This is a genomic window from Ketobacter sp. (assembly GCF_003671495.1).
Taxonomy (GTDB): domain Bacteria; phylum Pseudomonadota; class Gammaproteobacteria; order Pseudomonadales; family Ketobacteraceae; genus Ketobacter.
Window position 1 is genome coordinate 229,281 of sequence record NZ_RCHN01000023.1, and the last position, 57,671, is coordinate 286,951.

The 57,671-nt window shown below is 58.8% G+C and carries 46 protein-coding genes (2 of these 46 cut by a window edge); 14 read left to right on the top strand and 32 right to left on the bottom strand.

The features are described from left to right. Nucleotides 1-221, bottom strand: the 5' end (the start) of a protein-coding gene (gene coaBC / locus D9N14_RS12950) for a bifunctional phosphopantothenoylcysteine decarboxylase/phosphopantothenate--cysteine ligase CoaBC (protein WP_290580302.1). The gene continues 1,072 nt to the left of window position 1, outside the view; 221 of the gene's 1,293 nt are visible here — the first part of the coding sequence; it begins with the start codon at nt 219-221; the stop codon falls past the left edge of the window. Between the two features lie 140 nt (nt 222-361). Between coaBC and radC the strand changes: the two genes are divergently transcribed. After that, nucleotides 362-1,036 (top strand): RadC family protein, encoded by a 675-nt coding sequence (gene radC, locus D9N14_RS12955; protein ID WP_290580304.1) that lies wholly within the window; start codon nt 362-364, stop codon nt 1,034-1,036. On the opposite strand, the gene D9N14_RS22680 is transcribed toward radC, so the two are convergent. Further along, the gene (locus D9N14_RS22680; protein ID WP_317622619.1) at nt 944-3,445 is read right to left on the bottom strand and encodes a flavin-containing monooxygenase; all 2,502 of its coding nucleotides are present in this window, start codon (nt 3,443-3,445) and stop codon (nt 944-946) included. The genes radC and D9N14_RS22680 overlap by 93 nt on opposite strands. After that, the gene (locus D9N14_RS12970) at nt 3,438-5,084 is read right to left on the bottom strand and encodes a GMC family oxidoreductase (RefSeq protein WP_290580306.1); all 1,647 of its coding nucleotides are present in this window, start codon (nt 5,082-5,084) and stop codon (nt 3,438-3,440) included. Before D9N14_RS12970 ends, D9N14_RS22680 begins: the two co-directional genes overlap by 8 nt. Before the next feature lie 274 nt (nt 5,085-5,358). Between D9N14_RS12970 and rpmB the strand changes: the two genes are divergently transcribed. From rpmB to D9N14_RS12985, 3 genes are all read left to right on the top strand, one after another. Next, nucleotides 5,359-5,595, top strand: a complete 237-nt coding sequence (rpmB, locus tag D9N14_RS12975; protein WP_290580308.1) for a 50S ribosomal protein L28 — start codon at nt 5,359-5,361, stop codon at nt 5,593-5,595. Nucleotides 5,596-5,607: 12 nt separating this feature from the next. Further along, nucleotides 5,608-5,763, top strand: a complete 156-nt coding sequence (gene rpmG, locus D9N14_RS12980) for a 50S ribosomal protein L33 (RefSeq protein WP_156870890.1) — start codon at nt 5,608-5,610, stop codon at nt 5,761-5,763. Nucleotides 5,764-5,939: 176 nt separating this feature from the next. After that, complete coding sequence (locus D9N14_RS12985) at nt 5,940-7,154, top strand: EAL and HDOD domain-containing protein (protein WP_290580313.1); 1,215 nt, start codon at nt 5,940-5,942, stop codon at nt 7,152-7,154. 22 nt (nt 7,155-7,176) lie between these two features. Here the strand turns inward: D9N14_RS12985 and D9N14_RS12990 are convergent, their stop codons facing one another. The 7 genes from D9N14_RS12990 to D9N14_RS13020 all read right to left on the bottom strand — a co-directional run bounded on the left by D9N14_RS12990 (nt 7,177) and on the right by D9N14_RS13020 (nt 17,498). Then, nucleotides 7,177-9,243, bottom strand: coding sequence for a fibronectin type III domain-containing protein (locus tag D9N14_RS12990; RefSeq protein WP_290580315.1), 2,067 nt, complete (start codon nt 9,241-9,243; stop codon nt 7,177-7,179). A 259-nt stretch (nt 9,244-9,502) separates the two neighbouring features. After that, nucleotides 9,503-10,828, bottom strand: a complete 1,326-nt coding sequence (locus D9N14_RS12995; RefSeq protein WP_290580317.1) for an HD domain-containing phosphohydrolase — start codon at nt 10,826-10,828, stop codon at nt 9,503-9,505. A 1-nt stretch (nt 10,829) separates the two neighbouring features. Then, nucleotides 10,830-12,671 carry an ATP-binding protein gene (locus D9N14_RS13000; protein WP_290580319.1) on the bottom strand — a complete coding sequence of 614 codons (1,842 nt, stop codon included), beginning with the start codon at nt 12,669-12,671 and terminating at the stop codon, nt 10,830-10,832. Between the two features lie 3 nt (nt 12,672-12,674). Beyond that, nucleotides 12,675-13,745 (bottom strand): response regulator, encoded by a 1,071-nt coding sequence (locus D9N14_RS13005; RefSeq protein WP_290580321.1) that lies wholly within the window; start codon nt 13,743-13,745, stop codon nt 12,675-12,677. Then, entirely contained in the window at nt 13,742-14,581 is an 840-nt protein-coding gene (locus D9N14_RS13010) for an HDOD domain-containing protein (protein WP_290580323.1), read from the bottom strand. Before D9N14_RS13010 ends, D9N14_RS13005 begins: the two co-directional genes overlap by 4 nt. Next, the gene (locus tag D9N14_RS13015; RefSeq protein ID WP_290580325.1) at nt 14,574-15,401 is read right to left on the bottom strand and encodes a response regulator; all 828 of its coding nucleotides are present in this window, start codon (nt 15,399-15,401) and stop codon (nt 14,574-14,576) included. Before D9N14_RS13015 ends, D9N14_RS13010 begins: the two co-directional genes overlap by 8 nt. An 81-nt stretch (nt 15,402-15,482) precedes the next feature. Next, nucleotides 15,483-17,498, bottom strand: a complete 2,016-nt coding sequence (locus D9N14_RS13020) for a hydantoinase/oxoprolinase family protein (RefSeq protein WP_290580327.1) — start codon at nt 17,496-17,498, stop codon at nt 15,483-15,485. A gap of 149 nt (nt 17,499-17,647) precedes the next feature. Here D9N14_RS13020 and mutM point away from each other — a divergent pair, with 149 nt between their 5' ends. Together mutM and D9N14_RS13030 are read left to right on the top strand one after the other, a co-directional pair. After that, nucleotides 17,648-18,460, top strand: coding sequence for a bifunctional DNA-formamidopyrimidine glycosylase/DNA-(apurinic or apyrimidinic site) lyase (gene mutM / locus D9N14_RS13025; protein WP_290580329.1), 813 nt, complete (start codon nt 17,648-17,650; stop codon nt 18,458-18,460). Nucleotides 18,461-18,628: 168 nt separating this feature from the next. Next, on the top strand, nt 18,629-18,964 hold the full coding sequence (locus D9N14_RS13030; RefSeq protein ID WP_290580331.1) for a hypothetical protein: 336 nt from the start codon (nt 18,629-18,631) through the stop codon (nt 18,962-18,964). Nucleotides 18,965-19,029: 65 nt separating this feature from the next. Here the strand turns inward: D9N14_RS13030 and D9N14_RS13035 are convergent, their stop codons facing one another. From D9N14_RS13035 to coaD, 8 genes are all read right to left on the bottom strand, one after another. Continuing rightward, nucleotides 19,030-19,608 (bottom strand): hypothetical protein, encoded by a 579-nt coding sequence (locus D9N14_RS13035; RefSeq protein ID WP_290580333.1) that lies wholly within the window; start codon nt 19,606-19,608, stop codon nt 19,030-19,032. Nucleotides 19,609-19,610: 2 nt separating this feature from the next. Further along, entirely contained in the window at nt 19,611-20,312 is a 702-nt protein-coding gene (locus D9N14_RS13040) for an AHH domain-containing protein (RefSeq protein ID WP_290580335.1), read from the bottom strand. 140 nt (nt 20,313-20,452) lie between these two features. Then, the gene (locus tag D9N14_RS13045; RefSeq protein WP_290580337.1) at nt 20,453-21,556 is read right to left on the bottom strand and encodes a pilin; all 1,104 of its coding nucleotides are present in this window, start codon (nt 21,554-21,556) and stop codon (nt 20,453-20,455) included. A 28-nt stretch (nt 21,557-21,584) separates the two neighbouring features. After that, nucleotides 21,585-24,728, bottom strand: coding sequence for an efflux RND transporter permease subunit (locus tag D9N14_RS13050; protein ID WP_290580339.1), 3,144 nt, complete (start codon nt 24,726-24,728; stop codon nt 21,585-21,587). After that, nucleotides 24,725-25,870: an efflux RND transporter periplasmic adaptor subunit gene (locus tag D9N14_RS13055; protein ID WP_290580341.1), complete on the bottom strand. Its 1,146-nt coding sequence runs from the start codon at nt 25,868-25,870 to the stop codon at nt 24,725-24,727. Before D9N14_RS13055 ends, D9N14_RS13050 begins: the two co-directional genes overlap by 4 nt. 14 nt (nt 25,871-25,884) lie before the next feature. Beyond that, on the bottom strand, nt 25,885-27,591 hold the full coding sequence (gene ggt / locus D9N14_RS13060; RefSeq protein WP_290580343.1) for a gamma-glutamyltransferase: 1,707 nt from the start codon (nt 27,589-27,591) through the stop codon (nt 25,885-25,887). Nucleotides 27,592-27,672: 81 nt separating this feature from the next. Then, nucleotides 27,673-27,924: a YfhL family 4Fe-4S dicluster ferredoxin gene (locus tag D9N14_RS13065; RefSeq protein ID WP_290580345.1), complete on the bottom strand. Its 252-nt coding sequence runs from the start codon at nt 27,922-27,924 to the stop codon at nt 27,673-27,675. Nucleotides 27,925-28,004: 80 nt separating this feature from the next. After that, entirely contained in the window at nt 28,005-28,490 is a 486-nt protein-coding gene (coaD, locus tag D9N14_RS13070) for a pantetheine-phosphate adenylyltransferase (RefSeq protein ID WP_290580347.1), read from the bottom strand. 247 nt (nt 28,491-28,737) lie between these two features. Here coaD and D9N14_RS13075 point away from each other — a divergent pair, with 247 nt between their 5' ends. Further along, nucleotides 28,738-31,536, top strand: coding sequence for a putative bifunctional diguanylate cyclase/phosphodiesterase (locus D9N14_RS13075; protein WP_290580349.1), 2,799 nt, complete (start codon nt 28,738-28,740; stop codon nt 31,534-31,536). Nucleotides 31,537-31,564: 28 nt separating this feature from the next. Here D9N14_RS13075 and D9N14_RS13080 read toward each other — a convergent pair whose 3' ends face one another. From D9N14_RS13080 to D9N14_RS13105, 6 genes are all read right to left on the bottom strand, one after another. Beyond that, complete coding sequence (locus D9N14_RS13080; RefSeq protein WP_290580351.1) at nt 31,565-32,098, bottom strand: NUDIX hydrolase; 534 nt, start codon at nt 32,096-32,098, stop codon at nt 31,565-31,567. 12 nt (nt 32,099-32,110) lie between these two features. Next, nucleotides 32,111-33,019: an LpxL/LpxP family Kdo(2)-lipid IV(A) lauroyl/palmitoleoyl acyltransferase gene (gene lpxL, locus D9N14_RS13085; RefSeq protein WP_290580353.1), complete on the bottom strand. Its 909-nt coding sequence runs from the start codon at nt 33,017-33,019 to the stop codon at nt 32,111-32,113. Nucleotides 33,020-33,134: 115 nt separating this feature from the next. Then, on the bottom strand, nt 33,135-34,745 hold the full coding sequence (locus D9N14_RS13090) for a GMC family oxidoreductase (protein ID WP_290580355.1): 1,611 nt from the start codon (nt 34,743-34,745) through the stop codon (nt 33,135-33,137). 11 nt (nt 34,746-34,756) lie between these two features. Next, nucleotides 34,757-35,329 (bottom strand): hypothetical protein, encoded by a 573-nt coding sequence (locus D9N14_RS13095; protein ID WP_290580357.1) that lies wholly within the window; start codon nt 35,327-35,329, stop codon nt 34,757-34,759. 130 nt (nt 35,330-35,459) lie between these two features. Beyond that, a complete protein-coding gene (locus D9N14_RS13100) occupies nt 35,460-36,908 on the bottom strand; it encodes a coniferyl aldehyde dehydrogenase (RefSeq protein WP_290580359.1) in 1,449 nt (482 codons plus the stop codon). A 264-nt stretch (nt 36,909-37,172) separates the two neighbouring features. Then, nucleotides 37,173-38,783 carry an ABC-F family ATPase gene (locus D9N14_RS13105; RefSeq protein ID WP_290580361.1) on the bottom strand — a complete coding sequence of 537 codons (1,611 nt, stop codon included), beginning with the start codon at nt 38,781-38,783 and terminating at the stop codon, nt 37,173-37,175. Nucleotides 38,784-38,914: 131 nt separating this feature from the next. Between D9N14_RS13105 and D9N14_RS13110 the strand changes: the two genes are divergently transcribed. Beyond that, a complete protein-coding gene (locus D9N14_RS13110; RefSeq protein WP_290580363.1) occupies nt 38,915-40,177 on the top strand; it encodes a glycosyltransferase in 1,263 nt (420 codons plus the stop codon). 14 nt (nt 40,178-40,191) lie between these two features. Here D9N14_RS13110 and D9N14_RS13115 read toward each other — a convergent pair whose 3' ends face one another. Continuing rightward, on the bottom strand, nt 40,192-42,072 hold the full coding sequence (locus D9N14_RS13115) for a diguanylate cyclase (RefSeq protein WP_290580365.1): 1,881 nt from the start codon (nt 42,070-42,072) through the stop codon (nt 40,192-40,194). Between the two features lie 219 nt (nt 42,073-42,291). Continuing rightward, a complete protein-coding gene (locus D9N14_RS13120) occupies nt 42,292-43,137 on the bottom strand; it encodes an enoyl-CoA hydratase/isomerase family protein (RefSeq protein WP_290580367.1) in 846 nt (281 codons plus the stop codon). 233 nt (nt 43,138-43,370) lie between these two features. Here D9N14_RS13120 and D9N14_RS13125 point away from each other — a divergent pair, with 233 nt between their 5' ends. Next, nucleotides 43,371-43,955: a TetR/AcrR family transcriptional regulator gene (locus D9N14_RS13125; protein WP_290580369.1), complete on the top strand. Its 585-nt coding sequence runs from the start codon at nt 43,371-43,373 to the stop codon at nt 43,953-43,955. Here the strand turns inward: D9N14_RS13125 and D9N14_RS13130 are convergent. Both D9N14_RS13130 and D9N14_RS13135 read right to left on the bottom strand, forming a co-directional pair. Next, nucleotides 43,945-46,203 (bottom strand): molybdopterin-dependent oxidoreductase, encoded by a 2,259-nt coding sequence (locus D9N14_RS13130; protein ID WP_290580371.1) that lies wholly within the window; start codon nt 46,201-46,203, stop codon nt 43,945-43,947. The genes D9N14_RS13125 and D9N14_RS13130 overlap by 11 nt on opposite strands. A 116-nt stretch (nt 46,204-46,319) precedes the next feature. Continuing rightward, complete coding sequence (locus D9N14_RS13135; RefSeq protein ID WP_411267941.1) at nt 46,320-47,201, bottom strand: AraC family transcriptional regulator N-terminal domain-containing protein; 882 nt, start codon at nt 47,199-47,201, stop codon at nt 46,320-46,322. A 216-nt stretch (nt 47,202-47,417) separates the two neighbouring features. On the opposite strand from D9N14_RS13135, the gene D9N14_RS13140 reads away from it, so the two are divergent. Together D9N14_RS13140 and D9N14_RS13145 are read left to right on the top strand one after the other, a co-directional pair. Then, complete coding sequence (locus D9N14_RS13140) at nt 47,418-47,915, top strand: cupin domain-containing protein (RefSeq protein ID WP_290580375.1); 498 nt, start codon at nt 47,418-47,420, stop codon at nt 47,913-47,915. A 124-nt stretch (nt 47,916-48,039) separates the two neighbouring features. After that, complete coding sequence (locus D9N14_RS13145) at nt 48,040-48,999, top strand: alpha/beta hydrolase (RefSeq protein WP_290580377.1); 960 nt, start codon at nt 48,040-48,042, stop codon at nt 48,997-48,999. A gap of 22 nt (nt 49,000-49,021) precedes the next feature. Here D9N14_RS13145 and D9N14_RS13150 read toward each other — a convergent pair whose 3' ends face one another. The 3 genes from D9N14_RS13150 to D9N14_RS13160 are packed head-to-tail and all read right to left on the bottom strand — an operon-like array spanning nt 49,022 to nt 54,399. Then, nucleotides 49,022-52,135 (bottom strand): efflux RND transporter permease subunit, encoded by a 3,114-nt coding sequence (locus D9N14_RS13150; protein WP_290580379.1) that lies wholly within the window; start codon nt 52,133-52,135, stop codon nt 49,022-49,024. Then, nucleotides 52,123-53,298: an efflux RND transporter periplasmic adaptor subunit gene (locus tag D9N14_RS13155; RefSeq protein WP_290580381.1), complete on the bottom strand. Its 1,176-nt coding sequence runs from the start codon at nt 53,296-53,298 to the stop codon at nt 52,123-52,125. The genes D9N14_RS13150 and D9N14_RS13155 overlap by 13 nt, the downstream gene beginning before the upstream one ends. A gap of 27 nt (nt 53,299-53,325) precedes the next feature. After that, nucleotides 53,326-54,399, bottom strand: coding sequence for a calcium/sodium antiporter (locus tag D9N14_RS13160; protein ID WP_290580383.1), 1,074 nt, complete (start codon nt 54,397-54,399; stop codon nt 53,326-53,328). Between the two features lie 256 nt (nt 54,400-54,655). Here D9N14_RS13160 and D9N14_RS13165 point away from each other — a divergent pair, with 256 nt between their 5' ends. Both D9N14_RS13165 and D9N14_RS13170 read left to right on the top strand, forming a co-directional pair. Continuing rightward, a complete protein-coding gene (locus D9N14_RS13165) occupies nt 54,656-55,435 on the top strand; it encodes an SDR family NAD(P)-dependent oxidoreductase (RefSeq protein ID WP_290580385.1) in 780 nt (259 codons plus the stop codon). Between the two features lie 231 nt (nt 55,436-55,666). Continuing rightward, nucleotides 55,667-55,948 (top strand): hypothetical protein, encoded by a 282-nt coding sequence (locus D9N14_RS13170; RefSeq protein ID WP_290580387.1) that lies wholly within the window; start codon nt 55,667-55,669, stop codon nt 55,946-55,948. 75 nt (nt 55,949-56,023) lie between these two features. Here D9N14_RS13170 and D9N14_RS13175 read toward each other — a convergent pair whose 3' ends face one another. Further along, complete coding sequence (locus D9N14_RS13175) at nt 56,024-57,319, bottom strand: hypothetical protein (protein ID WP_290580389.1); 1,296 nt, start codon at nt 57,317-57,319, stop codon at nt 56,024-56,026. Between the two features lie 237 nt (nt 57,320-57,556). On the opposite strand from D9N14_RS13175, the gene D9N14_RS13180 reads away from it, so the two are divergent. After that, a protein-coding gene (locus D9N14_RS13180) for an acyl-CoA thioesterase (RefSeq protein ID WP_290580391.1) crosses the window boundary here: on the top strand, nt 57,557-57,671 show its 5' portion. 347 nt of this gene lie beyond the right edge of the window; only the first 115 of its 462 coding nucleotides appear in the window; it begins with the start codon at nt 57,557-57,559; its stop codon lies beyond the right edge, outside the window.

A 57,671-nucleotide genomic window follows, 5' to 3' on the forward strand; every position in this document is an offset into this window, starting at 1 on the left:
GCCTGCAGGGTCAGGGGTGTAATGAATTCCTGGGCCGCCGGGGTCATCACCACCCGCACATCCGCCCCCAGATCCTTCAGTCGTCGTATCAGCTCGGCGCTTTTATAGGCGGCAATCCCCCCGGTGACGCCCAGTACGATGCGGCGATTGGCCAGGGCCAGACGGCTGTCCGGTGGCGCGATATTCTGCTGCGGGCTGTCCTGCTGGGGGGTGTCCGGCATAGTTCAGTATTTCCAGTGACTTATCGTTCGTGGTCAGTGCATGTTAAAAGCCCCGGCGGAGCTGCACAAGCCCCGCTTTCCCGTAGGCTTTTTTTCGGTGCCAACGTCTATCTGTCAAAGTCTGGACAGGAAACAGCACCATGGCAATAACCGATTGGCCTGTGGAGGAGCGCCCGCGGGAGAAGATGCTGGCACGGGGTGGGGATGCCCTCACCGACAGCGAGTTGCTGGCGATCTTTCTGCGCACCGGGGTGCAGGGCAAAAGTGCGGTGGAACTGGCGCGGGACATCCTTGGGCATTTTGGCGGACTGCGCCAGGCCATGGAGGCCACACCAGAGCAATTCAGTGAGATCCACGGCATGGGCACCGCCAAGTGGGCGCAGTTGCAGGCCTGCCTGGAGTTGGGGCGGCGCTATCTGGAGGCGACCCTGGACCGGGGCGAGGCCTTCACCAGTCCGGCCCTGACCCGACGTTTTTTACAGGCTCGGCTGCGGGCCTATCACCACGAAGTGTTCGCCTGCCTGTTCCTGGACAACCAGAACCGCCTGATCCGGTTTGAGGAGTTGTTCAGCGGCACCATCGACGGGGCCTCCGTCTATCCGCGGGAGGTGGTGAAACGGGTGCTGGCGCTGAATGCGGCGGCGGTGATCTTTGCCCACAATCATCCCAGTGGTGTGGCGGAGCCCAGCCCGGCTGATCGCAGTATCACCCTGCGACTGCAATCAGCCCTGGACCTGGTGGACGTGCGGGTGCTGGATCACTTCATCGTCGGGGACGGTGAAGTGGTCTCCATGGCGGAGCGGGGTCTGCTGTGAGGCGTCCACGCGCTGGCGGGCGAACCGGGCCAGTACCTGGATCGCCTTGCGGGCCGAGCGCAACCGGCTCGCAGCCAGTTGGAAGTCATGCCAGCGCCGGTGATAGATCTCCAGGGTAGCGGCGCCGCCGTCGGCCCTGACCTTGTCCGTCAGGCGGGTGGCGTCTGCCAACAGAATTTCATCTTCCCCCACCTGCACCATCATCGGTGGCAAGCTGCCCAGATCCTCATCCAAAAGGGAACGTCCTGGGAACCGGCCCTCATAGTGTTGAACGCTGGTGCGCAGCCACTCCTCCCGTAGCATGGGCTCATCGAGGGCTTTGCTGTAGTGGGTGGCGCCCCTCAGGCTGTTGTCCACAAAAGGGGACACCAGCAGCAAGCCCGCCGGCGGTGGCTGGCCTTCCTGCTTCAACTGCAATGCCAAAGCCAGGGCCAGGCCGGCACCGGCGGAATCACCCGCTAACACGATGTCGGCGGGGCGATACCCCTTTCGCTGCAGCAGTTGATAGGCGGCCCGGGCATCGTCCAGGGCGGCCGGGTAGGGGTGCTCCGGGGCGAGCCGATAGTCCGGCACCCACACGTCCATGCCGGCGGCGGCAGCCAGATGGCTGGTGAGGCTGCGGCAGGTGGCGGGACTGCCCACGCAGTAGGCGCCGCCGTGCAGGAACAGGATCACACCCTGGGCCCCGTTGGCTTTGGGGGCGAGGATCTCCCCCTGCAGGCCGTTCTCCTGGAACGCATAGCAGAGTGCCTTGCGGCTGCCGGGGACGGCCGCAGCCAGCAGGTTGCTCCAACGGCGCTGGAATGCCACGCTGAACCGGGGCCGCATGAAGGATTTGAACCCGAGCCGTAAAAACCCGCGCAGCAGGCTGGCCCTGACGGCTTCCATCCGGCCCGGCTCCAGCAGCAGCGGAGCTGGGTGGTCTGCTGCCGGTCGCTCAAAGCGATAACCTTCCAGGGCACGATGCGCGGTGAAGTAGCGATAGCGCAGGGTGCTGCCGGGCCAATTCACACTGTTGTGGCCGTTGGCGTCCACATACCAGCTTTTGCACCCGTTCCAGACGGTGAGCCGCAACAGTTGCTGAATCCGCTGGTTGAAGCGGCGGAACTGGGTGGTGTCCACCTCCATGTGGGCCACCTGATGATCGCGCATAAAGGTTAGGCAGCGCATGACATGGGCGATCTGGCTTTCCAGCATGTAGATAATGGAATTGTGGCCCAGGTTGGTGTTGGGACCATAGAGCATGAAGAAATTGGGAAATCCCGGCAAGGTGATGCCCAGATAGGCCTCGGCCCCCCGTTGCCAGGCGTCGTTCAGGTTCACACCCTGCCGGCCGGTGATCTGCATGGGGGTGAGGAATTCGGTGGCGGCAAAGCCGGTGCCGTAGATCATCACGTCCGCTTCCTGGGTACGGCCATCGGCGGTTTCCACTCCCGTGGTGGTGATGCGGGAGATGGGGGTGGTGATCAGTTCCACATTGTCCCGTTGCAGGGCTTCCAGGTAGTTGTTGGTAAGCAGGATGCGCTTGCAGCCCACCGGATAATCCGGCACCAGCTGCTCCCGCAGGGTCGGGTTTTTCACCTGTTTTTTCAGCAGCCGCAGAAACGGCCATTTCACCATGGGGGTCATCAGCCAGCCAAACCGACTGAAGGCCAGGCTGCGGGATTCGAAGTTCAGGTAAATCTGCAGACGATAGAGCTTGGTGAGCCAGGGGAAGCGCGCCATCATGCGCAGTTCCAATGGGGAGTAGGGGCGGTCCTTGCGTTCCATGATGTAATTGGGGCTGCGCTGGAATACCGCCACCTGCTGCGCCTGTTGCGCCACTTCGGGAACAAACTGTACCGCCGAGGCGCCGGTGCCCACCACCGCCACGGTTTTTCCTGTCAGGTCCAATTCCGGGTCCCATTGGGCGGAGTGAAAGCGTTTGCCCTGAAACAGATCGATACCCGGAATATCGGGCAGGGCCGGACGGCTCAACTGGCCGGTGGCGGTGATCAGATAGCGGCAGCTGAGGGTGGTCCCGCCTTTCAATTGCACCTGCCAGCGGTTCCGGGTTTCATCGTAGCGCGCCTGCTCCACTTCGCTGCCAAAGCGGATCAGGCGCCGCACATCGTATTTGTCGGCACAATGGTTCAGGTAGTCCAGGATCTCCGGCTGGGGCGCGAAGACGTGGCTCCAGCGGGGATTGGGCTCGAAGGAAAAGGAATACAGGTGGGAGGGGACATCGCAGGCGGCGCCGGGGTAGCGGTTGTCCCGCCAGGTGCCCCCCAGCTCCGTGGCCTTTTCCAGCAGCGTGATATGGCGAAAACCGGCCTGCTGTAACCGGATCGCCATGCCAATGCCGGCAAATCCGGTGCCGATGATGATGACGTCGTGCTGGTCCCTGTCGGTCGGCTGAGTGTCAGGCATGGGCCACCTCCTGATCCGGAGCGGCCCCCTCCGCCATGGCGGCCACCCGGCTGGTGCCGCGGATCAGGTCCACCGCCTTTTCGGCGATCATGATGGCCGGGGCATTGGTGTTGCCCCCGATCAGGGTGGGCATGATGGAGGCGTCCACCACCCGCAAGCCTTCGATGCCCCGTACTTTCAATTCCGGGTCCACCACCGCCATATCGTCCACTCCCATCTTGCAGGAGCCCGCCGGGTGGTACACGGTGTCCACCCGCTGCCGCAGGATGGCGCGGATGTCGTCGTCGCTGTGGACGTCGGCGGTGAAGGGGTCTTCGCTGATCCAGCGGCTGATGGCGGGTGCGTTCATCAGCCGGCGGGTCATCTTGTACGCTTCCACCATGTCCTCCAGGTCCTGGGGATCGGCCAGGAAGGCCGGGTCGATCATGGGCGGCTGTTCGGGATCTTTGCTGAGCAGGCCCACGCTGCCCTTGCTGCGGGGGCGCAACAGGCACACATGGCAGGAGAAGCCCTGCACGTAGTGGCGTTTGCGGCCGTGGTCGTCCACCAGGCCGGTCACCAGGTGCAGTTGAATGTCCGGCGCATCCAGCTTCTTGTCGGTTTTGAGGAAGGCGCCGGCTTCAGCGAAGTTGGAAGTCCACAGGCCGCGGCGTTCCTTGCGATAGTGCTTGATTGCTTGCAGCAGCCGTACGACCCCGCCAAAGGTGAAGCCGAAGGTGTCCATGCTGTTGGTGTGATAGCCAAAGATGAAATCCGGATGATCCTGCAGGTTCTTGCCCACACCGGGCAGATGATGCACCAGGGGAATGTCGTGGCGGGACAGCTCCCCCTGGTCACCCACCCCGGACAACAGCAGCAGCTGGGGGGACTGGAAGGCGCCGGCACTCAGGATCACCTCTTTGCGTGCATACAGGGTGCGGACCTTGCCCCGCTGCTTGATCTCCAGGCCCTTGGCCCGCTTGCCCTCGAACAGGATACGCAGCACCTGGGTATGGGTTTCCACCGTCAGGTTGGGACGCTCCAGGTGGGGCAGCAGGAAGGCCCGGGCACTGCTCCAGCGCTCGCCGTGCTTCTGGGTCACCTGATAGACCCCGACCCCTTCCTGCTCGGCGCCGTTGAAGTCGTCGGTGATGGGGAAGTCGCATTCCACGGCGGCTTGCTTGAAATAGTCGTGGAAGGGGCTGCCGGTACGCAGGTCGCTGACCCAGAGCGGCCCGTTACGGCCGTGGTACTCGTCGTCGATGCGCTCATTGTGTTCGCTGAGGCGGAAGTAGGGCAGTACTTCATCATAGGACCAGCCGGTATTGCCCAGGCTGGCCCATTCGTCGTAATCCCGGCGATGCCCGCGGATATAGACCATGGCGTTGATGGCCGAGGAGCCGCCCAGGGTCTTGCCCCGGGGCTGATAACCCAGGCGACCGTTCATGCCCGGTTGGGGGACAGTGTCGAAGGCCCAGTTGTTGATGCTGGTGGGGCCCATCATCACCAGGCCTGCCGGGATGTTGATCAGGGGGCTGGTGCCGTCACCACCCGCCTCCAGCAGACACAGGCTGATGTTGGGGTCCTCGGTCAGCCTGCCTGCCATGACACAGCCCGATGAGCCGCCGCCCACCACCAGATAGTCGAACCAGTCGCTCATTGTCCCTTCTCCTTATTATTGCTCGGGATCGTTTCTCTCTGTGCTTCAATCTCTGTGATTCAAAGTGTAGAACGAAACTCCGGAGCCGGGCACTGGCCGTATCTGACAATCACCCTGAACAAAACGGGGTTAAGTGTGCCAATCTGGCCGATTTGAAAGGATTTGTTGCTTTTGACCAGGGGGTTTGGTATAAAGCAGCCCCCCGAATCAGGGTAACAGTTTTGAATTAGATAGGTTGTGTCGGACGCCGATATAGCCGATTTGGAGACGAGTAATGGCTAAGGTTTGTCAGGTGACCGGTAAGCGTCCGATCACTGGGAATAACGTTTCACACGCAAACAACAAAACCAAGCGCCGTTTTGAACCCAACCTGCACCACCATCGCTTTTGGGTTGAGAGCGAGAAGCGCTTCGTGAGACTGCGCGTATCTTCCAAAGGTATGCGTATCATCGACAAAAAGGGTATCGAAACGGTTCTGACCGAACTGCGTGCCCGCGGCGAGAAAGTGTAAGGAGTCAGGATCATGCGTGACAAAATTCGATTGGTTTCCAGTGCCGGTACCGGTTACTTCTACACCACCACCAAAAACAAGCGCACCATGCCTGAAAAAATGGAGATCAAAAAGTTTGATCCCGTTGTTCGCAAGCATGTGATGTTCAAGGAAGCTAAAATCAAGTAATTGATTTTTAAGCGGATTTGAAAAAAGCCGGGCTGTGGATAGTAGCCCGGCTTTTTTGTGCCCAATGGTTTCCCTTCGCAGATTAGGTGACCGGCGGGTTCTTTCGAGTTTACCTTTGGCGGCTTTCTGCCACACTTAAAGTGGATGAAATTTGACCGGTTACAGGAAGAGCCTGCATGAAAATATACCTGGCCCGCCAGCCAGTGTTCGATCGCAACCTTAATGCCGTGGCCTACGAATTGCTGTTTCGCAACGGCAATGTGGGGGCTGCAGTCATTGATGACCCCACCACCGCCACCATGCAGGTCATGGTGAATGCATTCTCGGAAATCGGCCTGGAACAGATCACCTGTGGCAAGCCCGCCCTGGTGAACATCACCCATGACATTCTGGTGCGCGGGGATCTGCCCAAGGGCCTGCAATCACTGTTGATTCCGGAAGTGCTGGAAGATGTGGTGGTGGACGGCAACGTTATCCAGGAGGTCAAGAATCTGGTGGACCTGGGTTACAAGGTGGCCCTGGATGATTTCGTGTATTCCGATGCCTGGCGCCCCCTGATCGGCCTGGCCCATTACATCAAGCTGGATGTGATGGCCCTGGGGGTGAACGGGGTCAAGGAGCAGCTGGCCCGACTGCGTGCCTGCGGCAACGTCAAGGGCAAGCTGCTGGCAGAGAAGGTGGAGACCCACGAAGAATATGAGTTGTACCGCGCCTTGGGGTTTGATTACTTCCAGGGTTACTTCATCAGCAAACCCCACGTGATGTCAGGACAGTCGGTGCCGGCTTCCCATCATGTGCTGCAGTCGCTGCTGGTGGAAGTGAGCAAGGACGATTATGACGTGGATAAGGTGGCCGGCATCATCGCTCAGGACCCCCGTCTTTCCTACAAGTTGATGCGGGTGGTGAACTCTGCCTCATTCGGGCTTTCCCGCACGGTGAAATCCATCGAGGACACCATTGTCCTGTTGGGCGCCTATGAGCTGAAGCGCTGGGCGGGCATGCTGGCGTTTTCGGTGGTGGACTCCAAACCCAATGAGCTGCTGGTGACCGCGATACTGCGGGCCAAGATGTGTGAACTGCTGGCCCAGCGTCTGAAGCGACCCCAGCCCGGCAGCTATTTTACCGCCGGTTTGCTGTCGCTGCTGGATGCGCTGCTGGATCGCTCCCTGGAGGATATTCTGCGCCAGATGCCGTTGTCGGCGGAACTGGAAATGGCCCTGCTGACCGGCAGTGGGGATATCGGCCAGGTGCTGTCCAGTGTGAATGCCTATGAAGAGGCGCGGCTTGATCCGTTGCAGGACATGGATATGGATGTGGGGGAATTGGGCGGATTTTATCTGGAAGCGTTGCAATGGGCTGAGGTGGCCCGCAACAGTATGCTCGGGGCCTGATGACCCCGAGCGTGGGTAGCGTCTAGCGAAGGTCGATGGTGATTTCTTCGCTGGCCAGGCTCACCAGTCCGTTGTTGTCGACACTGTTCAGCGTAATGCGATAGCGACCGGTTTCCAGATCGTCGATTTCGTGGAACGTGGTGGCACCGCCGTCCACGTCAACCGTGCCAGAGCTGCCGGTGGTGGCGTTGGTCCAGAGGATGCGATACCCGGCCAGTTCGCTGGCGCGCAGTTGAGAGCCATCCGCACGGGATGTGGGAGCGACCCAGCTGACCGTAATGGAGTGTGAATCCGGCACTACCGTTTGCGCCACAACGCTCAGGGTGATCTGGTCTTCAGCGGTCAGGCCATTCGCGTCCTGCACCCGTGCTGTCAGGGTGTGTTCACCGATGGACAACGTGGTGAGATTGCCCACAGTGCCGTCCAGAGAACTGTACCAGCTGACCTGTCCACTGAGATCGCCGTCTTCCACATCAAACGCATTGGCTTTCAACAGCAGAGCGGTGCCTTCCTCTACCACGTGTCCTGAGGCAGGAGACTGGATGGTGACGGTGGGCGCGTTGTTGTTGCTGGCTTCTTCCACAGCAGACAGTTTGATGGAGGTTTTCGTCACCTCACCGTCACTGTCATAGACGGCGGCATAGAGGGTGTGTTCGCCGGCGGACAGGGCGGTAGTGGCATCGATTTGACCATCCACAGAACTGTACCAGAACACCTTGTTGCTGATGTCGCCGTCTTCGTTATCGATAGCCGTTGCTTTCAGGGTCAATGGGCTGCCAGCCGTTACCGAACTGCCATGGGTGGGGAATACGATGCTCAGGCTCGGCGCGGAGTTTTCCAGGATTTCACTGATGCTGACCGTAATGGTGTCTTGCGCGGTGAGGGCTCCGGAATCAGAAACCAATGCAGTGATGATGTGAGTGCCCGCGCTCAGGCTGGTGTTGGACTGGATGCGGCCATCGAGGGATGAGGTCCATACCACTGTGGCACCCAGATCGCCATCCTCAGCATCGCTGGCCGTGGCTTTTAAACTCAACACCTGCTCGGTGGTGAAGGTGCTTTGATTGGCCGGGGAAGTAATGGCGAGGCTGGGAGGCGTGTTGGCTTTCTCCACCACGGACAATTTGATGGAGGTTTTCGTCACTTCCCCATCACGGTCGTACACGGCCGCGTACAACGTGTGTTCGCCGATAGACAGAACCGGTGTTGAGGTGATTTTGCCGTCGCGGGAGCTGTACCAGAACACATTGTTGCTGATGTCGCCGTCTTCCTTATCCATGGCGTTTGCCTGCAGGGATACGGGGCCCCCTGCTTCAATGGTGCTGCCATTGGTCGGCGCAACAATGCTGAGGGAAGGCGCTGTGTTCTGCACTGGTTCGGTCACATTCACAGTGATGGTGTCCCGGGTGGTCAGGGCTCCGGAATCAGAAACCGACGCAGTGATGATGTGGGTGCCTGCAGTCAGGCTGGTGTTGGCCTGGATGCGGCCATCGAGGGATGAGGTCCATACCACTGTGGCGCCCAGATCACCATCTTCCGCATCACTGGCCGTGGCTTGCAAACTCAACACCTGCTCGGTGGTGAAGGCGCTTTGATGGGCCGGGGACGTAATGGCAAGGTTGGGCGCCGTGTTGGGCTTTTCGATCACGGACAGTTTGATGGAGGTTTTTGCCACTTCGCCGTCGCTGTCGTACACAGCGGCGTGCAACGTGTGTTCACCGATTGACAGAACCGGTGTTGAGGTGATTTTGCCGTCGCGGGAGCTGTACCAGAACACCTTGCTGCTGAGGTCGCCATCTTCTTTATCCATGGCGCTGGCACGCAAATTCAGTGTGGTGCCGGCGGTAATTGTGCTGCCGGTTGCCGGCGACAGGACTGCCAGCACCGGCGCGGTGTTGGTCTCGGTATTGGCCGCGGTATTAGTCACGGTATTAGCATCGGTATTGGAACAGTAGTTGGCGTCATAGGTGTTCTGCGCCCAGCGTTTCAGCTGGCCGTCAGCGGTACAGGGATTTCTGGCTGCCAGGGCCAGGCTCGGGGCGGATAAGGACAGGATACATCCCACAAAAATTGCACTGCGAAAATTCATTATAAAATCTACCTGAAAAACTGCTGGTAAAGAGTACAGGGGCAAGTGTAGGTAGGGTGACAGGGTGTTGATAGGGTAAAAAAAGGTGGATTCTCCAGTTTGTGAAGCGCCGCCATGCGGGTTGTGACCGCTTCACACCGGGTTTTGTGATCTTAATTGTGTTTGGTCAGTAAACCAGCATTTTGCCAATATTCATTAGTGCATTCCTGCGCTTCCCCACAGCGTTTTTAGCACTTAACAAACTTTGTTTTTCAAGGGATTAGGTCACATTTTGTTTGATGGACACGTTCAGCTTGGTGTTGAAACTGGTTTCGAATTGTTTCAGCTTGCTGATGTGCGCTTCCGACAAAGTACGGCCGGCCACCAGCATCACCATGCCATGTTGGTTGATCAGGTCCTGGCTCAGCACCATGCCGGGTTCCAGTTTGTCCAGCGTCAATACCACTTCTTTATCATTGGCCAGCAGTTGGCGCACCGCATCAATGGTGTGATCGAAGGCGGTCACCACTTCCGGGTCGTAGCGTTTTCCGGCTTCCTGTTTGATGAACTCATGGGCTTGCGCGTCCGCCAGTGCCTTGCCCAGAAAATTGGTGGGCAGCAGCAGATTGTCGTAGTCGTTGGCCACCGCCACAATGCGTGCCCCCAAGGGGATATCGCTACCGGAAAGGTGGTCGGGGAAACCCTTACCGTCAAAGCGTTCGTGATGATGGCGGACGATGGCGGCGGCTTCCCGCATCGGGTCAAAGGAGAGCAATGCGCTTTCCCCCAGGATGCTGTGCTGTCGGTAACGCTTGATCTCAAGCTGTGTGAAACTGTCCGGTGCTTTGGCGCGGATGGACTGCTCCAGGCCCAGTTTGCCGATGTCGTGCAGCAGGGCGCCCACGAATATCTGGCGCAAGTCCCGGTCTGGCAAGCCCATGGTTTCACCGATCAGTTTGGCGATGTTGGCCACACGAGTGGAATGATTTTTTTTGTGGCGCTCGTTCATTTCGATCAGGTGGCTCAACAAGGGTACCGATTGGTAGTAGCTTTCCTGCAACTCTTGATACGCCATATCCAACTGCTGAGCGGTTTGCTCCAGTTCAGCGGTGCGATTCTGGATAATGCTCTCCTGGTTTTCGGTCAGGCGCTGCAGTTCAGCCCGCTGTTGTTCCTTGATCTCCACCAGTTGGCGGTTGTGTTCCCGCAGGCGTTTGACTTCCAATGCTTCGCGCACCTTGGACACCAGCTGCTCATCATCCCAGGGTTTGGATGCGTAGTGGGAAATGCGGCCATCGTTGATGGCGCGGATGGTGGACTCGATGTCGGCGTAGCCGGTCAACAGGATGCGAGCCATGTCGGGCCAGCGATCTGCGCAGCAGGCCAGCAGGGCGGCACCGTCCATGCCCGGCATGCGCATGTCGGATACGATGACGTCCATGGCGGCTTCTTCCAGAATCACCAGCGCAGCGTCGGCATTGGCGGCAGTGGATACGTCGAAGTCCTCTTCTTCAAACAGGCGCTCCAGGCTCGACAGAATATGAGGTTCGTCGTCCACAATCAGGATTCGGCCGGAGGCGGGCGTTACGGCGTCTTCGGTGGTCATATTAAGCGGCCTGCTCTTTGTTGGAATTGCGGGAAATGGGCAGTATGATCGTGAAGGTGGTGCCAACACCGGGGGTGGAATCCACCGTCAGGTCGCCATGGTGCTTCTTGATGATGCCGTAAGAGAGTGAGAGCCCCAGCCCGGTGCCTTTGCCAACCTCTTTGGTGGTGAAGAACGGGTCGAATATTTTGCCGATGACCTCATCGGGAATGCCGCAGCCATCGTCCTGTACTTCAATCATCACTTTGTTGTTTTTGACCGCGGTCCGGATGATGATGTTGCCGTTCTGTTCCATGGCGTGGGCGGCGTTCACCAGCAGGTTCATGATCACCTGGTTGATCTGCGATGGCACGCACTCCACATTGGGCAGTTCACCGTATTCCTTGTGTACCTCTGCCTTGTATTTGATTTCGTTCCAGACGATGTTGAGCGTGCTGTCGATACCGGCGTGCAGGTCGGCCCACTGCCACTCGGCTTCATCAATGCGAGAGAAATCCTTCAGGTCCTGAACGATCTGTTTGACCCGCACCACGCCCTCCATGGATTCATCGATCACTGCTGCCATATTGCGTTTCAGTGAATCGTATTTCTGGGCTTTTTTCTCCTGTTGCAAACGGGTTTGGGCCTCGGTATCGGAATGTTCGGTAATGATTTCATCCAGCGTGGCGATCAGGGTCATGGCGCGCTCTGCGTATTTCTTCAACATGGTGAGGTTGGAATTGATGAAGCCCACCGGGTTATTGATCTCGTGGGCAACGCCGGCTGCCAGCTGCCCGAGGGAGGCCAGTTTCTCCTGCTGGATCAGCTGGTTTTGTGCTTCTTCCAGCTGTTCGTTCATTTCCTGGATTTCCTGGTTCTTGCTGAGTAATTGGGCCTGAAACTCGATCCGTCCCATGATTTCCTCAGTCAGGTCGCTGTTGATGGCGGTTAACTCGTTGGCCCGTTCCACCGCGAGGGTGGCCAGCTTGCGAATTGAACGTCGGGCCAAAACAAACTGCACACAGAATGACAGGGTGAACACCACGCTGAAAGAGATCAGAATCCATTTCAGGATGCTGGCGCTTTGCAGTGCGTCCAGGGTGCTCTGGATACCCACTTTGATGTGGGTTTTGCCCAGCTGGGATGCGCTGGTGTGTAGGGTCAGGTCCTGTTGGTGGGTGTTGTATTCATGCTCTGCCTGCTGGCCCAGTTGATCAATGATTTCCACATGGGCGTGTTGATCCAGTTCCGGCGTGGCGATGACCTGGGATAGCAGAATGCCGGACATAACGGTAATGGGTGGGGCAGTGGGGTCGAGGCTGAAATGCTGCTCGTGCACAACAAAGTGCTGGTCACTGTCGGGTCGGGTCCAGTTGACATAACCGGATGGGACGGGGGAAAACGCCGCCCGGCTGCTGGCCTCGCGCAATGCTGCCAGCAGTTGTTCTGAATCGTCCAGACCGCTCTTGATGTAGTGGGTTTGTTTGTAGTCGAGTACGGCAAGAAACGCAGTGCGTGAATGGGTTTGCAGCAGTCGTGCGGCGAAACTTTCAAACTCCTCCGCGCTGACATGGGTGGAGGCTTCTATAAATCCCTGAATGGCGTTGGTGTTCTGGGCCTGCGCCGCCAGGTTGCTGGCCACCTCATTGTGAAAGGCGCGTTCGTGGGTTTCGATGATGCTGGATTCCACATGCTGTTCCCATTGCTTGGCGGCATAGAGGGCAAGGCCGGTCATGACAATACCGGCGAACACGATGAACAGCAGCGGTGTGTAGCTGTCCAGCCGTTTGCCCAGGGTGGGGTCGTTGGTGTCCGCCATCATCTGGGCCATCAGAATCATTTGGTCGGTGGCGTGCCGTTCCATGGGCTACTCCAGTTCGCGAATCAGGTTGTCCAGGGTCTCCGGGTCCCGGGTGAGCAGGTCCACGATGTCGGGGTCCACCAGGTGATGGCTGTGGTCCTGCAGCGCACTGCGCACGCGAGACACGCGGTCTTCCGGGTATTGGGCCAGCGTTTCCATAATCAGCCTGGCGGCCGTGAAAATGCGGGCCTCGATGGGAATGCTGTCACCCTTGACTTTGTTGGGCAGTCCGCTGCCGTCGTAATGCTCCTCGCAATACAGGCAAATATTGTGAGTTTGCTTCAGCAGGGGAATCTCGGATTGTTTGAACAGATCACTGCCCATCTTGGTGTGGGAGGACAGGATCACCAACTGATCCCGGGTCAGGCCTTCCGCCGGTGCTTCCCGCAGTTTTTCCGGCAGCGCCAGCATGCCGATGTTATGAAGCTGGCTGGACAACGACAGGTTTTCCGCCTGCTCCTCCGGCAGGTCGCACAGCCAGCCGATGGCCGCGGCACAGAGCCCCAGTCGGTGTGGGTCAATGCGGTTGATGCTCTGGTTGAACTGGGTGAGCCGTGCCACCCGCCCGATCATTTCCCGATAGGCCCGGGCATTGGCTTTTTCGGTGGCTTTGAGTTTTTCATGGGCCTGCTGCAATTGCTGGGTGCGCTGATTGACCCGCTCTTCCAGGGACTGATTGAACGCGTTCAAATCCTGCTGAAAATGACTGATGCGCAGCAGTGAGGCGATGCGGGTCTCCAGTTCCACCGGATCAATGGGCTTGTTGATGAAATCGTCGGCGCCCAGGTAGATGGACTTGCGACGGGTGGTGGAATCGTTGAAGGCAGTCATTACACACACCGGCGGTTTGGGTTTCATGCGCAGGTCCGAGAACCGCTCCAGAAAGCCGAAGCCATCCATTATCGGCATTTTGATGTCCAGCAGGATCAGATCCACCGGGTGGCTTTGCAGCTGGTCCAGTGCCTCCTGGCCGTTGCCGGCTTCGATGAATTCAATATCGTAATCTTCAAACAGGCGCAGTATGGCATTACGGTTATTGATTTCATCGTCCACCAGAAGAATGTGGCTGGTACTCATGGGGCAACCTCCTGTTGCAGGGCGACCAGATCGGCGTTACCGGACAATGCTTCCTGCAGTTGTGGCAACAGGGCTTCACTGTCCAGGTCGGGATACATCTCGCTCAGACAAACCTCGAACGAATTTTGGCTGTCATCACCGGGCGAGGGGTAATTCAGGGCCTGGGCCAGGCCGTGGGCGCAGCGCACCAGTTTCAGTTCGTGCGGGTACGAATCCGCTTCGGCACGGTCCTTGAGCGCATTGGCGATGCAGTGCTGAAATACCTCAGGCAGCCGCCACTTGCGGGCAATGATGGCGCCGGCCTCGCTGAAGATCGACAACAGCTGGCCACGATCCGGTGCGGAGTCCGTGGCCATGTATTCCTCGAACAGTTCCGGCAGCTCTGACAGCAGGACCTGTTTGCCCAGTTCGTGCAGCAGTCCCAGTGCATAGGCCTGGCCGGATTCCACCGGTGGGCTCAGCTGTTTGGCCAGGGTTCCGGCAATCACCGCCGAGGCCAGGGTATGGCTGCGCAGCTGGGTGCTCCAGCGGGGGTGTGGGCCATGGCCACTGGCCTGGTCCAGGGCGGTGGCGTAGATGATGTTGCGCAACTGGTCGAACCCCAATAAGACACAGGCATCCCGCACGCTCTTGATGCGGCCCGACATACCATAGAACGGGGAGTTGGCGATCTTCAGAATGGTGGCAGAGGTGTTGGCATCGGAGAGGATGATGGATTCCAGATCGCTGGCCTGGTTGTTCTCACTCTGGATGGCCTGCAACAGCTCCATCATCACCGGATTGAGGGGTTGGATGCGGTTGATTTTTTCCAGCAGGGCGGCGTCGAATTCAGTCATGGCGGGTGGCTCCGGTACTGGGAGCAGCGATCAGCAGAGTGCCCACATGGCGTACGCTGTCCCCCAGTTGAAAGACGTTGAAACGATGGTCATTGAGGTCAAAATGAAGGTGTTGGGTTGCGGCGGCGGCCAGCTGCGCGGGCAGCGATTCCCACTCACCGCGAAAGGCCAGGGTCGTGGGCAGGCCCAGCAGGCTGGTGTTGGCGTCGGCGAAACGCCGGCGGGCGGCCTGGTTTTCCAACACGATGGTGTCGGCATCGTCCAGGCCGATCACTGCGTAGGGGAAATGTTCCATGGCTTCCTGGTAGACCCGCAGGGACGCAATGTGGAGCTGCAGATTGCGGGTCTTTTCTTCCACCAGCTGTTCCAGGTTGCTGTTCAGCTCCGCCAGCTTGTGGTTAGTGGCCTGCAGTTCGGCGTTCAGCAGCCGGTTTTGATTGGACAGCTCGTAGTAGTCGAAGGCTTCGCTGATGGCTTTCAGCAGCAGATCGTCTTCCCAGGGCTTGGTGAGGAACTTGAAGATGGAGCCTTCGTTGATCGCCTGGGTAATGGTGCCCAGCTCGGAATAGCCACTCAGAATCAAACGCACCACGTTTTCGTGTTTGAGTTTGACCTGTTTGAGGAATTCGGTGCCCGTCATGTTGGGCATGCGTTGGTCCGACAATACGACACCGATTTCCGGGTTGGCATCCATGATGGCCAGGCCTTCCTCACCCCCGCTGGCCCGGTATACGGTCATGTCGTCCTGCTCTTCCAGCAGGCGTTCCAATGCATTCAGAATATTCGGCTCATCGTCCACGATGAGAATGTGGCGTTCCATGATGCGACGTCCGTGTTCGGCGTTTTTGGGTAGATTCTTTAACTCTAGCAAAAACTGAAAACATCGCCGCCGCAGTATTAATTAATCCAGGGTCTGCTCCAGCCGCAGGTTGCCCCAATGGTCCAGGTGTGCCCGCCAGCCCCGCTGCACCAGGGTGGTGGAGATGGTTTCCGCCACCAGAGCGGGACCGGCCAGTGGTTGCGACACGGCCAGATCCTCCCGCCAATAGACGGGGATGGGGTCGCTGTGGCCAGCCAGCCGGGCGCGACTGCGGGGGGCGGCAGCAGTGGTCCGGGTGAGAGTGGGTAAGGCCTGCACCAGCGGGGCAGCCTGCACCCGGCAGCGCACGTTCACCAGCTCCAGCGGGATGGACAGGCGATGCCCGTAGCGCTGTTCATGTTGCTGGTGAAAACTGGCTTCCAAGGCTGCCCTGTCCCCCTGCCAGTCCACATTCAGGTAAAAGCGCTGGCCCTGATAGCGGATGTCCAGGGAGCGCTCCACCGTGAGTGCCTCCGCGGCAACCCCTTCCGCTGCGAGGGCGGCCACGCCCTGTTGTTGCAGGCGGTTAAAATGATCGTCCAGCTGGTGCTGGGTGAGGGCGCGCAGCGGTGTTTGCACACCGTGGGACAGCTGGCGGGATTGCGGGGCCACCACCATGCCCAGAGCAGACAGGACGCCCCCCTGATTGGGCACAATGGCGTGTTTCATTTCCAGTGCCTGGGCCAGGGCGCACACGTGAAGACCCCCGGCGCCACCGAAACAGCACAGATGAAAGTCGTCGAGATGGTGGCCCCGCTCGATGGAGATCACCCGCAGGGCGCGCACCATATGTTCATTGGCGATGTCGATGATGCCCTGGGCGGTGTGTTCCCTGGTCAGCCCCAGGGGGCGGGCCAGGGTGTCCACCGCCTGTTGTGCGGCGTTCAGGTCCAGTTGCATATTGCCGCCCAGAAAGTATTCCGGTTGCAGGCGCCCCAGCACCGCATTGGCGTCGGTCACCGTAGGCTGACTGCCGCCCTTGCCGTAACAGGCCGGCCCCGGTGCGGCGCCGGCGGATTCCGGCCCCACCTGGAGCAGTCCCCCGGCATCCACATACGCGATGGAACCACCGCCGGCGCCGATGGTATGCATATCCACCTGAGGTACTGCCACCGGCCAGGGGCCGATGCGGCCTTCACTGGTCAACTGAATGCCGCCGTCAATTAATGCCACGTCGGTGGAGGTGCCACCCATGTCAAAGGTGAGCAGTTTGCCCAGCCCGGTTTGGCGGGCGATGAACTGCGCGGCCGCCAGGCCACCGGCCGGCCCCGACAACAACATGTCCACGGCCCGCTGCCCGGCCCGGGTGGCGTCCATGGTGCCGCCGGTGGACTGCATCACCGACAGTGGGCAGGGGGCGACGCCCGCCTGCAGTCGCTGCAGGTAATGGCTGACTTTGGGCCCCAGGCTGGCGTTCAGCCAGGTGGCGATGCCGCGTTCGTATTCGCCGGCTTCGGCCAGTACCTGATGGGACGCGCTGACAAACCAGTCCGGCGCCAGGGCCTGTTGGATGGCCTGTTCCGGTGCCGGATTGAGGAACGAAAACAGCAGGTTGATGGCCACGGCTTCCACCCCGGCCACACGCAGCTGCTCACGCAAGGCGGCCAGGTCATCGGCGCTGGGGGCATCCAGTTGGGTGCCGTTGCGATCCACGCGTCCGGGCAATTCGAAACACCGGTCGGCGGGCACCGGAATGGGTTGTGCCGTGGGTTGCAGGTTATACAGTTCGCGCCGGGTCTGGCGGCCGATGGTGAGCAAATCCTTGAAGCCAATGTTGGTGACCAGGGCGGTTTTCACGCCCTTGCCTTCCAGGGCTGCATTGGTGGCCACGGTGGAGCCGTGAATCACCGTGAGGGCACCGCTGCGTACAATTTCGTCCAGCCCCAGTTCCTGAATCCCCTGCAGGATGGCCCGCTCCGGTGAGTCCGGGGTGGACAGTACCTTGTGAATGCGCAGGGCTCCGTCCTGCAACAGAACAAAATCGGTAAAGGTGCCGCCGGTGTCGACCCCCAGAATCGCGACCTGCGGGAGGGTGCCGGGATGGGATGGCTGGGTCATAGGCATCAAACACTGGAGTGGTGGTCAGTTGAGGAAAGCGCCAGTGTACCGCAATGGCAGCCAAAGGTTGAAGAAGGCCGCTGCACACCGATACACTGGCCGCACTTTAGACCTGATACCTCACCTTGGATCGTGACATCGAAGTAGTTATGCCAGAATTACCCGAAGTGGAAACCACCCGCCGTGGCATCGAGCCCCATATCGTCGGCAAGCGCGTCAAGGCATTGCACGTTCGCCAGCCCAGGCTGCGTTGGCCCGTACCGCCCTCCATTCATGAGGCGGAAGGCAAAAAACTGAAAACGGTGGAGCGGCGGGGCAAGTACCTGCTGTTCCGTTTCAGCAGCGGCACCATCATTGCCCATCTGGGTATGTCCGGCAGCATGCGCATTACGGCACCGGGTGAGCCCCCCATGTTTCACGATCATGTGGATCTGGAGTGCAGCGACGGCACCACCCTGCGCTACTGCGACCCGCGCCGGTTCGGTGCCTGGCTCTGGACCCGGGAGGACCCGCTGCAACATGAGCTGATTGTGAAGCTGGGGCCGGAGCCCCTCACGGACGCCTTTAATGTGGATTACCTGGTGGCCAGGGCCAAAGGCCGCAAAAGCAGTGTCAAAACCTTCATCATGGACAGCCATGTGGTGGTGGGGGTGGGGAACATCTACGCCAATGAGGCCCTGTTCATGGCCGGGATTCACCCCAAGCGGGCGGCGGGGCGGGTCAGCCGGGCGCGCTATGAAAAGCTGGTGGCAGCCATCAAGGCGGTGCTGGCGGCCTCCATTGAAATGGGAGGCACCACGTTGCGGGATTTTGTGGGCGGTGACGGCAAGCCCGGCTATTTCAAGCAGACCCTGCGGGTCTATGGCCGCGGGGGGCAGCCCTGCCTGGCCTGCAAAACCCCGTTGACCGAAATTCGATTGGGGCAACGCTCTACCGTTTTCTGCAAACTGTGCCAGACTTAAACTACGCTGGCGCTGGCAAAATGACCGCGAAAAGTTGATCCAGTACAAAATCCACTGGAAAAAGGTGGCTCTGTGGGCGCCAAAAGTGGATCGTTTCCCATTTAGGGAATACACTAGAATAAAGCACTTAGGTGGCTACCTTCGAGAAAATTATAAAGAGGAAAGATTATGCGCAGCCTGAAGAGCACTTTTAGATCCGTGATGGTGGCCCTGTCCATGGCCCTGTTTGCGGCGGCACCGGCAGTATCCCAGGCGCAAACGGTGACGGATCGGCCCAGTGGTCTGGAAATGACCGGTGATGTGCTGTTGGTGCGTCCCCTGACCCTAGTGGCCACGGTCATCGGGACTGGCCTGTTTGTGGTGTCTCTGCCGTTCTCTGCTTTGGGCGGAAACGTGGGTGAAGCCGGCGATACGCTGGTGGTGACCCCGTTCAGGAGCACCTTCCTGCGCTGCCTGGGTTGTTCTGAGAAACATTTGTCCGTGGCCGAGCGCACCGGCGAATAATCCCGCCCTCGAAGGACACGTAAAAGCCCTGCTTCTTCACCGGAGGCAGGGCTTTTTATTGGCTGTTATTCCTCAAACACCTCAATCAGATTCGTATCGAACACCACACCACTCAACTCACAGGATTCCACCACCGCTTTCAGGCGATCGGTGCAGAACAGTGAGGCGGCGTTCTGCAGGCGGGATTTGAAGATGACCTCCTGCTCCACGCTGGCCTGAAACTCCAGGTGGTTCAACCCCAACTCCATCCCATCGGCCTGGTCAAAGGCACAGGCCGCTTTATCTTCCTCGCCAAAGCGCAGGCAATTGAAGATCTGAAAGGTTTCCCCCGCCACGGTGACCGGCAGGAACTCCCCGTAAGGCTGTAAGAGTTCCCCCAGCAGGCGGTGTGCCTTGGGGGACAGCACCAGGGTGGCATACAGCCACAGGCTGAGGTCGGGGATCTCACCCCTGGGTTTGTCCTCAATGGGGGCAAAGCGGGTGTCCGGGGTTTGCCACCAGGCCTGCAGGGAAGCATTGCGTTGGCTGAACTGCACCACATCGTCGAAATCGACGTCGTCCGGCACAAAGGGGAACAGATCCGTAAGCTGCAAATCCAGCTGTTGAAAACCGTAATAGTCGATGCGGATGGCGTAAACCGTCATGTTCAGGAGCCTATGGCGATCTTCGGTTCGTTGTCTTGCAGGATGCGGCCAATGATCTGCAGCTGGGTTTTGATCGCATCCATGTTGCGCAGCAGTGTAACCTTTTGCGACACCCAACGCTCGTACTCGTGGGTGTGGTAGGTGAGGTGGCCGCGGGAGGCAGGCATGGACCAATGGGGGGTGGCGGCATCCTTGGCCACCAGATAGACCCCGTTGGCGGGGTCATTGATGCGAATGCCGTGAATGTGCAGGTGCATGCGGGTCTGGTTGTTCACCACCGGCAGCTTGCCCTTGCCCGGTACAATGTGGTGGGCGGTGTGTTCCGGACTGGGTTTGGGCACCCCTTCGGCGCGCATGAATTTTTCCAGGGTTTCGGTGGGGTGGTGTTCCTCCGCGCTCAGCAGGCTGATGGCTTCCATGCGTTGCTTGCCGGAGCCCTCAGTGGCCTCTTTGCCTTTGGCGCGATAGGCCGCCAGTTGGCCCTGCACGTCCGCCATCACCTGCAGGTGGCCCCGCTCCCGCTCCAGGTGGGCCTTGGCCTTGCCCAGGGCGGTTTGGCGTTGCTCCTGGGTCAGCCCGGTATCCCGTTCCGCTGCGTAGTAGGATTCTGCCATCTCACTGTAGCGTTCCAGCATGCGCTCGAACGGAGACAGCTCGTGGCTGTGGGGAGTGATCCGTACGCCGTTGTGGTATTCCAGTTTCATAGTGATCCCAAATTGCCCTGATGCTTTTTTAAGCATTGTTAACCCGGGCTCCGGGTTCACACAAGGGGGAATTGGCTCACCATAATGTGAAAATTCCCCTTGTCAGTGATGGACCCCGTGTTCCAGCGTGCTTTCTTTGCTCAGGGGCGGCACTCCGGGGGGCGGTACTTGGATACCAGGGTGCCGCCGGTGCAGTCCCAGATGAACTGGTCGTCCTGCAGGTAGGGCACCAGGGTCAGGGTTTCCCCGGCGATCACCGATACGCCGTCGTCGAAGGTGATGGTGATGACGGCGTTTTCGGTCATCACCCAGCTGCTGTAGGTGAACTGACCCACCTCTTCGAGCCCCATGTCGATGGCACTGTTGGGGACGAAGTCGGTACGCTGGATAAAGTCCTCCACCTCCAGCTCGATGTCTTCCGCTTCCAGCAGGGTCTGGTTGACCTGGGCGCGAACGGTGTAATCCTGGTAGGCAGGAATGGCAATCGCCGCCAAAATGCCCACCACCATAACCATCAGGAACAGACCCACGATCAACCACACCCAGGCACTGGAGCCGGATTTGTGGCCGTGTTTCTCATCCCATTTCTCGCGGCTGGTGCAGAGAAACACCACGAATTCCACCAGGGAAACCAGGCTGGGGATCAGGGTCCAGCTGAACAGCAGATAGAAAATGCCCCACCACTGGCCCAGATAGAAACGGTGGATACCCCAGGAGCCGGTGGGCAGAAACGCCAGCAGGGCAGCCACTTCACGGCTGCGGCCCAGGGTGGGCAGCTTGCGTTTGCAATGGGGGCAGACCCGGGCCAGGCGGGGCGCTTCACCACCGCAATGGCTGCAATAGCGGATTTCGTCGGGATGCAGGTGATCGTCCGCCGGGGCGGCGTAGGGGGTGGTGTCTGGGGTGGTGTCGGGGTCGGCATCCTGCTCGGTATCGGCAGCCGGTTCCACCTGCGGCGCCGGGGCGGTGGCCATGGGCTCCAATTGAGGCTCCGGCGGAGTGGCCAATGCAGGTTCCGCCTGCAGTTCCACCACGGCACCGGATTTCTCCAGCGCAGCCCGGTAGCGCTCTCCGGTGGCTTCATCCACCCCGCCCTTGACCTTGTTCGGCGTTCCCTGCAGCAATGCCTGCGCCTTTTCCTGGGGCAGTTTCATCAGATTGGCCAGGCGGGCGGCCACGGCGGTGCGGTCCTGGCCGGGTTGGATGGCGCCGGTCAGGATCACGTTGTAGCGAGGTTCAGACATGGAGTTCCCTTAATGAAATGACAGATCATCAATGCTTCAGTTTGGCTTTCAGGCGTTCCCGAACGGATTGCACAATGGCGTAGAACACCGGAATCATGGGGGTGCCCACCAACAAGGCTGCCAGCATGCCCCACAGGACCGTGTGGCCCAGGGACAGCTGGCTGAACATGCCGGCGCCGGAGGCCAGCACCAGGGGCAGTATCCCCAACACAAAGGACAGGGCGGTCATGCACACCGCCCGGAACCGCAGGCGCCCGGCCTCGGCGACCGCTTCCAGGATGGACAGCCCACCCTGTTCCCGCCGTTCCCGGGCAAATTCCACAATGAGGATGGCGTTCTTGGCCGCCAGCCCGATCAGCAGCACCATACCCACCTGGGCGAACAGGTCCAGGGCGCCCAGCTGGGGAATGCCGATCTGGCCCACCAGCAGCAGGCCACCGATGGCTCCGGCCACTGCGATGGGGACCACCAGAATGATGGCAGAGGGGATCGACCAGCTCTCGTACTGGGCCACCAGGAACAGATAAATGAACACCATGGCCAGGGCGAAGGCGATGACTGCCTGGTTGCCGGCTTTCGCCTCCTGGTAACTCATGCCGGTCCATTCCACCTGATACCCCTGGGGCAGTACCTCCAGGGCAATGCGCTCCATCTCACTCATGGCGTCCCCGGTGGAGAAGCCCACTTCTGTGCTGGCCCGCAATATCGCTGAGCGATACAGGTTATAGCGGGTGCCCACATCCGCCCCCAGAATGGGTTCGATGCGAATCAGGGTGGACAGGGGAATCATGCTGCCGGAAGCGGAGCGTACGTACAGGCTTTCCACATCATTGAGCTCAGAGCGGAATTCCGGGGCGGCCTGCATCATGACGCGGAAAGTCTGGCCAAACAGGGAAAAGTCGTTGATGTAGCTGGACCCCAGCTGACTTTGCAGGGTGGAGAATATGTTGGACAGCGGCACCTGCAGGGTCTTGGCCTTGTTGCGGTCAATGTCCACAAAATACTGGGGCACGTTGGCGCGGAAGGTGGTGAAGGCGTCGCGGATCAAGGGGGACTCATTGGCCGCTGCCGCCAGGGTTTGAATGGCACCGGCCAGTTCCTCGTGGGAACGGCCCTGGGTGTCTTCCACCACCAGTTCCAGGCCACCGACAAGCCCCATGCCGGGAATGGACGGCGGGGGGAAGGTCTGCACCAGGGCTTCCGGTACCTGGTGGTAGGCCAGCTTGTTGATGCGGGCGGACACCGCCAGGGACAGGTCCCTCATGCTGGGCCGGTCGTTCCAGTGTTTCAACACCAGGAAACCGGTGCCGCCGTTACTTTGGGCGGCCCCTGCCAGGATCGAATAGCCGGACAGCAGGGTGGCGGATTCCACCGCCGGGTCCTGCTCGATGATGGTCTGCAGTTTTTCCATCACCTGCTGGGTGCGGGTGATGGAGGCGGCGTCCGGCAGTTGCACATTCAGCAGCAACACACCCTTGTCCTCCACCGGTACAAATCCGGTGGGAATCACCCGGGTGCCCAACAGCAGCAGCCCCATGATCACCGCGAACCCCACGGACATCAGGGCGCGCCGTTGCAGCATGGCACCCACCACGCCGGAATAGCGGCGGGTGACCGCGTCAAAGCCGCGGTTGAAACCCCGGTACCAGCGCGGTTGCCTGTCGGAGCGGCGCAGCACCAGGCTTGCCACCGCCGGGCTCAGGGTCAGGGCACAGACGGAAGACAGCACCACCGCCACGCAGATGGTGGTGGCAAACTGGTTGTACATGACACCGGTGATGCCCGGCAGCATGGCCACCGGCAGGAACACCGCCAGCAGCACCAACGTGGTGGCAACGATAGGGCCACTCACTTCTTCCATGGTGCGGGTCACGGCATCTTTGGTGCTGATATTGGGGTCTTCCTGCAGGTGACGGTCGGTGTTCTCCACCACCAGGATGGCGTCGTCCACCACGATCCCGATGGCCAGGATCAGGCCGAACAGGGTCACCGTGTTGATGGTCATGCCGGTGATCAGCATGACCGCAAAGGTTCCGATGAGGGACACCGGAATCGCCACCGAAGGCACCAGGGTGGGACGCCAGTCCCCCAGGAAAATGAAAGTGATCAGCACCACCAGCGCCACCGCCTGCAACAGGGAGGTGGTGACCTGCTGGATGGACACCTCTACATAGCGGGTGGTGTCGTAACCCACCGCATACTCCAGCCCATCGGGGAAAGTCTTGGCCATGTCCGCCAGCCGTTCCTTGACGGCATCGCCGGTGATCAGCGCATTGGCCCCGGGCAGCAGGTACACGGCCATCACCGTGGCCGGCTGGTTTTTGAAACTGCCGGACACCTTGTAGTCCAATTGCCCCAACTCTACCCGGGCCACGTCCCGCAGGCGCACGATGGCGCCCTGATCGGACACCCGCAGGATGATGTTTTCGAATTCCTCGCGGCTCTTCATGCGCCCCTTTAATTGCAGGGTGTACTCGGTGCTCAGGTTGCCGGAATAGGGTGGGGAGCCGATTTTGCCCGCCGGGGCCTGCACGTTCTGCTCCCGCAGCGCGTTGTTGATGTCGTCGCTGGTGATGCCGAGGGCGGTCATCTGGGGTGGGTTCAGCCACAGCCGCATGGAGTAATCCGCGGTGGAGAACATCACCGCATCGGACACACCGGGTATTCGCTTCAGCCGGTTCTGGATGTTGATCAGGCCGTAGTTGGCGATGAACAGCTCGTCCAGGCTGCCGTCGGGGGAATACAGGTTGATGGTGAACAGGATATCCGGTGAGATCTTGTCAATGGTCAGGCCCTGGTTGCGCACGTCCGTGGGCAGGGACGGTTCTGCCAGCTTGACCCGGTTCTGCACCCGTACCAGGGCCATGTCCGGATCGTCGCCCACGCCGAAGGTGATGGTGAGGTTATAGCTGCCATCGTTGGCGGAATTGGAGGACATGTATTCCATGCCTTCCACCCCGTTCACCACGTCCTCGATCACCTGGCCGACACTTTCCTCCATCACCAGGGCCGAGGCACCGGGCCATTTGGCCTGCACTTTTACCTGGGGTGGCGCTACTTCCGGGTATTCGGAGACCGGCAGCAGGCCCATGGAGATCAAACCGGAGATGGTGATCACCAGGGCGATCACCATGGCGAACTTGGGGCGTTCGATGAAGGTCTTGCTGATCACTGGGCGTTGCTCCCGGTGCTGGCTTCAGTGGCGGGTTTGAATTCTTCCACTTTGACCCGGCTGCCCGGGCGGACTTTTTGCACGCCCCGGATGATGACCCGGTCTCCGGTATCCAGGCCGGAATTGACCAGTACGTTTTCACCCACCCGCTCACCGGTGACCATGTTGATGCGGGTCACGGTGTCGGTGTCGTCCACCGCCAGTACATAGGTGCCCCGTTGATCCACCTGCACGGCGGCCTGGGGAATCATCAGCACCATGATCGGCTGTTTCACCCGCACCAGAGCCTGCACGTACAGGCCGGGGCGCAGGATGTCATCTGGATTGGGAATGGCGGCACGCACTTCCACGGTACCGGTGGAGGCATCCACCCGGTTGGAAAAATAATGGATGGTGCCCACATGGGGGTACTCCCGGCCATCGGGCATCACCACGGTGACCTCGATGTCTTTCACGGTGATCCGGGCGTCCGGACGTTGTGCTGCCAGCAGCAGGCGTTCCGGGATCTGGAACACCACTTCCATGTCATTCTTGCCCACCAGGGTGGTCAGCGGACCGTAGCTGGGGCTCACCAGGTCGCCCACGGAGGGTTTGGCCCGGCCCACACGGCCGTCCTGCGGGGCCTTGATGGAGGTGTACTCCAGGTTCACCCGGGCGCTTTCCAGGGCGGCGTTGGCGGATTCCACTGCGGCGATGGATTCCAGTTCCCGCGCTTCCAGGGTGTCGTACTCAGACGCGGAAATGTAGCCGTCATCCACCAGCTTCTTGCCCCGGGCGAAGTTTTTCTCGGCATTGGATTTGTTGGCTTCCGCCCGAGCCAGTTCTGCTTTGGCTCGCGCCAGGGCCGCTTTGTAGGAGGCTGGGTCGATATCGAACAGCGGGTCGCCGGCGCTGACGTCATCCCCTTCCTTGAAGTGAATGGCAATCACCTTGCCTGAGACTTCCGCGCTGATGTCCACGTCGCTGCGGGAGGCAATATGGGCATTGAAGCCGCGCTGGGGGTGATAGGGCTGCTCGCTGGCTTTCACCACGAACACCTGGGGAATGGTTTCCTCCGGCACCGGCTTTTCGTCGCAGCCGGTCAATAACAGCCCTGCCATCAGGCACGACATCAGGCCCGATAAGCGCCCTTTTGGTTGCATGCGTAGTCTCCCGCTCATTGAAGGTCTCCCAGCAGGGCCTTGCCCAACCGGCGCTGGTCAGAACCGGCTTCCACGTTGCCGTTGTTCATATACCAGCGTATGGCGTGCATGTCGCCGTACTGGTGTCCCACGTCTTTTAAGGTGTGCCCCCGTTGCTCCAGTTCCTTGATCAGGGACTTGCTGAAGGCGTCGGGCTCGTGTTGTACCACATCCGGCACAAACTGGTGATGAAAACGGGGACGGTCCACCCAGGCCTGGGGCCCTTTCTGGTCCAGCGCCTCCAGCATCCCCAGCAGAACCATGGTGATGATGCGGCTGCCGCCAGGGGTGCCCAGCAGGGCGAACTGGCGGTTGTCCTTGGGGCCGTATTCCATGAAGGTCGGGGTCATGCTGGACAGCGGGCGTTTGCCCGGGGCAATGGCATTGGCCTGGGAGCCGATCAGGCCGTAGGCATTGGGGCTGCCGGGTTTGGCGGAAAAGTCGTCCATTTCGTTGTTCAGCAATACCCCGGTGCCGGCCACCGTGATGCCGGAACCGAAGGGCAGGTTGATGGACAGGGTGGCCGCCACCCGGTTGCCGTCTTTGTCGATGATGGAAAAGTGGGTGGTGTGGGTGCCGCTGCCGGTGGCCTTGGGCAGACCCAGGGCGCTGCTGGGGGTGGCGTGGCCCATGGAAATGTTGCTGGCCAGGTCATCCAGATACGTGGCGCTGGTGAGGCGCTGCACCGGCACGGTGACGAAATCCGGGTCCCCCAGGTATTCGGCCCGGTCCCGATAGGCCCGGCGCATCACCTCGATCAGCAGGTGGGTGCGGTCTGCGTCCGTTTTGCCTTCCAGATTGAACAGGGACAGCATGCCAAACATCTGGGCCAGGGCGACGCCGCCGGAAGAGGGCGGTGGCGCGGACCAGATCACGGCATCACCATAGTGGAACTGGATTGGTTCCCGCTCCACCACTTTATAGTTGGCCAGGTCCTCCAGGGTCCAGATGCCACCGTGGGCGTTCACGCCTTCCACCAGGCGCTTGGCCACTTCCCCTTTATAAAAGCCGTCAAAGCCCTTGGCCGCCAGTTCCTTCAGGGTATGGGCCAGGCCTTGCTGCACGATCATGCCGTCTTGTGGCGCGCGGTTGTCCCGCAGGAAAATGCGTTTGCTGGCCGGGTAGCGGCGCAGGGTGGATGCCCGCTTTTCCGCCAGGTGGGTGTAGACCTTGTTCACCGGGAAACCGCCGGCGGCCAGCCGGATGGCCTGGGCCAGGGTATCGCTGAGGGGCAGGGTGCCATAGTGCTGGGACAGGTGGACAAAGGCGGCGGCCTGGCCGGGAATGCCGGCGGCCAGGGCGGTGTTGATGGCCTGGTCGCGGTCCACTTCGCCCTTTTTATCCAGGAACAGGTCCTGATGGGCGGCACCCGGGGCGGTTTCGCGGGCATCCAGCATCAGGGTTTTGCCGTCTTTGGCCCGGTGCAGCATCCAGAAGCCGCCACCGCCAAGGCCGGCGCTGTAGGGCTCCACCACCCCCAACACCGCTGCGACGGTGACCGCCGCGTCGAAGGCGTTGCCGCCGGAGGCCAGGATCTTGATGCCTGCCTCGGTGGCCAGGGGGTGGGCGGATGCCACCGCCGCCTGTTTGGGCAGTACCTCAGCCCAGGCCGATACGGCAGACCATGGGGCAGCCAGCGCGCCGAGTAACACACAGAGCGAAAAACGGAGATGAATCAACATGTTCGTTCCTTGAATGGACACAAAAAAAAGGCCGTGAGGCCTTTTTAGTGGTTCCCGCACCAGAAGTCCAGCCCCGCGGCGTTAACCTTCCGCCTGCAGGCGCTCGTATTTCTCCATCAGTTGCTCTTCACTTTCCACGTGCTCCGGGTCCAGGGGGATGCAGTCCACCGGGCATACCTGCTGGCACTGGGGTTCGTCGTAATGACCCACGCACTCGGTGCACTTGCCGGGGTCGATCACATAAATGTCGTCACCTTGCGAAATGGCGCCGTTGGGGCACTCCGGTTCGCACACATCGCAATTAATGCAATCGTCGGTGATTATCAGGGCCATGGGGATCTCTCTACTTGCTGATTACCATGAGCAGTGTACTGCTCCAGTTGCACTTCATCCACGGATGCTCTGTAGGGGCATTAGCCGTGCTTAGCCTTCAGGGCCGCCAGTACCGGCGCCGGTACGAAGGGGCTCACGTCTCCGTTGAGGCCGGAAATTTCCCGCACCAGTGAGGAGCTGATGAAGGATAGATGTTCAGAGGGCGTGAGGAAAGCGGTTTCAATGCCGGGATCCAGGGCGCGGTTCATGTTGGCCAGCTGGAATTCGTATTCGAAATCCGATACCGCCCGCAGGCCCCGCAGCAGCACATTGGCTTTTTCCTCCTGGCAGAAATGCACCAGCAGCTTGCGGAACCCCTTCACCTCCACGTTAGGCAGGTGGGCCACCACCTCCTGGGCCAGCTCGATCCGTTGCTGCAGGTCGAACAGGGGCTTTTTCTTCTCACTGGCGGCAATGGCCACCACCACTTCGTCGAACAGGTTCGAGGCCCGTTCCACCAGGTCCAGATGGCCGTTGGTCATGGGGTCGAAGGTGCCTGGATAGACGACGCGGGTGTGTGAGGTCATGCTCTGGTCTCGGAATGGGTGAAGGTGGGCGAAGGGTAACGCATGCCTGATGCAAGCTCAACCACCGCACCCCGCATTCAAAATCGGGTTAGGCATCTGCCGAAAACCGCCCTACTATAGACGCTGCAATGGGATGTTGCTGAAATGACTGCAGAAATCAGGAGTGGGCACGGTTTTGCCTGCGGTGCCTATGCTATGCTGGTAAAGACATCCTGGAATCCTGTACTTCGAGCCTTTAGCTGGCGATATGTTTGTTCAAATAAAAGAGTTGCGCAGCGGGCTTGGCCGCAAATTTTTCATCCTGGTATTCCTGGCGGCCCTGCTGCCCATGCTGCTGTTTGCCTCTTTTTCCTATAACTACGTGGGCAATGCCCTGCTGCAGGAAAGCCGCGCCAACCTGCAAAAGGAAGCCCGTTTCTACAGCACTATCCTGTATGAGCGCCTGTTGCTGGTGAGCAGCCAGGTGGCCGCCAGTTACCGGGCACAGACCAGTTCGGTTGCCGAAGGGGGGGTGGAATTCTCCCCCTACAAACGCCTGCAGCGCCTGGAGTGGTCGGAACTGGAGTACCACCTGCAGCACCTGAGCATGCGTGACCAGCTGCAGGCCCGGGAGCGGCTGGTGCGGGGCATGCGGGTTTTGCTCACCAATCCGGACGGCCATGCCATCCTGCTGCAGCCCGACACCGGCGATGATGGCCTGTACCTGGCGGATCTGGACGTGGGCTATCTGTTGGGTGAGAGTGACAATCGCAACCCGGAGTTGAATTACTGTGTGTTTGGCAGCGATGCAGTGCCCCTGTATTGCTCCCGCGCCCATGAGATCAGCCGTAGCGGCTTCCAGCAGATGATCCGTGACCAGGGCAACCGGTCCAATTTTCAACTGGACTGGGAGGACGGCGCTGCCATCCAGCAGGTGAGTGTGCGCAGTGTGTTCCTGGAAAACCAGTTCGGCGTCAACCAGGCTTGGCGTTTATGGGTCAGCCACCCGCGGGCGGATGTGTTCCAGACCCTCGATATTCTGCAGCGGGTGTTGTCGTTGCTGGTGGCGGTGACGGTGCTGCTGGCGGCCCTGGTGAGTGTCCTGCAGATCGGGCGTATCCTGCGGCCCCTGCGTCAGCTGATGGATGCCACCCACGCTGTGGCCAATCGCAATTTCGAGGTGAGCCTGTCCATTCCCACCCGGGACGAGCTGGGGGACCTGGCCCAGGCCTTTAACCAGATGGCCCATCAGATTGGCAAGCAGTTCCAGTTGCTCACGGGCCTGTCCAAGATCGATCAGTTGATCCTGAGTGTGCCGGACCTGGATCAGGTGGCCCAGTCCACCCTCAGCACCCTGCACGAGCTGGTGTCCAGCGATGCCGCGGCGGTGGCCCTGCGCAATCCCGACAACGTGGATGAAATGTGGGTGTTCCATTACGCCAAGGCCACCGGCCAATACCAGATGCTGCAGCAGACCCTGAGTGACGATGAAAGCCATTGGCTGGGGGTGCTGCCCGCCAGCCATAAAGCCTCGGCAACCGATGCCAAATACCTGGGCTGGTTGTGGTCAGAGCGGGAGGAAGTACTCAACGGCAGTTCCTATCTGTTTCCCATCATGGCGGCGGGCAAGAACCGCGGTGTGCTGGCCCTGGGCTGGTCCACTTCCCACACCCTGCCGGAACAGGATCGCGGGCTGCTGAAGGATTTTGCTGATCGTCTGGCGGTGGCCATCACTGCAGTGCGGCGGGAAAAGAAACTCTATCGCCAGGCCCACTTTGATCCCCTGACCCAGCTGCCCAACCGGCAGTTGATGAAAGACCGCCTGGACCAGGCCATCAAGCACGCCACCCGCAACAACAGCGCCGGTGCCATCCTGTTTGTGGATCTGGACAAGTTCCAGCAGGTGAATGACACCGATGGTCATTCCCTGGGGGACCAGATTCTGATTCGCACCGCGGAACGTCTGCAGGTGTGTGTCACCATGGAGGACACGGTGGCGCGCCAGGGCGGTGACGAGTTTGTGATTGTGCTCAACAACATTGATACCCCCATGCGGGCCACCCGGGTGGCGGACAAAATCATCACCATGCTGGGCTCGCCCTTCACCATCGAAGGCAAGAAGCACTTCCTCAACGGCAGCATCGGCATTGCCGTGTTCCCCAGTGATGGCATGGATGTGGATACCCTGCTGCGCAAGGCGGACACGGCCATGCATCGGGCCAAGGCGGAAGGCGGTGGCCAGTACCGTTATTTTGAAGAGGAAATGAACCGGGCCTCGCAGCGCCGGGTGACTGCCGAACACCGCATCCGCAATGCGCTGGATGGCAAGCAGGTGGAATTGCGGTATCAACCCCAGTGGTTCTTGCAGCGTAATGAATTCAGTGTGGAAGCCCTGGTGCGGATTCGGGATGCCGAAGCCGGGCTGTTATGCCCGGCGGATTTTATTGACGTGGCGGAAGACACCGGCCTGATTCTGGATGTGGGGGAATGGGTGCTGCGGGAAGCCTGCCAGCAGATGGCGCGCTGGCGCATGGACAACCTGAATGTGAAACGGGTGTCGGTGAACGTGTCCGGTCGCCAGTTGGAGCGCATGGACTTTGTGTCGGTGGTGCAGGAGGCGGTGGACAGTGCCAACCTGGATTACACCGATCTGGAATTGGAGGTGACGGAATCCATCCTGATTGTGGATTCCGAAAGCGCGGCCCGCAAGTTGGGTCAGCTCAGTGACCTGGGGGTGACCATCGCCATTGACGATTTTGGTACCGGCTATTCGTCCCTGAGTTATCTGCATCGCCTGCCGTTTGACCTGGTGAAAATCGACCAGCAGTTTGTGGCCGGGATCGGGCTCAACAAAGCCAGCGAGGCCATTACCCGCAGCGTGGTGGATCTGGCCAAGTCGTTCAACAAGCAGGTGATTGCCGAGGGTGTGGAAACCCGTGAGCAATTGGATCTGCTGCGTTCCATCGGCTGTGATGCCATGCAGGGCTACCTGCTGAGCCGACCGCTCACCGCGGACAAGGTGTCGGCGTTCCTGAAACAGGTGCGCTCTGAACCGGAACTGACCTGAGCCCCCGTTTTATCTGTCCTGTGCTGCGTCAGACAAACAGCTCGCGGCGCTGGCGTATCTGATCCAGCATGCGCAGGGTCAGTCCCCAAACGGTTTTCTCAGCGTAGTGATAACAGGGCATCTGCAGGGAGAAGTGCCCCTGCTTCCAGGTCAGTGAGCTGCGCATCAGCCGGTCGTTGAAGAAATCCAATGGAATCCACAGCGCATCATCGCACTCGTGATTCAGGTTCACTTCATCATCCCCCTGCCAGTGAAACAGAAACGGCGTTACGATCATGGGTGCATTGTGACGGTGGCTGCGGGTCAACTGATGGGACAACTTGCGCTTGAAGGCGCCGTGATGAAACAGGTCGAGGCCGGTTTCCTCCCAGGTTTCGCGAATGGCCGTGTCTTTCAGGCTGGCGTCTTCCACCTGTTTGCGTCCGCCGGGAAAGGCAATGTCACCGGACCAGGGATCACCGGGTTTTTTCGCCCGCTGAATAAAGAAGATTTCGCAGCCGGCAGACCCCTGTCGATAGAGCACTGCCACGGCGGCCTGGTCAATCCATCCTCCCAGCCTCACGTCGGTCATCCCTCAGTAGATGGAAGGCTCGCCCTTGGGGCGGCTTTTGAAGCGGCGGTGCTGCCACAGATACTGGGCCGGATAGGCGCGGATGTTGTTTTCGATGCACTGGTTGAGCAGGGTGGCGTCCATGACGTCGTCCCCGGTGGGGTAGCCTTCAATGGCCGGTTTGACTTCAATGTGGTAGCCATCGTCCCGGCGGCCGAACAGCACAGGAATCACCTTGGCACCGCTGATTTTGATGAACTCCGGAGTTTTGGCGATGGTGGCGGTGGGTATACCAAAGAAGGGCGCGAACACGCTGATCTTGGCGCCGTAATGCTGATCCGGCAGATAGAAACCGATACCGCCGCGACGCATGTGACTGAGGAACGGGCGGATGCTGCGGTTGGGCACCGGCTTGGTGTAGCGGGCGCGTTTCAGGGCGCTGTATTGTTCGAACAAATCGTTGTGGGCGGGTTTGTACATGGCCGCGGTGGGGTGGCGTTCGGAGAACATGCGCAGACAGAGTTCCAGCGAGGTCATATGGGCGGCGATCAGCAATACACCTTTGCCTTCCGCCTGGGCCTGCTCGATGTGCTCCATGCCGCTCAAATGACAGAGTGGGTCCACCAGGGCGGGCCGGCCCCAATAGGCCAGGCCGATTTCGATAAAGCCGATGCCCAGCTCGTCAAAGGCATCGTGATTCAGCTGCCGGCGTTCGGCTTCCGACAATTCGGGAAAACAGACTTCCAGGTTACGGCGGGTCACCCGGCGTCGTTCGCGGCTGATGGCCCTTGCCAGACGCCCCAGGCCGCGGCCGATGCTGAGCTGCAAGCGGAACGGCAGTTGCGCCACACACCAACCCAGGCCCAGTAATAACCACACGGGCCAGAAACGGGGATGATAGTGTCGGGGTTCGATCTTGTAGGCGCTGCTCATTGCACAATTCTGCTGGCTTCAGTCAAACGAGGCGCCATGATAGCACAGGGTGCGGACGGGGCAGCATTGCCGTGTCTGCCACGTCCGCTTGGGCTTACCTCCACAGAATGTGGTGCTAGCCTTTTAATGCCTGCGCCAGCGCGGTGGCCTGCTTCGCCACCATGCCGTAGATGGACAGTTGCGGATTGGCGCCGATGCTGGTGGGGAAGGTGGAGCCGTCCATGATATGCAGGCCGTCCAGGTGATGGAACTTGCCCAGGCTGTCCACCACGGAGGACTTCGGATCTTCTCCCATGCCGCAGCCCCCCATCACGTGGGCGCTGCCCACCCGCATTTTATTGATGTCCAGGTCGAGGCTGTCCGCCTGCTGCAACGCTTCCTTCAATGTACTCATATAGCGGCTCTGGCTGTGCACCGGCCGCACGGCTTTGGCTCCGGCGGCAAACTGGATCTCGGTCATGGTTTTCCAGGCCCGCACGATGCCTTCCCGCAGGTAGTCGTTGATCTCGTAGTGGATGCCGGGAATGCCGTCATCCCGCAGGAAGATTTCGCCCCCCTGGCTCTCCTCTACAAAGCCGTCCCGCAGCAATGCGATCATCATGTTCAGGTACGGCAGGCGGTTCATCTGATCGGAGTGGGCCTGACCGTGCAGCATGCCGATGGAGGCCACAAAGCCCGGCTGCAGGGGCGGTACTTCCAGCTTGAAGCCGGCGGGGCCGGTGGTGCCGTTCCGCCACTGAAAGTGATCCGAGTACACCGATTGCGGTGCACCGTAGTAGCCGTCGATGCGCTCGGGAAAATCCCCCAGGGTGGCAGGGACCGGGTGCAGGAAGGTGCGCTTGCCGATGCGCTGATGGGGGTCCGGGGCATTGGAACGCAGCAGCAGGCCCGGGCCATTGATGCCGCCGCAGGCCATCACCGTGTGGCGGGCGGTGACGGTGAAGGTTTGGGTACGGTCGATGCCGTTTTCCGCCAGGCCATAGCCGCGTACGCCCCTGACCTGGTCGCCGTCGATGATGAGTTGGTCAGCCCGGGCCCGATACAGTAACTCCGCCCCCAACGCCAGGGCTGCGGGAATGGTGGTGACCAGCATGCTCTGTTTGGCGTTGGTGGGGCAGCCGGTGCCGCAGTAACCCAGGTTCCAGCAGCCGTTCACGTTACGGGGAATGATGGCCCAGTCGTAACCTAACTTGTCACAGCCTTTTGCGATCACGCTGTTGTTGGCGTTGGGCACCATGTTCCATTTGCTGATGTGCAGGCGCTGCTCCATCTTTTCAAACCAGGGGGCCATCTCCTCTTTGCTGAAGCCTTTCAGGCCGTGGACCCGGGTCCAGTGTTCCAGAGTCTGATCCGGTGTGCGGAAGCTGGCGGTCCAGTTCACCGTGGTGGAGCCGCCCACGGCGCGCCCCTGCATGATGGTGAAGCCACCGTCGGCGGTGCCCCGGGTGAGCCCTTCCTGATACAGGCTGCTGTAAGCCTTTTTCTCCTGCATGTCGAAATCATTGGAGGTCTGCAGGGGGCCTTCCTCCAGCATGATCACCTTCAATCCCTGCTGGGCGAAGATTTCCGCTGCGGTGCCACCGCCGGCGCCGGTGCCGATCACCAGCACATCGCAATCCAATGCCAATGGCGCTTCCAATGCCGCGCCGTTATGGGTCACCCAACCGTTGGCCATGCCCTGGCGGAACAGGTCCGGGATGCCCTGCACTACAATATTCTTGCTCATCGTGGTCTCGCTCAGCTGGGTATGTGGCGGGGCGGCCCCGGGTAGATGTCGTCGGTCCAGTTTTCGGGCTGGTCGTAGTACATCAGGGTGGGGAGCTGGGTCAGCAGCACGTAGCCCTGCCGCAGGGTGTTGAAACGGCTGTCCTGCCAGCTGGCGAGGAAGTCTGCAATGTCCTCTGCGCTGGCCTCCTGCCATTGCGGCCAGACGCCGGCTACCAACATGCGGAAAGGCGCCAGGTACAGCAGGTCAAACAGTTCGTGGATCTGCTTCTGGGCCTGGGGTGAGGTGTTCTGGATGAACTGGTCGATATCGATCAGGAGTTGATTCAGGGTGCGTTGACGCTGGGCGGGCTCCGTGGGGAAGTTGCCCTGCAGAACCACGGGTGCAATGGCGCTGAGGATAATGGCGTCCTTTTGCCGCAGATACTGCAGCGACAGGGTCTCGCTGGCTTCACTCTCGACGGTGTGGCTGCTGCAACCCTGCAGCGACCCCAGTGCTCCGGCCGTGGCCAGTACGCTGGAGCCCAGCACACCCAACTTGAGGAACGCGCGGCGATTGAACGCAGGTTCGTTGTATTGGTGCATGGTGATACCTGTTTTTTTATGATTGTTTTAGTGTGACGCTTGCTTTGCTTTGACAACGCGGGCGCATCCCAAATGGAAAATGCGCCCGGCTGGGGGTAATGGGGCCCCCAATATTTTGGCAGTGATGTGATCAGTCCGGCTTGAAGGCCATCTTCAGCACCATCTTGTGGATGCGGCGGTTCCAGGGGGGGAACAGCAGTTTGGTGGGGTTGATCTTGCCTTTCTGCACAATGCCCTTCGACTTGCTGAAGGTGAGGAAGCCTTCGTAGCCGTGATAGTGCCCCATGCCAGATGGACCGATACCACCGAAGGGAACGTCCTCCACCGCCACATGGGTGAGGGTGTCGTTGACGCAACCGCCGCCAGCGTGGGTGTGGGTCATCACGTAGTCAACCCGGGCCTGATCGTAGTCGAAATAATACAGAGCCAGCGGACGGGGACGGTCATTCACATAGTGCACCGCCTCTTCCAGGTTGTCATAGGTGCGAACCATCAACAGCGGGCCGAAAATTTCGTTCTGCTCGATCAGCATGTCCGAGGTGGTGTCGAATACCATGGTCATGGGCATCTTGCCAGAGGTGGAGAAATCCTCCCGCGCCGGATTGATGGGGACGACTTTGGCACCTTTTTCTTCCGCATCTTTCAGGTAGCTTTTAAGGCGGTTGAGCTGGCGCTCATTGACCACCGAAGTGTAATCCTCGTTGTTCAGTTTGGTGGGATACCAGTTGGACACCACTTCACTGAACACACGGGCGAACTCGTCTTTCTGGGAGCGGTGCACCAGGATGTAATCCGGCGCCACACAGGTCTGGCCGGCGTTGATGCACTTGCCCCAGGAAATGCGCTCGGCGGCTTCTTTCATGGGGAAGGATTCGTGGATGATCACCGGGGATTTGCCCCCCAGCTCCAGGGTGACCGGAGTGAGGTTCTCCGCGGCGGCGGCCATCACGTGTTTGCCCACATTGGTGGAGCCGGTGAAAATCAGGTGATCGAAGGGCAGCTTGGTGAAGGCAATCCCCACGTCCGCTTCCCCGGTGATTACCGCCACCTGCTCTTCCGGATAGATCTCCGCCAGCATGGCTTTCATGGCGTCCGCCGAGTGGGGCGTGAATTCCGACATCTTGATCATCACCCGGTTGCCGGCGGTGAGGGCGGCGATGGCGGCATCCAGGGCCAGAAAGTAAGGGTAGTTCCAGGGCACGATGATGCCCACCACACCCAGGGGCTGGCGGATGACTTTGGCCTTGGCCGGGCGCATGTTCACCGGCATGCTGCGCTTTTCGGGCTTCATCCATTTACGCACGTTCTTGACGTGGTACTTGATGACCTCTACCAGGGAAACCAGCTCCACAAATCGGGTTTCGGTAGGGCAGCGGGAGCCGAAATCCCGGTTCACCGCCTCCACCAGGGCGTCCTCATGGCGGATGATGGCGTTTTTCATGCGCTTGATGGTGCTGATACGCTCTTCGGCGCTGGGCATGGGATGAGCCCGGTAGGCGGCGCGCTGGGCTTTGAAAATGCGCTCCATGTCCGCGATGTCCGGGCTGTGATCCGAAATAGTGGCTACCTTGGCGACCATGATGACTTTCCCTCTGATTATTTGTGTCAATTATAGCGGCGGGGGTGGATGAGCGCCGGCAAAACGGCCTCTCAGGGTATTTGGGCACCCTCCGTATACATCGCATCCATTTTTAGAGCTTTTACTCTAAAGTGTCAATGGCAGGGATGATCAAAGGGTGGATTTGCCCTGTTTCAGCTGCTTTCAAACCGGGTTCAATTTGGATGAATGGGCGCTGCCAGAGGCCATCAGCGCCATTGAAGGTCCACAAGCCGGGTGTAAGCTTCAGCCCGGCTTGACCACCTCATAGATACCCTGGCTGCGCAGATATTCTTCATAGCTGCCGCTGAAATCGGTGATGGTATCCTGTTGCATATCGATGATGCGGGTGGCCACCGAGGAGACAAATTCACGGTCATGGCTGACGAAAATCAGGGTGCCGGGGTAGTTTTCCAGCGCCAGGTTCAGCGCTTCAATGGATTCCATGTCCAGGTGGTTGGTGGGTTCGTCCATGATCAGAATATTGGGGCGCTGCAACATCAGCTTGCCGAACAGCATGCGCCCCTGTTCACCACCGGACAGACTTTTGACCTTCTTGCCAATATCGTCCTGGGAGAACAGCATGCGGCCCAGCGTACCGCGAATCAGTTGCTCATCGCCCCGCTCCGGCTTCCACTGCATCATCCATTGGAACAGCGTGAGATCCTGCTCGAAATCGTCACCGTGATCCTGGCTGTAATAGCCAATATCGACGTTCTCACTCCATTTTACCGTGCCGGATTGCGGAGGCAGCTCACCCATCAGCGTGCGGACCAGCGTGGTTTTACCGATACCGTTGGGGCCGATAATGGCGACCCGCTCACCCACTTCCACCATCATGCTGAAGCGTTTGATCAGAATATTGTTGCCAAAGCCCTGGGTCAGCTCCATCAGCTCCAGCGCCAGTCGGTGTAATTTCTTGGCCTGATCAAAGCGGATAAAAGGGCTGACCCGACTGGAGGGTTTGATTTCGGTTAGCTCGATTTTTTCGATCTGTTTGGCGCGGGAGGTGGCCTGTTTGGCCTTGGACGCATTCGCAGAAAAGCGGCTGACGAAGGTTTGCAGCTCGGCAATCTTGGCCAGTTTCTTTTCGTTATCGGACTGCATCTGTTCCCGCGCCATGGTAATCGCAGTCATGAAATCATCGTAGTTGCCGGGATAGATTTTCAGTTCACCGTAATCCAGATCCGCCATATGGGTGCACACGCTGTTCAAGAAATGACGGTCGTGGGAAATGATGATCATGGTGCTGGTGCGCTGCTTGAGTAACTCCTCCAGCCAGCGAATGGTGTTGATATCCAGGTGGTTGGTGGGTTCGTCGAGCAACAGGATATCGGGATCGGAAAACAGGGCTTGGGCCAGCAACACCCGCAATTTCCAGCCGGGCGCCACTTCGCTCATGGGGCCAAAATGCTGTGACAGCGGAATCCCCAGGCCCAGCAGCAATTCACCGGCACGGGATTCGGCGGTATAGCCATCCAGCTCGCCAAACTCCACTTCCAGCTCCGCCACGCGGATACCTTCTTCCTCGGTCATGTCTGCCAGGGAATAAATGCGATCCCGCTCCTGCTTGATTTGCCACAGCTCGGTGTGGCCCATGATCACCGTGTCGATGACACTGAACTCTTCATAGGCAAACTGATCCTGACGCAGCCGGCCCAGGCGCTCATTGGCGTCGATGGCGACATTGCCGGCGCTGGGCTCCAGCTCACCGCCCAGAATTTTCATAAAGGTCGATTTGCCGCACCCGTTAGCGCCGATCAGGCCATAGCGATTGCCATTGCCGAACTTAACAGATACGTTTTCAAACAAGGGCTTAGCGGCGAACTGCATGGTGATATTGGCGGTGGTGATCACGCGGGCGACCTACTGCAACAGGGGGAAAGGGCGGTGACTATAGCAAAAGTAGTGGCTGGGAACCATCGGTCAGTTTTGAGTGCTAATCAACAGGCTGTATGATGTAGCCCCGTTTTACTCTGACCTGAATTATGTCCGTATCTCCTGTATTGCTTGTCATCGGCTATGTCTGGCCGGAACCCGCATCCTCGGCGGCGGGCAGCCGCCTGCTGCAGCTGATCCGAGCCTTTCAGCAGGATGGTTATCGCGTGGTGTATGGCTCGCCGGCGGAGGCCAGTCCCCATGCCACTGACCTGGCAGCGCTGGATATCGAGGCCGTGGCACTGGCGCTGAACTGCGCTTCGTTTGACGGATTCGTCCGTGACCTGAACCCGGATGTGGTGATGTTCGACCGCTTTATGATGGAAGAACAATTCGGCTGGCGCGTTGAAGAGCACTGTCCGGGGGCGTTGCGGGTGCTGGACACCGAAGATCTTCATAGTCTGCGCCATGCCCGTGCTGCCCAGCTGAAACGGCAGCCATCCCGCTTGCCGCTTGTTCCAGACATAGAATTCCGTCACAGCGAACTGGCCCTGCGCGAGGTGGCCGCCATACTGCGCTGCGATCTGTCGCTGATGATTTCCACCGTCGAAATTGATTATCTGACGCGCTTTTTTCAGGTGCCGACGACTCAGTTACTCTATGTGCCGTTTATGGAAGAGAGAACGGATGCGCCAAGCACACTGCCGTTTGCACAACGGGCGCATTTCATTTCCATCGGTAATTTCCGCCACGATCCCAACTGGGACGCGGTGCGTTATTTGAAAGAGACTGTGTGGCCATTGATCCGGCAGCAACTGCCGCAGGCCGAGCTGCATATTTACGGCGCCTACCCACCCAAAAAAGCCACCCAGCTGCACAACGAGCGCAGTGGTTTTCTGGTGAAAGGCTGGGCCCCCGACGCGCACAGGGTCGTGGGGCAGGCACGGGTGATGCTGGCCCCGCTGCGCTTTGGTGCCGGTCTCAAAGGCAAACTGATTGATGCTGCCCGCAATGGCACACCGGCCGTCACCACCAGCATCGGTGCCGAAGGCATGTACGCTGATGACGCCGCGCCCTGTGCGCTGGTGGCCGATAAGCCCGAGGCGTTTGCGTTGGCTGCAGTCGGTGTGTATCAGAATGAGGATCAGTGGCTGACCCTGCACCACAATGGCTTACGGTTACTGGAACAGCGCTATGCATTTGCCGATCACGCGGCGCGTTTGAAGCAGCGGATTACCCGGTTAAGGGATGCGTTGGATGAACACCGGCAGGCGCACTTTTACGGCCAAATGTTGCGTCACCACCGTTTGAAGAGCACGCGCTATATGGCGCAGTGGATTGAAGTTAAAAATCGGTTAAAAGCGGGGCACTAAACCGCTGATGCCGTTCAGGTTGGCGCAATAAACTCAATACGGTTTCGGCCCTTTTCCTTGGCTTGATAGAGCAGTGAATCCGCTGCTTGCAGCAGCGCTTCATGCCCATCCCGTGCAGCAGGAACGGTAGACGCAACTCCGATACTGACCGTCATTGTTACCGGATGGACAGATGCATCCACCTGCAGCTGCCTGAACGCCGTCAGGATATTCTGTGCCACCGCGACGGCACTTTGCAGGTCGGTATTGGGTAAGACCGCCACAAACTCTTCACCGCCGTAACGTGCTGCCGTATCCCCCGGGCGTCTGATGTTCGCTTTGAACAATATGGCGGCCTCTATCAGGCAACGGTCTCCGAATGGATGGCCATGGCGGTCGTTCAGGATCTTGAAGTGGTCGATATCGAACAACAGTACTGAGATCGCGGTTTGGTCACGATAGGCGCGTAAAAATTCTGCTTGAAACCGTTCGTTGAAGTAGCGTCGGTTTCGAAGCTGTGTGAGTTCATCTGTGGTAGACAAACGTTGCAATTTTTCATTGGCTGCTTCCAGCGCCTGGGTGCGTTCACGCACTTTTCTGTCGAGATCCGCGTTCACTTCAATTTGTACCTGCAGGAGTTCTTCTTTGGCTGCAGTCGATGCTTGTTGTGCAGTTTCCTTCTGCATACTGAGCACCCGGATACGATCGGCAATGGCGGCCGAGAGCAACAGTGCCTCAATGGCAGAGCCTATTTGCCAGGCGTGTTCGGTCAGTGGTGTTACCGGCATCAAGCGCCATCCGATCAGAGCATAGGCCAGACCGCCGGTGATCGTGGTGACCCAGCCCGCCAGAAACAATTTCGAACCGGGTTCTTTGATCGCCACGCTTTTCAGGCAGCACAGGAGCATCATGACCGCCATCAGGCTGGCCGATAAAGTGGAGATAGTGGATGCGTAGTAAAAAGGCACCCAAAAGGGCAGCGTAGCCACCACCGCAAGAATGCATTGTGTCACGCTCAGGAAGAATGCCAGCCGAGCCGAATGAACCTTGATATTCAGGAAGCGCTTGCTGAATTCCCCGATTGCGATAAGCGCCACATTCAAGAACACCAATATTCCTTCGCGCTGCCAGAAAACACTGTGTAAGCCCAGGAATTCATCGGCGATGCCATTGACGCAGATAAAGGTCATGAAATGATGCAAGACGATGACCGCCAGGTAATAGTAGTACACTTTTTGCCGTAACCAGGCGGCCAAAAACAGGCTGAATACGAAAATGGATGCAATGATTCCGTAGTAGTATCCAAGCAGACGCTGGTCTTTTCGTTCGTTGAGCACCGCCGCTTCGTCAGACAATAAAATCAGATGCGCATAGAATAGGTTCCCGCTGGTCACCCGTAAAAAGTAGTCCCGCGCCTCATGAGGGTTGAGCTCCACCGGGAACGTTGCATGGCGGGAAGGAAAGCCCTGCTCGGTTTTCCCATAGAGGCGACCACCGCGTTGGTGTGAAATGAATTGACCGTTCCGGAATGAATAAAAATCGATTTCATCCATCATCGAATGCGCATAGCGCAAGTACCATTGAAGCCGCTCTGGAGTGGAATTCGATAAGGAGAAATGCAGCCAGTACGCCGATTGTGATTGGCCAAAGTTGGGGATGGTGTCCTGGCTCGGGATGTATTCATCCAGTCGTGCTCGGGCGTCGTCGAGGGTGAATTCACCGCTGGGGTCTTCGAGAATGCCGATGTATCCCCCCAGTTCATAGTGGTCGGCGACACCAACCGAAATCACCTCATCATGCTGAACTGTGGCGATCGCTGAGGTGATCGCTGTAGCGCACCAGAGTAAACCAAGAATGAGTCCGAACCGGTACGGCGTGCGCCGGACAATGTTCAGCAGGTGTGTCCATGAAATCACGAATTCGGCCTGGAATTATCAGTTTTAACAATAATTTATGTGCGGTCTGTGATATCGGGCGGAGTCAAAAACGTGGCCCCCTCCCTTGTAGAATAGACGATTGTTTGGCTTTGCGAGGAACGGGCGGTCTTAGGGGGTTTAAAATAATGGGTCAGTGGCGCAATCGCGGGCTGAGCCCAATGCAGCTCAGCCTGAGGGGGTGGCGTAGTACCTGACGACTTACAACAGTCTTCCCCAAAGCGGTCTCAAGGCCCAGAGAGAATAGAATACAGCCGCAGGTGCGTGCTTCTTTTTCTTCCACAAGAACTGGCCTTGGCCGCGCAGGAAATCCGCTCCCAGAAAAGCATCTGCCAACGCCGCAGATTCCCTCGCATTGGCGGCTCTGAGTTCCTCCAGTTGGCTGTCTTTGAGAAACTTTTTGGTCTCACCCGAGGCAATCCAGTGTTGCGCGATCTCATGCGCTTTATCCATTAGCTGCTCGTCGGGTACAACCCATTGCACCAATCCGGCGTCCAGCGCTTCTGCCGCCGTGGGTTTCCAGCCTTCCTCACCCAGCATGCGTTCGGCATTAACGTCCCCCATAAGGCGGGGAAATTGCACGGTGGAACAGCCTTCCGGTGTGATACCCAGCGCTTTAAACGGTGTGGAAAAGGTGGCCTGAGTCGCAGCGATGATGCCCTGGCACAGCGCTGCCGAGGTCACACTGGCACCCAGGGCTGGGCCATTCACTGCCGCCAGGATAGGCTTGGTACAATCCAGGAAGGTTGCAAACAGCGCCTGGTTGGCCTCGACGATCATTTGATGGAGTGTCTTTGGGTGCATGACTTGTACGGTGCCGGCCAAATTGGCACCCGCCGAATAGTATTTGCCCGAGCCGGTGAAAATAATGACTTTAATGATGTCAGCCTGACAGGCTTTTTCAAAGGCTTCCTTGAAGGCTGACATCATTTCCTGAGTCCAGCCATTTAACTTGTCAGGCCGGTTCATTTGTACGGTGACGACGCCATCCTTGACGAACGTTGCCACCTGTTGTGCTGAAGCAGGGCTTAAGTTGAGCTCGTTCAACATTGTCACCTTGTGGGTTCGTTTGATTGATATTCAGAGCTGCCTACTATAAGCATTGTGACTCCTGAACGGAAGTGACGGTGGCCAAGGTAATAGGCCAGACTGCGACCGTGGGGAAGCTCATTGGAGAACCCGTTAAGCCATATAACGCATGTTATAATGTCGTGCTATGCGCGCTATAATGCACGTTAGCTTTAATGAACAATGGCGTTAATGAAGTAGAGAGACTATTCATGGCACGAACCAATCCCGAAGCCAGGCTCAGGCTGGTGGCCACTGCTGCGGACATGTTACGTCGTCGCGGGATGAATGCGACCAGTATTCGAGAGTTGGCGAAAGCAGCCAAAGCGCCACTGGGTTCAACGTATCACTACTTTCCCGATGGGAAGAAGCAGGTCATCACCGAAGCCATTCAATTTGCCGGCGACAAGATCTCCGGCATGTTGCAAAAAGCCCTGAGTCATGGCGCGGTAACCGGCGTGGAATCATTCCTTCAGGTTTGGCGGGATGTAATCGAATCGACGCACTTCAATGCCGGTTGCCCGGTGGTTGCGGCTGCCATGGAAGAAGCCACCAATGAGGATGTGGAAGCCGCCCATGTGGTGGCTGCCGCGGTTTTTAACCAGTGGCGGGAGTTGCTGGGTGATGCCCTGGTGAATGAAGGCATTGAACAGGCGCGGGCTGGCGCCCTGGCCACCATGATCATTGCATCAACCGAAGGGGCGTTGGCAATGTGCCGGGCGACCAAAGACATAGAACCCTTTGATCAGGTGACCGGGCAACTGCATTTCTTGTTGGATGCGGCGCTCACGCACTGAGCTTTTCAATATTGACCGGGATCGTCTTGTGTAATGGGGTCCGATGAATCGGGTCACAGTGATCCAGCCCGGTAATCAGGTTAATCACAGGACCGTTCACCTTGCCATTTTGATAATCGGAGCCGTACCCATGGGGCATCATGAGGTAGCCGGTTCTTACGGAATCATCGATTTCGATTACCGCCTCGATGGTGCCGGTCTCCGACTGGCATTTAACACGATCACCTTTTGCAAGGTCCAATCGTTCAGCGTCTGCAGGGTGCATGCGCATAAAGCCATTGGGATCGATCTTGCGCCATTTGGGATCGCGATAAATCTGATTGGCGTTATAACTTCTGCGCTCCCCTGCGGAGAGAATGAAGGGGTATTGTTCACTGGTCAGATCATCGATGGACAGCTTGTCCATAGCATCCAGCAGCTCAGGGATTGCCAGGGTAATTTTACGCTGGGGATTTTTCACCAGCCGCCATACGTCATCATACCTATGCTCGGAGAAGATCAGACCCGAGCGGGCTTTCAGAATGGCGTTGAATAAATTAACACCTTGGGTCAGTTTGTTGCCATCATGACCCGCACGCCGCACCGCATCAGGATATTTCTGTGCCAGGCTGATCGAAAGCGGCAGCAACAGCGTGATCGCTGCTGCGTTGTTCTCCAGTGTTGGGCCCAGGGTGCGATACAAAATAGACGCACCATACCGTATCAGCTTCTTGTTCGCCGCAAAGGTGGCGGCTAGGGCCGCGATAAAGCCGGCATGGCTGCTGAAGTCAGGTTCGTACTTTGCAATGCGGCTTAATACGGGGAAGCTTTTTGGCAGCTCACCCATTTTTTCCAGCAACCGGGTGTAGATTTCCGCCTCAATGAGCGTTTCACCTTTAGCGGGGAACAGCGGATGTCGCACCTGGAATCCATTTTTGGGGAATTCCATGTTAAAGCCGGTGAACTCCCACTTTTCAAACTGGGAAGCCGCCGGTAACACATAATCCGCTAACCGGGCAGTCTCGGTCATGGCCACATCAATGACAACCAGTAGCTCCAATGATTCAAAGGCTTGTTTATGCGCCGTTGCATCCGGCCAGGTCAGCGCCGGGTTACAGCTGTCCACAATCATGGCCCGAATCCGACGCTCACCGGCTTTGAGAATTTCGTCCGGCAAAATATTGGGAGGCAGAATACCGGATACCGCAAACATGTTGTGATACACCGTGCGTTTGAACTTGGGGTTGCGTTCATCCGTATGACTGAGAATGGGGATCAGTGAATCGTGTAGGTTGTTGCCGCCTTTCTTTCCGAATTGACCGGTGATCAGGAAGAACAACTTTTCAAAATAGCTGTTCAATGTGGAGTGATTGGAATGCTGTATACCCAGATCGGCGCGGACGCAGGCTGATTCAGCCTGGGCAAAGCCCCGCGCTACTTTCAAGGCATCCTCCATCGGCACATCCGCGGCGGCAATGTACTCTTTTATGGGCACATTCATCAGCATGGTCTTGACCGCGTCAAACCCGGTGCAATGTGCTTTGAGAAAGGCTTCGTCGTGCAAATTCTCCCGCACAATGATTGCCAGCATGGCACTTAACAGATACACATCCGTACCGGGTTTGAGCTGCAGATGAATATCGGCGGCCTTGGCCGTTTCCGTGCGCCGTGGATCAATCACCACCATGGTACGCCTGGGATCTTTCCTGATTTCTTTCAAAGTGTCCCGGGCATTGGGAATGCCGTGGGATTGGTAGGGGTTACAGCCCAGGAAGATGATGAAATCAGAATGCTCAATGTCTTCAGCGGTATGACATTCCTGGCTACCGAACAGACGGCCATTCACCCAAAAGTCGCCGGTTTTTTCTTGCCCCAGCGAGTTGTAGTTGTAATAGCTCTTCATGGCGGCCCGCATTTGACCCAGATAGGCACCGCCCAGGTGATTGCCCTGGCCACCACCACCCGCGGTGGCAAACGCTTCGCCACCATATTGCTTGCGGATGCTCAACAGGCGCCTGGCAATATCGTCCAACGCTTCATCCCAGCTTACTCGTGCAAAGCTGCCGTCGGCCTGCTTCTTCAGGGGATGTTCAATGCGATCTTCATTGTTCTGGTAGTAGTCCAGTCGCGCGGCCTTTTGACAGATATACCCTTGCGATAAGGGATGATCCTTGTCGCCCCGAATCTTGGTGAACTTCCCATCTTCAATATCGACCAGCAGTCCACAATTTCGTGAGCAAAGAATGCAAGCGGTCTTTTCGGTTCGCATGGTGGTCTCCGTGTTGTATTCAGTTCCGTTAATGCCGGGTTCTGATCGTTGGATTATAGTATAACGAGTGTTATAGTCAATGGCTGAGACGAGCACGGGGAGCAGTGCCTGCTGGATTATTGGGGTTGGTTATAGGTGCGTTGGCGTAGACCTTCGATGTCTCTCTTGGGCGGTGCCCCGAACAAGCGGCTGTATTCCCGGCTGAATTGGGAGGGGCTTTCATACCCAACCCGGAACGCGGCGCTGGCCGCATCCATATGCTCGTTCAACATCAATCGCTTAGCTTCATTGAGTCGCAGCCATTTCTGATATTTCAGCGGGCTCATGGACGTCAGTTGGCGAAAGTGATGGTGGAAGGTGGGGGCGCTCATCTGCACCAGTGCAGCGAGTTCCTCGATGCGTAGGGGGGACGCGTAATTGAGCTTGAGCCAGTCGATGGCTTTGGCGATGCGATGACTTTGCCCGTCAACGGAGGCAATCTGGCGCAATAGCCCGGCCTGATCACTCAATAGCAGCCGGTAATGCCGCTCTTTCTTGATCAGGGGCGACAGCACCTCAATGGCCGCGGGCTCGTCCAGCAGGTCCAGCAGGCGCTTGAATGGCTCCATGATGGCCGGGGTCATGGTGCCCAGCCCCACACTGATCCCACCCGATTTGTGTCGCTGGTGGGGTAAACCACCCTGGGCGATCAGTTCGGCAATCATGCGCATATCGAGCTTCAGCACCAGTCCCAGGCAGGGGGTGTCGGCGCTGGCCTCCACCACCTGTGAGCTGGCCGGCAGATCCAGTGAGGTGATGAGAAAGTTCGATGGGTGGTAAGGAAAGGCTTCACCACCGATCAGCATCTGTTTTGTGCCCTGCACCACCAGCACCACACTGGGTTCGATCAGGCAGAAATCCGGCGCGGTGGGCTCCTCCCGCCGGAAAAACAACAGGTCTGGAATCGGCGTGGGCCAGTCCGCAGTGTGGTGGACCCGGTGGGCGATGACGCTGGCCATGGCCCGCTGGTAGGGCAGTAGCTGGGTGCTGGAACTCATCTGGATCGATACCTCCTCAGAATGAACTGTATCCCCTGGGCCGCCCGCTTTCCACCCAAAGTCAGGACTGCAATAGGATCAGGCAAGAAATCCAGTGGAATGCTCTAACGATCTTCTGCATCAGGGTCGACAATGATCCTGTGAGCATTGGGAACAGGCATGAACAAGGGAGGAGACATGAACAAGATTGTAAACAGCATCAAGGCCCTGGCGGCGCTGCTCAGCGGTGGCATGGGGTCCACCCTGTCGGCACAAGTGCACTACCCAGAAGGCAGCCAACAGGTTTTCAAGGGGCCGGAGCAGTACTTCAGCGGTGACGTGCAGGTGAAAATGGTTTTTCCGGAGAACCCGAGCGCCCATTACTCCGGCGCCTTGGTCACCTTTCAGCCCGGGGCCAGAACGGCGTGGCATCAGCATCCCGCCGGGCAGCACATGGTTGTGATCTCCGGTACGGCCCTCACCGGAACGCGGGATGGCAAGGTGATCCGCTTTGAGCCCGGGGAGGCGGTTTGGTGCCCGCCCGACCTGGACCACTGGCATGGCGCAACCCAGGACCAGGCGATGCAGCACCTGGTGATCACGGGCAGCAAAAACGGACAGAATGTCATCTGGAAGGAAAAAGTCAGTGCGGCGGTGGTTGGCAATGATTCAGCAATGAGGAACCAGGATGAATAACGACAGTGAACAAACTCTTCCGGGCGGGCCGGGTATTGACCGCCGCCATTTATTGAAACTTGCTGGAGGACTTACGGCTATGACGATGGCATCAACAGCGGCGTCTGCATTTTCGCAGACGTCTATGACCCTCACCCAAGAGTGGGATAAAACCTTTCCCAAGAGCAATAAGGTGGATCACAAAAAGGTGACCTTCACCAATCGCTATGGGATCACCCTGGCAGCGGATCTGTACCAACCAAAACAGAGCAGTGGCAAGCTGGCGGCGCTGGCCATCAGCGGACCTTTCGGCGCGGTGAAGGAACAGGCCTCCGGGTTGTACGCGCAAACCCTGGTAGAACGGGGCTTTATCACCCTGGCGTTCGATCCCTCTTATACCGGGGAGAGCGGTGGTGAACCGCGTCATGTGGCATCGCCGGACATCAACACAGAAGACTTCAGCGCCGCAGTGGATTTTCTCGGCCTGCAAGCCAATGTGGATCGGGAACAGATCGGGATCGTCGGGATTTGCGGATTCGGTGGCATGGCGCTGAATGCCGCTGCGGTCGACAAGCGCATCAAAGCGGTGGTGGCCACAACCATGTACGATATGAGCCGGGTGATGTCCAAAGGCTATAACGACAGCATGACATTGGCAGAGCGCAGCCAGGCGCTGGAGCAATTGAGCCGGCAGCGTTGGTCCGATGCGGAAAACGGTCAGCCGGCACTGGGCCCCGTATCCCTGGAGTTGAAAGGGGGGGAGCCGCAGTTTGTGGTGGAATACGCAGGCTACTACAAATCGAAGCAGCGGGGTTTTCATCCCCGTGCGATCAACTCCAACAGCGCCTGGACGCTTACCAGTCCGTTGTCGTTCATGAACATGCCGCTGCTGTCCTACATTGAAGAATTATCACCCCGCCCCATCTTGTTGGTTCACGGCGAAAAAGCCCATTCCCGCTATTTCAGTGAAACCGCGTACGCGGCAGCGTCAGAACCGAAAGAGCTGATGATCATTGAAGGCGCCAACCATGTGGATCTTTACGACCAGATGGACAAGATTCCCTTCGACAGGATTACCAGCTTTTTCCAGGATAATCTGGCTTGAAGTAGGTCGTCGTCAGAGTCCACTAAGACGGGCTGTGAGCACTGCCCGGTTCCGGTTCAGTGGCGGGGGCGGATGTGCTTTGACGTTCCACGTCCGCCAGAATCCGGTACAGGCAGGGCACCAGCAGCAGGCTGATGGTGCTGGCGAACAGGGTGCCAAAGCCCAGGGACACGGCCATGGGAATCATGAACTTGGCCTGCAGGCTGCGTTCGAAGATCATGGGCAGCACGCCCACCAAGGTGGTCAGTGAGATCAGGATCACCGCCCGCGCTTTTTTCACCCCGGCCTGTCGGATAGCCTGCAACAGTGGCACACCCGAGCGGCGCGCATCGTTGATGAAATCAATCAGCACCAGGTTGTCGTTCACCACAATACCGCTCACGGCCATCATGCCGATCAGGGACCACAGGGTAAGCTCCATCCCCATCAGCAGATGGCCTGCCAGGGCGCCGATCAGGCCAAAAGGAATGGCAATCATCACGATCAGGGGTTGGCTGTAAGAGCGGAACTGAAACGCCATCAGCGTGTACATGCCCATCAGTGCCAACAGATAGGCGTCGGAAATGTACTCCATGAATTCCTGTCGGTCTTTTTGCGCGCCGGCCACATTCCAGTGAATGTCGGTGTAGTGGTCCGGCAGCAAATCGAGAAAGGAAGGTTGCAACACCGTCATCACCTTGCCCACCGAGGTGGCGTTGTCGTCCACGTTGGCTGACACTCTGATCACGCGGCGGCGATGATTGTGCACGATGTCGGCGGCACCGGCTTCGAAATGAATGTCTGCCACCGCTGACAGGGGCACTGATCCGCCGCTGGGCAACCTCAGGTTCATGTTTTCCAGGCTCCACAAGGAGCTGCGGTCCTGATCGGAATAGCGCAGGATCACCGCCACATCGCCGCCGTTGCGGCTGATGCTCTGCAGGTTGATGCCGTGATAGGCCTGGCGGACCTGAACGGCCACCATCTCGGTGGTCAGGCCCAGGTTGGAAGCGGTGGGTTTCAAGGTGATGGCCAGTTCCTGGCGGGCACTTTGTGCAGAGTCCCGAATGTTGTAAAGGCCATCAAATTCCAGCAGCCTGGCCTTGAGTGCAGCGGCTGCGTTTTTCAGTTCCTGGTCATCCTCGCCGGACAACTCCAGGTCGATGATGGTACCGGCTGCCGTCAGCGTGTATTTGAATTCCAGATCCACCATATCCGCGACCGTGCCGGTCAGGCGACGCCAGTCATCCACAATTTTCTGGCCGGAAAAGTGCCGGTTTTCACTGGGCAGGAATTCCACCACCACATGGCCGGAACCATCCGGGTTGAAAGCGGTGAACACGCTCAGGATCTGTTGTTCCCCCTGGTCGGTGACAAACTCCCGTTGCAGTGTCATGGCTGCCTGCTGCAGTTGGCGGATGCCGGCATCCTTTACCGACTGTGGCGCATTTTCAGAGAAGCGGATGACGGCGCTGGCGGAATCCCCTTCCACTTCGGAAAACAGGGTCACCTGGATCCAGCCAAATGCCACCAGCCCCACCGCGATCAACCAGATGGCGACGAATGCCGCCACCACGGAATAACGCCAGTGCAAGCACAGTTCCAGAAACGGGGTATAGCGATGTGTCAGAAAATGATCCAGGCGATCCGAAATCCAGCGTTGCAAGGTACCAACAAGAGGCAGGGAATCATAATTGGCCGGGTTAGAGCGGGAGAGGTGCGCCGGCAGGCAGAACGCGGCTTCGATCACCGAGATGGAAAGGGTGCACATGATCACCAGGGGGATCACCTTCATCAGCTGGCCTTCCGGCCCGGGCAGAAACAGCAGCGGCAGAAACGCGCAGAAGGTGGTCAGTACCGACGCCAGCATGGGATAAAACAGATCCTGGGCACCGCGAATGGCCGCTTCTATGCCGCCCATACCCTTGCGGCGCAGGGAAAACACGTGCTCGCCGATGACGATGGCTTCGTCCACCACGATGCCCAGTACCAGGATATAGGCGAACATGGACACCATGTTGAGGGTGACACCGGCGTAGGGCAATAAAATCATCGACCCCAGATAACTGACCGGAACCGCCGTGCTGATCCAGAACGCCACACCGGAGCGCAGGAGCGCCAACAGCACCAGAAACACCAACAGGCCACCCTGCCAGAAATCCTGTATCAGGAATGCCATGCGGCTGTTGTAATAGACGGTGGAATCCTGCCAGATGTCCAGGCTGATCCCCGCCGGCAGCGGGGTTGTGGGGGCGGCGCTGTACTGCTGCAACGCTTTCGAAATATCTTTGATATCCTGATCGCCGGTGCGATACACCGCCAACACAGCGGCAGGTTTGCCGTTGAACTCGTTGCGGGCACCTTCCATGAAACCGTCATTGATGGTGGCCACATCCCCCAGCAGAATCTGGCCACCATCCGGGGTGGCGCGCACCACCAGATCCTCGAACCTGTCCGGTTGATAGTCCCGGCTTTGCAGACGCACCGCCACCGAGCCCTGCTGGGTGTCCAGCACACCGGCCGGTATGTCGCTGCTGTTGCTGTTGATGGCCTGGGCCACCTCGGAAAAACTGAGACCGTAGCGCTGCAGCCGGGTTTCGGACACATCGATGGAAACCTGGTAATCCCGGGAGCCGGACAGCTCCACCTGGGAGATGGTCTCCAGGTCCAACAGTTCGTGCTGGACTTGAGTGGCCAGGCTGCGTAACGAACGTTCGTCCGCGTTGCCGGAGACGATGACGTAGGCCACCATATTGCGAATGGCAAGCTCGGTAATCACCGGCTTGAGGGAATCTTTGGGCAGGGTGTCCAGACCTTCCACCCGGGCTTTGATGTCGTTCAGCAGATCCCGGCTGTCGTAGCGGCTGTTGAGTTCGGCTTTGATGATGCCCATGTGCGGCAGGGCGCGGGAAGATACGGCCACCACGCCTTCCACATCGTGAATGGCGGCTTCGATGGGATTGACGATGGCTTGTTCCACCGACTCGGGGGAGGCCCCGGGATAGCCCACTGACACGGTGATCATGTCCAGCGTCACCGGTGGAATGATTTCACTGCGCACACTCTGCAGCGACAGATAGCCTGCCACCAGAAACACCATCATCAGCAGGTTGGCGGCGACGGGGTTCCGCACAAAGCGTTCGATCAAGGCGTCCATTCAGCCTGATCCTGTGGCAAATCAACCAAGGCGACCGGCAAGCCCTCTGCTGCGTTACTCAGTTGGGTCAGCAAAATGCGTTCGCCTGGGTGAATGCCCTGGGTCACATAGATGGAATGGCGCCCCTGGTACAGAATGGTGAGCGAGCGCCGCTCCAGGCGCCCCCGCTGGTTGACGATCCAAAGTTGTGACCCATTGTGGATGGCAGCGCGGGGCACTTCATACAGCCCGGGCATGAGGCGCCCACTGAGTTCCACCTCCACCAACGTGCCCAGGTGCAACTCCGGTCGTTGCGGTTGTGCGGGGTCCGCTGCAAAGGGATCGTTGACCCGTATATTGACCAGGGTTTGCCGGGTCAGCTCGTCCACCCGGCCTTCGGTGCCGGTGATGTTGCCCTGCCAGTGAAACCGTTTGCTGCCGTCACGCCAGGTGATCCGCGCCGTCGATGGCGGTGTCGCCGGGAGGGAGCCGGTGCTGGGCAGTTCCAATAGCGCCAGCTGTTCATCCAGCAACGCAACCCGGATGTTCACCCGGCTTTCCGCGAACAGTCGGGCCAGTGGCGTGCCGGATTGGACTTGCATGCCCAGCGCTACGTTTTCCACCATCACCCAACCGTCAAAGGGCGCAAAAATACGGGCCTGCTGCTGACGGGTTTGCAAATCCACCACATGTTGATGGGCGGCTGCCTCCAGCAGTTGTGCGCTCTGCTGTGCTGCGGCCATTAGAACACCGGCCGTACCGGCCTGATGGCGACCCGCTGACTCCAGTTCGGTCTGGCGCAGTGTGTGCTCCGCCTTCAACTCATCGGCTCGGGCAAACTGGAGTTCGGTTTCCAATTGCCGGTCACTGAGTTCCACCAGCAGTTGACCCTGACGGAAGCCGCCTCCGGCCACCAGATTAGGTGCGATATAGGTCACGACACCGCGGCTACCCGCCTGCAGGGTCTGTTCCTGAAAGGGCATGACCCAACCCCGCACGGACACCGGGATGCGCAGGTCACGGGGCTGCGCCACCACCACAGACACTGGCGGCAGGTTTGCCTCTACGGAATGCCGTGTGGCTTGCGGGCGCGTAACAAACAATAGGCTGAGCACCATCAGGGCCAGCAGGAGGAAGGCCATAGGCAGCAGGACAGGCAGCAGGTTTTGCAGGGGCTTGCGCATAATGGGGCAGGGCTTGAATCCTGGCCGTTACTCGCCTTCAAAAAAGTACCGTAGCGCCAGGGTCAGCAGGTAAAACCCCACTGCGGGCACCACGATTTTCAACATGATGTTGGAATACGGCTCCAGGATCTGGGCCTGGCTGGCGGACAGCACCACATAGAAGGTGTAGGCGATGAAGAAGAACAGAAACACGGCGCCTTCGCTGCGGCTGATGACATAACCGGTGAAGAAAATCGGCAGGCAGAGCACCGCAACACCCACCATCACCGGAATATCCAGGGCCAACGCACTGGCGGGTACGGGCAATCCTTCCGGTGAGACCGCACCACTGAGCCCCAGTACCGCCATCAGGTTGAACAGGTTGCTGCCCACCACGTTGCCCACTGCAATATCCCGCTCGCCGCGCAGGCTGGCGATAACGGAGGTGGCCACTTCTGGCAACGAAGTACCCGCCGCCACGATGGTCAGACCGATCACCAGCTCGCTCACACCCAGATGTTGTGCTATCAGTACTGCGCCTTTCACCAACAGCTGGGAGCCGATCACCAGCAGCGCCAGGCCACCCAGTATCAGGGCAGGGTCGGTCCAGCGGCTGGGTGGTTTTTGGGGTGTGGCGCCGAACTCCCGTTCGTACTCTGCAATGACCGCAGGATTTTTTTCCTTGCGGCTGTGCAGGATCAGGAACAGGGTGTAACCCAGGGCGCCGGCGAACAGCAGCAGTCCATCCAAATGGCCGATTCGGCCGTCCAATGCCATCAGCCAGACCACGATGGAGACCGCGATCATCAGGGGCACATCCAGGCGAATCAGTTGCTGCGCCACCGCCAGGGGAGCGATGATGGCCGAGATGCCCAGAATGAACAGCACGTTAAAGATATTGCTGCCCACCACGTTACCCAGCGCCAGGTCGGCGGCATTGGACCAGGCGGCCCCCACGCTGACGGCCATTTCGGGGGCGCTGGTGCCAAACGCCACAATGGTAAGACCAATCACCAGCGGAGAAATGCCCACCGCCACGGCCAGGCGCGAGGCGCCTTTCACCAACACATCGGCGCCCACCACCAATAGGACCAGACCGACCGCCAGCATAATCATCATCATGACATTGTCACCAGGAAGGAAACCTGACGATGATTCTAAGGCACCGCCGTTGGCGTGGGCACTGGGTGGGGAAGGAATATATTTTTGCGGCTGGAGAAGGGTGCCCACTTGAATTGCTGAAAGCGTTCTGATAGCGGCACGCGAAGGTGATTGGCCGTATTCAGGGCTTGTCAATAGTCAACCAGACGATGCCTGCCCGGGCCGGTTTTCGAACAATGCTTGAAACTATTGCGGAAACGGCGGAAATAGGTAACCCATGGTGACGACCTCATTGGCAAAGCACACCGCGTTGGTGTTTGGTGGCACGGCGGGCATTGGCCTTGCCTGTGTGAAAGCGTTTGCAGCCGCAGGCGCGGAGCGGATTATGATTGTGGGCCGCAATCCGCAGCGGGGCGAGAAAACTCTGGGTGGGTTGCAGGCAGAATTCAGTGCCACCACCTTTGCATTTTTTGCCGGGGACGCCAGCACCGCCCACGGCGCCGAGGCGGCGGTGGCGGCTTGTGTGGAAGCCTTTGGCGCGGTGGATATTCTGATGAGCACGGCGGGCGGTGATCCGATGCCGGCGATCTATCACACCATTCCTATCGAAGACATTGAAGGCATGGTCAGGGGCTCGTTGTTGTCGGCCATGCTGCCGGCCCGCGCGGTATTGCCGCATATGATGGCACAGAAGCGCGGTGTCATTCTCACCATGGCATCGGATGCCGGCAAGGTGGCCACCCCCGGGGAGGTGGCCATCGGCACGGCCATGGCCGGGGTCATCATGTTTTCGCGGGCGTTGGCGAACGAAGCGAAGCGTTCCGGGGTTCGGGTCAACTGCATCACCCCTTCCATTGTTCGCAACACGCCGTTGTACGACGTGCTGATGGCCGATCCCTTTGCCGCCAAACTGTTCGGTAAGGCCGAGACCATGGCAACGCTGGGTGTGGTGGAGCCCGAGGATCTGGCGGCGTTGGCGGCGTATCTGGCCAGTCCGGCGGCGGCCAAATTGTCCGGCCAGGCCATCAGTCTGAATGGCGGGATTTCGATGGCGTGAACGCCGTTTGCTGAGTGGCTGTTCTCTGCCTGCAACTCACGCCAATCGTGTGAAGTCTGCAAACACCTTTGTAAGGTTTACAAAAAAGCGCTTTCTGCGGCCACCCGTCGGTTTAGTGATTCTTCGTAAGTCTCTGAATGCCTGAGATTTATAAGATCTGGCACGTACCCTGCTTTGTCTCCAGTGCAATCTGTTAAACCAACATAGCGTTCCCGTACAAGGAGTTTAGTGATGAGTTTACGAGACAGCCTGATTAACAAGTTTGAGTCCCAGATCGACAGTTGGGAAAAGCAACTGGAGTCGCTGGAAGCCGATGCCCGCGAGGAGAAAGCGGCCGCGAAAAACCAGCAGGCCGACGCGGACCTGAAACTCAAAGCCAAGGAAGAGGCAGACCGGCTGCGTAACAAGATTCGTCATGCCAGCAATAAGGTCGCGGAGCTGAAAGAATCCAGTGAGGACAAAATTCAGCAGATCAAACGCGACGTGGAAAGCTGGTTCAAACAGGCTTCATGATCCTGTCGGATTGATCCCCCCATTGGCACCCTCCCGGGTGCCTTTTTTATTTTTGCCGCAAAATCAAGAACGATGCTAATAGCCGAACAGGGATTGGCGCCGGACTGGCTCCGCTGCCGGTTGCGGTGCCTGGTAGGCAGGGCTGACCTGGGCGTTCTGGTTAGCAGACTTCATGTCCTGCAACTGTTCTGACAGGGCTTTGATCTGCTCGCTCAATGACTGCTCCAGTTGGCTCATGCGCTGGTCGATGGCCTGCTCCGCGGGCGCTGTGGCAGCGCTGGAGTCGGCTGCCACGGCCGTGTCGTCAGTTGCGGGTGTTGCTGCCACCAGGGATGGTTCCTGTTGCGCCGGCAGCGGCCGTTGCTTGGAGGCTTCCGTCAGCAATTGCAGTTGCTGCAGCAATGGGTGATCGCGCACGTCTGCGGCGCCCAGGGTAGTGCCCAGCTCAAACAGTTTGGTTTCCAGCAGGATCAGCCAACGTTCCATTTCCCGGCGGTCCATCGTACTCAGGTTGTGCATGTCAGTGGCCACCGCCCCGGCCACCGCGAAGGAGAATTCCGCGTTAGCCTTGGCTTGCAATACGGCGGCTTCATCCCTTGGGTTCTGGGCGATGACACCGTTGGCCTGGTTGAGGGCACCGATGGCGGCGCTGTAGCTCAATGGCGCAAAGCGATCCACAGTGCCGCCGTTGGCCCGGGCCAGGTTCTGGGTCAGGTCATTCAGGTAAAACCGCTGGGCGGCCGCAATTTCCAGCGAGCGCTGTTCTTTCAGCAGGCGGGGCAAACCCTGGCGCGCCGCTTCCGGGTTGCCATCGGCCACATACTCAATCAACCGCTGTTGTGTGCGCTCCAGTTCTTCGTATTCATCGGTAAAATGCGCCGGCGCCTGAAAGGTTTTCAGCCATACGAAGTTTTCATTGGCCGCACCGAAAATGGCGTCTGCCTGCTGTTTGTTGTTTTCCGCCTGGTCCAATGCCGTATTGGCTTTGGCAATCAGCGCCAGGGCTTGGTCACCCATGCTGTCGCCGAAGAACAGCGAGATGGAACGGTTGACGTTGTCGGGGTCTGCCTGGAATCGGTCCGAGTAGCGGCGGGCTTCGGCCAGGGCCTCTTTGGCCACGGCCATTTGCGTGGGCGCGTAGATGTCCACATTATTGGATTGCGCCACGGCCACCCGGGCCTCGGTGATCTTGAGGGCATCCATCACCTGTTGGATTTTTTGCTGATTACCGGTTTGCTGTTCCACTTGCTGGACCATCAGGGCACTGTGACTGGTACAGCCCGACAGCAGCAGACTCTGTGACGCCAGCAGCAACACAAAAAAGGTGGGCAAACGCAGACAATGGCGGGGGGATTTAACAGGAGCTTTCATGGCTGAGTCCTTCCTTAAACGCAACCTGGGTTAACGAGGTACCTGCAGCGAGGTATATACAGAAAGCCTAAGAAAGAATTCCCATCTGCGTCATAATAATGGGGACTTAAAATCCACAATCATATTGTCCAGCAGTATAATGAGTTATTTCAGTGGGTTGCTGGCTGGTGTTAAAGTGGCTTTTGTCTCTGGTGTGTTAGGCACTGAAAAATATTCAGGTTATGAGTGAGAAAACCGATGAGCGTCGTGTTTACCTATCTTTTAAAAGTCCGCTATTGTGAGTGCGATGCCCAGCAGGTGGTGTTCAATGCCCGTTATGGCGATTATGTGGATACGGCCTCCACCGAGTTTT

What these genes read in the sequence shown, in the direction of transcription:
- D9N14_RS13015 (WP_290580325.1), bottom strand. Translation starts at nt 15,401, where the DNA reads ATGGAACGCCACATTCTCATCGTGGACGATGAGCCGAATATTCTGAAT.
- D9N14_RS13155 (WP_290580381.1), bottom strand. Translation starts at nt 53,298, where the DNA reads ATGCGCAAGCCCCTGCAAAACCTGCTGCCTGTCCTGCTGCCTATGGCC.
- mutM (WP_290580329.1), top strand. Translation starts at nt 17,648, where the DNA reads ATGCCAGAATTACCCGAAGTGGAAACCACCCGCCGTGGCATCGAGCCC.
- D9N14_RS13150 (WP_290580379.1), bottom strand. Translation starts at nt 52,135, where the DNA reads ATGGACGCCTTGATCGAACGCTTTGTGCGGAACCCCGTCGCCGCCAAC.
- D9N14_RS13045 (WP_290580337.1), bottom strand. Translation starts at nt 21,556, where the DNA reads ATGTCTGAACCTCGCTACAACGTGATCCTGACCGGCGCCATCCAACCC.
- D9N14_RS13100 (WP_290580359.1), bottom strand. Translation starts at nt 36,908, where the DNA reads ATGGTCGCCAAGGTAGCCACTATTTCGGATCACAGCCCGGACATCGCG.
- D9N14_RS13145 (WP_290580377.1), top strand. Translation starts at nt 48,040, where the DNA reads ATGACCCTCACCCAAGAGTGGGATAAAACCTTTCCCAAGAGCAATAAG.
- radC (WP_290580304.1), top strand. Translation starts at nt 362, where the DNA reads ATGGCAATAACCGATTGGCCTGTGGAGGAGCGCCCGCGGGAGAAGATG.
- D9N14_RS12970 (WP_290580306.1), bottom strand. Translation starts at nt 5,084, where the DNA reads ATGAGCGACTGGTTCGACTATCTGGTGGTGGGCGGCGGCTCATCGGGC.
- D9N14_RS22680 (WP_317622619.1), bottom strand. Translation starts at nt 3,445, where the DNA reads ATGCCTGACACTCAGCCGACCGACAGGGACCAGCACGACGTCATCATC.
- ggt (WP_290580343.1), bottom strand. Translation starts at nt 27,591, where the DNA reads ATGTTGATTCATCTCCGTTTTTCGCTCTGTGTGTTACTCGGCGCGCTG.
- D9N14_RS13075 (WP_290580349.1), top strand. Translation starts at nt 28,738, where the DNA reads ATGTTTGTTCAAATAAAAGAGTTGCGCAGCGGGCTTGGCCGCAAATTT.
- D9N14_RS12985 (WP_290580313.1), top strand. Translation starts at nt 5,940, where the DNA reads ATGAAAATATACCTGGCCCGCCAGCCAGTGTTCGATCGCAACCTTAAT.
- D9N14_RS13055 (WP_290580341.1), bottom strand. Translation starts at nt 25,870, where the DNA reads ATGCAACCAAAAGGGCGCTTATCGGGCCTGATGTCGTGCCTGATGGCA.
- D9N14_RS13010 (WP_290580323.1), bottom strand. Translation starts at nt 14,581, where the DNA reads ATGACTGAATTCGACGCCGCCCTGCTGGAAAAAATCAACCGCATCCAA.
- D9N14_RS12995 (WP_290580317.1), bottom strand. Translation starts at nt 10,828, where the DNA reads ATGACCACCGAAGACGCCGTAACGCCCGCCTCCGGCCGAATCCTGATT.
- coaD (WP_290580347.1), bottom strand. Translation starts at nt 28,490, where the DNA reads ATGACCTCACACACCCGCGTCGTCTATCCAGGCACCTTCGACCCCATG.
- D9N14_RS12990 (WP_290580315.1), bottom strand. Translation starts at nt 9,243, where the DNA reads ATGAATTTTCGCAGTGCAATTTTTGTGGGATGTATCCTGTCCTTATCC.
- lpxL (WP_290580353.1), bottom strand. Translation starts at nt 33,019, where the DNA reads ATGAGCAGCGCCTACAAGATCGAACCCCGACACTATCATCCCCGTTTC.
- D9N14_RS13065 (WP_290580345.1), bottom strand. Translation starts at nt 27,924, where the DNA reads ATGGCCCTGATAATCACCGACGATTGCATTAATTGCGATGTGTGCGAA.
- D9N14_RS13140 (WP_290580375.1), top strand. Translation starts at nt 47,418, where the DNA reads ATGAACAAGATTGTAAACAGCATCAAGGCCCTGGCGGCGCTGCTCAGC.
- D9N14_RS13175 (WP_290580389.1), bottom strand. Translation starts at nt 57,319, where the DNA reads ATGAAAGCTCCTGTTAAATCCCCCCGCCATTGTCTGCGTTTGCCCACC.
- D9N14_RS13110 (WP_290580363.1), top strand. Translation starts at nt 38,915, where the DNA reads ATGTCCGTATCTCCTGTATTGCTTGTCATCGGCTATGTCTGGCCGGAA.
- rpmG (WP_156870890.1), top strand. Translation starts at nt 5,608, where the DNA reads ATGCGTGACAAAATTCGATTGGTTTCCAGTGCCGGTACCGGTTACTTC.
- D9N14_RS13020 (WP_290580327.1), bottom strand. Translation starts at nt 17,498, where the DNA reads ATGACCCAGCCATCCCATCCCGGCACCCTCCCGCAGGTCGCGATTCTG.
- D9N14_RS13130 (WP_290580371.1), bottom strand. Translation starts at nt 46,203, where the DNA reads ATGCGAACCGAAAAGACCGCTTGCATTCTTTGCTCACGAAATTGTGGA.
- D9N14_RS13000 (WP_290580319.1), bottom strand. Translation starts at nt 12,671, where the DNA reads ATGGAACGGCACGCCACCGACCAAATGATTCTGATGGCCCAGATGATG.
- D9N14_RS13125 (WP_290580369.1), top strand. Translation starts at nt 43,371, where the DNA reads ATGGCACGAACCAATCCCGAAGCCAGGCTCAGGCTGGTGGCCACTGCT.
- D9N14_RS13035 (WP_290580333.1), bottom strand. Translation starts at nt 19,608, where the DNA reads ATGACGGTTTACGCCATCCGCATCGACTATTACGGTTTTCAACAGCTG.
- D9N14_RS13030 (WP_290580331.1), top strand. Translation starts at nt 18,629, where the DNA reads ATGCGCAGCCTGAAGAGCACTTTTAGATCCGTGATGGTGGCCCTGTCC.
- D9N14_RS13090 (WP_290580355.1), bottom strand. Translation starts at nt 34,745, where the DNA reads ATGAGCAAGAATATTGTAGTGCAGGGCATCCCGGACCTGTTCCGCCAG.
- rpmB (WP_290580308.1), top strand. Translation starts at nt 5,359, where the DNA reads ATGGCTAAGGTTTGTCAGGTGACCGGTAAGCGTCCGATCACTGGGAAT.
- D9N14_RS13160 (WP_290580383.1), bottom strand. Translation starts at nt 54,399, where the DNA reads ATGATGATGATTATGCTGGCGGTCGGTCTGGTCCTATTGGTGGTGGGC.
- D9N14_RS13005 (WP_290580321.1), bottom strand. Translation starts at nt 13,745, where the DNA reads ATGAGTACCAGCCACATTCTTCTGGTGGACGATGAAATCAATAACCGT.
- D9N14_RS13040 (WP_290580335.1), bottom strand. Translation starts at nt 20,312, where the DNA reads ATGAAACTGGAATACCACAACGGCGTACGGATCACTCCCCACAGCCAC.
- D9N14_RS13165 (WP_290580385.1), top strand. Translation starts at nt 54,656, where the DNA reads ATGGTGACGACCTCATTGGCAAAGCACACCGCGTTGGTGTTTGGTGGC.
- D9N14_RS13170 (WP_290580387.1), top strand. Translation starts at nt 55,667, where the DNA reads ATGAGTTTACGAGACAGCCTGATTAACAAGTTTGAGTCCCAGATCGAC.
- D9N14_RS13135 (WP_411267941.1), bottom strand. Translation starts at nt 47,201, where the DNA reads ATGGCCAGCGTCATCGCCCACCGGGTCCACCACACTGCGGACTGGCCC.
- D9N14_RS13095 (WP_290580357.1), bottom strand. Translation starts at nt 35,329, where the DNA reads ATGCACCAATACAACGAACCTGCGTTCAATCGCCGCGCGTTCCTCAAG.